We start from the raw sequence: 57,671 nt of genomic DNA, 5'->3' as shown, positions 1-57,671 counted from the left end.
AGTGATAGAGATCACTGGCTTCGCGGCATTAGAGGCCACTCTTCAGGGACTGACAAAGGATGGATCATCAAGGTATGGATGACCTGGGATCATCTATAAGGGGGAGGGCAAGCCTGGCCCGGCCGTCCAGAATCGGTGCGACAGGGCCTGGCTTGTTGCTGCTTCAGACCAATTTGAAGCGGCTGACCATGGTTTGCAATTCGCCGCCCAGGCGCGCCAGATCACTGCTGGCGGCAGCAGAGTCTGTTGCGGCGGCAGCCGACTGTTCCGCGACATCGCGAATACTTGCAACGCTGCGATTGATCCCTTCGGCCACCGAACTCTGTTGCTCGGCAGCGGTAGCGATCTGCTGATTCATCTGCTGAATATTCGACACCGCAGCGTTGATCGTTGCCAGGACCGCGCCGGCTTCCTTGGCCGACCCCACGGTATGGCCGGCTTCGACGCGGCTCATGCCCATCATCTCTACCGCTCCTTGCGCTCCGGTTTGCAAGGTGCCGATCAGGCCTTCAATCTGCGCCGTCGACTCCTGGGTGCGGCGGGCCAACGCGCGAACTTCGTCAGCCACGACGGCAAATCCTCGACCGGCATCGCCCGCGCGCGCGGCTTCGATAGCCGCGTTGAGGGCGAGCAGGTTGGTCTGCTCGGCGATACTCTTGATCACATCCAATACCGTGCCGATGTTGGCGCTGTCATGGTTCAGGCGCTCGATGGACTGCGCGGAATGCTCCACGGTCAGGGCCAGTTTCTCGATGCGCACTATGGTCTGCTGAACCACCAGCGTGCCCTGATTCGCTTGCCGGTCGGCCTGATCGGCGGAGCTGGCTGCGGCTTCGGCGTTGCGTGCCACATCCTGCACGGTGGCGACCATTTCGTGCATGGCGGTGGCGACCTGTTCGGTTTCCAGCTTCTGCCGGGTAATGCCGGTGCTGCTCTGCTCCGTGACCGCGGACATTTCCTCGGCAGCGGTCGCCAGTTGTTCAATGCTGCCGCTCAGGCGAGTGAGCAGGTTGCGCAAGCTCAGGGTCATGGACTGCATGGCTTGCATCAGCATGCCCAGCTCGTCTTTACGGTCGCTGAGGATGTCTTGCGAAAGGTCGCCGTCAGCGACTTGGCGGGCCAGGCCCACCACGCGCTGCAGCGGCACGACGATCATCCGGGCAATCAGCAGGGCGGCCAGCAGGCCCACGATGAAACCCACCAGGGTCGCCACGCCTAACAGGGTCTTGGCTTGGCTGGCTTGGGATTCGAGGATTTTCAGCTGCAGGTTCACCGCGTCATTGGACGCGGTCGCGGCCTGTGTCGCGCGCTCATTCATTTGCGCCTGGGTCGTTTTCAGCTTGCGCAGGCTTTGCTGCAGTTCGCCAAAATCCGCCTGGTAGCGTGAGAGCTGGAGCAGTGCGGCGTCGATGTTGCCTTGGGTGGCAGGGTCGATCAGGCTATTGCGCAGTTGCTTGCCGGACTTGTTCACTTTTTCGAAGTGGGTCAGCAACCGATCGGCATACTGCTGCTCGCCGCGCAGGATGAAGTCTTTTTCACTCCGGCGTGCATTCAGCACGTCCTTGGTCAGGTCGCTGGCCTGGCGAGCAAACGCCAGGGAGCGAAGGCTGTTCTCATCGGGGTTTTCGCGAATTTCGCTGACCGCTGTCGCCGCGAGGCTGGCCTCCAGAGCGTCGAACTGTTTCACCGCCTCCCGCGCCGATACTTCCATGGCGGCCTGGGTTGCACGATTCTGGATCGACGCCTGGCTGAGCTCGAGCAATTTATCCTGGTAGTGGTCGACGTCCTGGCTGACCTGTTTCATCAGGGTGATGGTCTGCGGGACGAACATGACTTTGAGGCTGTCGGCAGCGATCCGCCGGATCTCGTCGAGGGTGACCACGGCGCTTTGGATGTCCCTGTCATCCCCGCTGATAATGAAGTTCTTCTCGTGTTGCCGCACCTGGTAGAGCCGGGTGTCGAGCTCCTTGACCTTGAGCACGGTGTCAAAGCGCTTGAGCGTGCGATCAAGGGCATCGAAACTGACCAGGGCCACCAACAGGTTGACCGACAACACCAGGCCGAAGCCGGTGAGCAGTTTTTTACGAACGCTCATGTCAAGGAAAAAGCTGGCGGAAGCAGAGGCCATGGTCAAATCCTGTATGGACACATTTATTATTCTGATGAAGGGGCCGATCGTGGCGGCCCCTTGTAGGAGTTGGCTCGCCAGCGAAGGCGTCGTCACTGCCAGCAAATATGCTGACTGACACGCCGCTTTCGCTGGCAAGCCAGCTCCTGCATCAGCATATTCAATGGCACAACGATGGCATCGTCCAAACAGCCCAGGACAGAAACGAAAACAGCGTTCAGGCGCGCGGCGACCCAGCCGCCCCCATGCGACTGGCCACCACATGGATCAACGCACCGCTGACCGCCCCTATCAGCCAGCCCCAGTCGCCGATGTTGAACATCAGCCCGAATGCGCCCATCAAAGCCAGGCTGATCGACAGGCTTCCCGAAACGATCAGCGCGAACAAGGCCTTGGTGTTCCAGCCGCCCTTGAAGTACAGCGAGCCTTCGGGAGACAGGGTGTACAGATCCTCCAGCTTGATGATCTGCCGCTTCACCAGGTAGTAGTCCGAGACCATGATGCCGAACATCGGCCCCAACACTGCGCCGAAGACGCTGACGAAAATCGTGATCGCCTGCGGACTCGACACGAACAGCCACGGGCAGACCAGCACCGACAGGATCGAGGCGATCAAGCCCCCCAGCCTGAAGTTGATTTTCTGCGGCGCCAGGTTGGCGATGTCATAGGCGGGGGAGACGAAGTTGGCCACGATGTTGATGCCCATCGTCGCGACGATGAACGTAATGGCGCCGATGATCGAGACGATCGGGTTATTGATTCTTTCAACGATCAACACGGGGTCCATGATGGCCTCGCCGAACACTTGTATCGAACCGCCAGTGACAATGACCGTGATTAACGCAAACAGGATGAAGTTGACCGGAAGGCCCCAGAAGTTGCCCTTCTTCATCACGGACTCGCTCTTGGCAAAGCGTGCAAAGTCACCAAAATTGAGGAGCAGGGCCGCAAAGTAGGCCACGATCAGCATCGCCGCGTTAGCCATCAGGCCAATGGACTCCCATCCGGTGAACTGTCGGTGGGCCAGCTGCATCGAGAAACTGTCCAGGCCGGTCTTCGAGATAATCCAGCCGGCCAGCACGAACATCACCAGATAAATGACCGGACCGCAAAAATCGATGAATTTGCGAATCGTCTCCATACCCGCCAGGAAGATCACCAGCTGAAAGAACCACATGAACGCAAAGCTCATCCAGCCCAGCGTGGACAGGCCCAGCAGACTGGTGTGGGTCAACTCCGCAGCCGAGGGCATCAAGGTGATGACCAGCACCTGCACCGCCTTGGAAGCGAAATACGTCTGCACCCCGTACCAGACGATGCCGACGATCCCGCGCACGGTCGCCGCCAGATTGGCGCCCATCACGCCGAAGGACAGGCGCGCGACCACTGGAAACGGAATGCCGTACTTTTGCGACGGCCTGCCGATCAGGTTCATCAGAAAGTAGACCAGCGTGATCCCGGCAGTCATTGACAGCAACACCTGCCAGCCCGCCAGCCCCAGAAAGAACAGACTGGCGGCAAAGGTATAACCCCCGACCGAGTGCACGTCGGACATCCACATCGCGAACAGGCTGAACGTGCCCCAGGTTCGCCCCTCCGGCTGAGTGGGGGCGAGGTCCAGGTTGTAGAGCTGGGTGAGCGTGCTCGGGATATCCACGGCCGGCGCGTAAGGGGGTTCGACGGGTACTGGCGTGATTGCCATGTTTTTCGCCCTCTGATGAGCGCCATTCGCGGGCAACGAAATTAGTGTGGCCGTATTTCCCGCAGGATGAGAACACGACTCCAAAACTGATAATAGCTACCTATACTGAAGCCATGAACGATTCTGGAACCAAAAGCATCGTCGATCGTGTCCTGCAGGTATTGGCCTGCGTGGCCAAGGCCGGACGGCCGATGGGTGCCAAGCGCATAGCCTCGCAAGTGGGGATGCCGTTAAGTACGGTTTACCGTCACCTTGCGGTCCTGAAGAAGTGGGGGCTGTTGCAGGAGCACATGACATCGGGCCTCTTTGCACCGGGGGCCACGGGTGTGCAACTGGCCTGGGGTTTTGATCAGAACTCGAACCTGATCAACCAGAGCCGCGACGAAATCAGCGCACTGGTGGAACGGACCGGCGAAAGTGTCGGCCTGCTGGTGTACAGCAACGAACAGATGGTCTGCATTGCGATGGAAGAGTGCAACCGGTCGCTGCGCTGCTCCTTTACCAAGGGCCGCGCGCATTCGTTGATGCATGGCGCATCGGCAAAGAGCCTGCTGGCATTTCTGCCCGAAGAGCTTCGCCAGCGCCTGATGCAGGAGCAGTTGGGCGACTCGCCGCAATGCCTGCAGGCATTGGAAAAGGAAATCATTGAAATCCGCAGGAACCGTTTCGCCACCAGCGACAGTGAAGTCGACCTGGGCGTCTGGGGGGTCAGTGTGCCACTGATTTCCCATGATGAAAGTCTCCAGGGCACCATCACGTTGATGGCGCCGTCGCTACGAGTTGGATCACGCGAAGCTGAGCTGATCAGCCTCACAAGAAAAGCAGGCAGCCGTATCAGCAATCGGTTCTAGCCTGTCGCTTGCCCACTGTTCTGACCCTTTTCAGAACTCACCCTCGCCGAGGACCCCTTGATGAATGCTTCCAAGTTGCTAAGCCCGATCGCTGCGGTATTTGCCCTGCTCACCATGATCTGCATGCCTGTCCAGGCGGCGGATGAGGTGATGCGAGTCGGCACCGATGCCACATTCCCGCCAATGGAATTTATCAAGGACGGTCAGCGCACAGGCTTCGACGTCGAATTGATCGAAGCCTTGGGCAAACAGATGGGCAAGAAAGTTGAATGGGTCGACATCGGTTTCAAAGGGCTGATTCCCGGCCTGATCTCCAACCGGTTCGATGTGGCGGCCTCGGCCATCTACATGACCGACGAACGCCGCCAGGTCGTCAACTTCACCGACTCCTACTACCGTGGCGGTCTGGCGGTGCTGGTCCTCAAGGACGACACCACGATCAATAAACCCGCCGACCTGGTGGCCGGCAAGAAAGTCACCGCGCAGGTAGGCACCAAATCGATCGAGTTCCTGAAAAACCATTACCCGGCGGTCCAGGTTGTCGAAGTCGAGAAGAACCAGGCCATGTTCGACCTGCTGACCATCGGCCGGGTCAACGCCGCCGTCACCGGGCGGCCAGCCGCGGTGGAATATGCCAAGTCCGAGCCGCGGGTTCGGGTACTGGATGAAGGCCTGACCACCGAGTTGTATGGTTTTGCCATCCGCAAGAAAGACACCGAACTGGCTCAGCAAATGAACCAGGCGTTGCAAACCCTGCGCAACAACGGTGAATACGCAGCACTGACACTCAAGTGGTTTGGCACAACAAAAGAATAATGACCTGATCGCCGTCCTGCGTATTCGCGCCGGATGTCTTCCAGTGGCTTAACTTGCGGAGTACATATATGGACCTCGATTTTTCCCCGGTCTGGGCGGGCTGGCGCGCGCTTTTGGCGGGCACCGGCGTCACCCTCGAAATCACGGCTGCAGCGCTGGTGCTCAGTTGTATTCTGGGTTTGTTGATCGGACTTGGTCGGCTGAACAAAGACCGCGCGATCATCTACGGTTTCTGCACCACCTACCTGACACTGGTACGCGGCACGCCGCTGCTGGTGCAACTGTTCATCCTGTTTTTCGGCTTGCCGCATTTTGGCATTCAGTTGCCTGCCTACGTGTGCGGCATTTTTCGGCCTGGGTATCTACAGCGCGGCCTACGTGTCGGAAATCGTCCGCGGTTCGATTCAGTCGGTCGAAAAAGGCCAGATGGAAGCCGCGCGCTCGCTGGGCTTGCCGTACCGAATGGCGATGCGCAAGGTCATCCTGCCCCAGGCATTCGTCCGCATGATCCCGGCACTGGGCAACGAGTTCATCGCCTTGATCAAGAACTCTGCACTGGTGTCGTTGTTGACCATTGCCGACGTGATGCACGAAGGCGAGAAAATCATCAGCGTGTCCTACCGCTCGCTGGAAGTGTACCTGGCCATTGCAGTCATCTACTTGATACTCACCGGTACCACGACATTGATTCTGCGTAGAACCGAACAAATGCTGCGTGCGGACGGGAGAGTGTGATGAGTGCAACCATTATCGACATCAAGAACCTGAGCAAATCCTTCGGGACGCACCAGGTGCTGCATAACATCGATTTTTCCGTGCAGACCAGCCAGGTGGTCGTGGTGATCGGGCCCAGCGGCTCGGGCAAGAGCACCTTCCTGCGCTGCATGAACGGCCTGGAAACCGCGGAAGGCGGCACGCTGCACGTCTGCGGCCACACCGTGGTCGAGCAGGGCCAGATGATGTCCGAAGCGAAGCTGGATGAAATGCGCAGCGAAGTGGGCATGGTCTTTCAGTCGTTCAATCTGTTCCCGCATCTGACGGTGCTGGAAAACGTCACGCTGGCGCCCCTGTCCCTGCACCGGAAGTCGCGCAAGGAAGCCCATGAGCAGGGCTTGCAGCTGCTCGACAAGGTTGGCCTGAAACACAAGGCCGATGTGTATCCCGGCACCCTGTCCGGGGGCCAGAAGCAGCGAGTGGCCATTGCCCGCGCCTTGGCCATGGACCCTAAAGTGATGTTGTTCGATGAGCCGACCTCGGCGCTCGACCCGGAACTGGTGGGTGAAGTGTTGCAGGTGATGCAGACCTTGGCCGCCGAAGGCATGACCATGATCATCGTCACCCACGAGATGGGATTTGCCCGTGAAGTGGCCGACGTGGTGGTGGTCATGGACCAGGGCGCGATCGTCGAGGCAGCGCCGCCAGCCGAGTTGTTCACCGCACCCAAGGAAGCGCGCACCCGCAGCTTCCTGCAAAGTGTCCTGGCCCGCGACGCTTCGCACGCCGGCTGATCGGCCCGTTCCTGTCTGTTTTTTGCGAGGTTACCGTGAAGCCCGATGTCGATGTAAATGCTCCCATGGATCGCGATTCAAATCCTGATTTGACCCATCGCAGCCTGTTTGCCGAACGTGCACTGCTGCCTGGTGGATGGCACGACAATGTGCTGTTGCGCTGGGACGAGGCCGGCGACCTGAGCGAAATCCGTGTCGATGCCACCCGCAGCCCGGACATGCCACTGGCGTCCGGGCCAGTGGTCAGCGGCATGCCGAATGTGCATTCCCATACGTTCCAGCGCGCCATGGCCGGCCTGACCGAAACCATGGGCGACCCGGCCGATTCGTTCTGGAGCTGGCGCACCTTGATGTACCGGTTCGCCCAGCGTCTGCAGCCAGAACATTTGCACGCCATCGGGCGCCAGCTCTACATCGAGATGCTCAAGGCCGGTTACACGTCGGTGTGCGAGTTTCACTATGTGCACCACGGCGCCGACGGGCAGCCTTATGCCAATCCGGCAGAGCTTGCGCAGCGCATCGTCAGCGCGGCGCAGGAGGTCGGGATCGGCATGACGTTGTTGCCGGTTCTCTATCAGTACAGCGGCTTCGGGCAGACCGAGCCCCTGGCGCACCAACGACGCTTCATCTCCTCGCCGGAGTGGATTCTGCAGCTGCGCCAGCGGTTGAAGGCCTCCATGCCCGAGAACGCCAATCTGCGTTATGGCGTGGCCCCGCATTCGTTGCGCGCGGTGTCCGAGGCTGTCGCTGTCGACGCTGCTCGAGGGCCTGGATGCCGATGACGACCAGGCGCCGATCCACGTTCATATCGCCGAGCAGACCAAGGAAGTCGACGAACTGCATCGCGCCCTCGGCCAGCGTCCAGTGGCATGGCTGCTGGCGCGCCAGCCCGTGGACAGCCGCTGGTGCCTGGTGCATGCCACGCACATGAACGACAGCGAATACGCCGACCTCGCGCGCAGTGGCGCCACGGCGGGCCTGTGCCTGACGACCGAGGCCAACCTGGGCGACGGTGTGTTCGATGCGCAGCGGTACCTGGCGGCCAACGGTCGCTGGGGGATTGGCTCCGACAGCAATATCACCGTCAACCCCTGGTCCGAACTGCGCTTGCTCGAGTACGGCCAGCGCCTGCTGCACCGCCGCCACAACGTACTGGCCGACGTCAACGCGCCGGTGATCGCCGACCGGTTGTTCGGCCAGGCGGTGATCGGCGGCGCCGCCGCAACCGGTCGGCGAGTCGCGGGGTTGTCCGTGGGGCAGCGCGCCGACTTCGTCGTGATCGACCGGGATGCGCCCAATGTCGATCCCGACAATCCGCGCCAACTGCTCTCTGCGCTGGTGTTCTGCGAGCACGGCGGTAATCCGGTGCGCGACGTGTTCGTCGGCGGGAACAAAGTCATCGATAACGGCGAACATGCGCTGCAGGTCAACGCTCTGCGCGACTACCGCGCCACCCTTGCCCAATTGTTGAAGGAAGCCGTATGAATCACGACGCCGTATTTACCCTGCAGCAGGGCCAGGGGCCGCTGCTGATCTCCATGCCGCATGTGGGGACCCATCTGCCCGACGACCTTCGTCCCCGGTTCAGCCCGACCGGGCTTGCCGTGGACGACACGGACTGGCATATCGAATCGCTGTACGACTTTGCCGGCGCTCTGGGCGCATCCGTCCTGCGGCCGCTGTGCTCGCGGTATGTGATCGACCTGAATCGCCCGGCCGACGGCGAAAACCTGTACCCCGGCCAGAACACCACCGGCCTGTGTCCGCTCACCACCTTCGACGGCGTGCCCCTGTACCTCGATGGGCGGGCGCCAGACGAAGCGGAAACGGCGCGGCGCCTCGAGCTTTATTGGCAGCCGTACCACCGCGCCCTGCAGGCGGAACTCGAGCGAATCAAAGCCGTTCATGGCTATGCCTTGCTCTGGGATGCCCATTCGATTCGATCGGTCATTCCCCATCTGTTCGATGGCGAACTGCCGGTGTTCAACTTCGGGACGGCCAACGCAACGTCCTGCGCCGCCGGCATCGCCGAGACCCTGCTGGCCTCGGCCAAAGACGCAGTGCCAGACTTGCCGGCGGTGTTGAACGGCCGCTTCAAGGGCGGTCACATCACCCGCACCTATGGCAACCCTGCACAACGGGTGCATGCGATCCAGCTCGAGTTGGCACAGCGCAGCTACATGCAGGAAGTCGCCCCCTATGCGCTGGACGAGGCGTTGGTGGCCCGGTTGAAGCCGGTGCTGGCGACGCTGGTGCAGCAGTTCATGGGGTTCAAGCCCAGCTGAGCCTCACCACAAAAGCGCCTCAGCTGTAGGAGCGAGCTTGCTCGCGATGGACTCCGGAACACCGCGGTTATCCAGCAAACACGCGTTATCGTTGGCGACCATCGCGAGCAAGCTCGCTCCTACACATCCAGTGCGACCACCAGGCGCCCTCGTACCTGGCCAGCCAACAGTTTCTGCGCCATCGGAATAATGTCTTTGAGCGCGACCGTCTGGGTGATCTGCTCGAGCAGAGTGCGATCCAGATCGCGATCCAGCCGATTCCAGGCGTCGATCCGGTCCTGTCGAGGGCGCATCACCGCTCTCGATCCCGGCCAGGGTGATCCCGCGCAGAATGAACGGTGCCACGCTGGCAGGGAAGTCCATCCCCTGGGCCAGTCCGCACGCGGCCACCACACCACCGTAACGGGTCGCGGCACAGGCATTGGCCAGGGTGTGGCTGCCCACGGAGTCGATCACGCCCGCCCAACGTTCCTTGACCATGGGCTTGCCCGGCTCGCTCAAGCTGGCGCGCCCGATGATGTCGCTGGCGCCCAGCGCCTTGAGGTAGTCCGATTCCTCCGGTCGGCCGGTGGACGCGACGACCTGATAACCCAGGCCGCTCAACAGTGCGATGGCGAAACTGCCGACCCCGCCATTGGCGCCGGTCACCAGGATCTCGCCGCTTTCGGGCGTGACGCCGTGGCGTTCCAGGGCCATCACGCAGAGCATGGCGGTGTAGCCGGCGGTACCGATGGCCATGGCCTGTGCCGCAGTGAATCCGGCGGGGAGAGGGATCAGCCAGTCGCCGTTGAGTCGTGCCTTTTGCGCCAGGCCACCCCAATGGTTTTCACCCACGCCCCAGCCATTGAGCAGGACCTGGTCGCCGGCTTTGTAGGCCGGGTTGTCGCTGTGCTCGACGGTGCCCGCCAGGTCGATGCCCGGGACCATCGGAAACTTGCGCACTACCGGGCCTTTGCCGGTGATGGCCAAGGCATCCTTGTAGTTCAGCGTGCTGTAGTGCACGCGCACCGTGACATCACCCTCGGGCAACTGAGTCTCTTGCAGGCTCTGCAGGGTGGCGCGATAGCCCGTGTCGTCTTTCTCAATCAGAACTGCGTCAAACATCGCTCTTCTCCTTTTAGACTGATCGTCTATAAACAGTGCAAAAAAAGTCAGGCTTTGAGTCCTGACAAGAAACCGCGCAGGAAAATATCCAACGGATGCGTGTTGCCAGTCAGCCGCGCACGCAGTACCGCACCCTCCCAACCGATCCAGAAAAACGCCGCCTGGTCCTCGCAATCCACCGCCGGGTTCAGTTCACCGCAGGCCTTGGCCGTTTGCAGGCAACTGCTCAAGCGCGCTTGCCAGGAATTGATCACGGCGTCCAGGCGTTGTTTGAAGCTGGCCGGCAGCAAGGTCACTTCCTGGCCCAGATTGCCCACCAGGCAGCCACGCTTGAATTCATACTTGGTCATGCCGCGTTTGGCGTCTTCGACGAAGGCGGTTATGCGTTGCAGCGGCGGCAGGTCTTCGTTGAGGAAATGCCGATCGAGGCGCCGTGCGAAATAGTCGGCGTAGTTGTCCAGCACGGCATGCCCGAAGGCCTCCTTGCTTTCGAAATAATAGTAGAACGAGCCTTTGGGCACCCCGACCTGGGTCAACAGCAAATCGATGCCGGTACTCATGAAGCCCTGTTCGGTCAGCAGCGCGGTACCGCTGCGAATCAACGCATTGCGGGTGTCGGGATTGGTGCGGGGGCTTTTCGGCGGACGCCCGCGGCGTTTAGGCAAGTCGGTCATGGCATGAATATAGACCGATCGTTTATTAATGCAAGTTGAAAAAAATGACCTGCGCCTGATGGCGTTCAAGAGTGTCCGGCTAGAGGTCCGGACGCAATGAGCGTGGTGACCACCCGGCGAATCACTTGGCGACTTCGGCACTGGCCCGGCGCGATCATGGACCTGGTTTGTCAGCGAAGGCTACCTCAAGCCTTGCAGTGACCATGCAGACGCCTTCGCCAGCAAGCCGGCTCCTACAGGGTTTGGCATTGACCACCATTCATATATACGCCGGTGATCCCTTGTAGGAGCTGGCTTGCCAGCGAAGGCTACCTCAAGCCTTGCACCGCCCATGCAGACGCCTTCGCCAGCAAGCCGGCTCCTACAGGGCTCAGTGTTTTCCATAGTCCACCCCGCCGGGACCGGCCGCAGTGGTGTGACACACTGCGGCCGTTGAAGCATTGTCAGGCGATTACGGGTCGGGCAATTGCATTGCCCGGGCCTGTCAGAAGGGCAGGGCCAGCGCTCTCATTGCTTGAGCGCCTTGATCGTTGCGGCAAAGAAGTCGTTGTCCTGGACGGTGGCCATGCGTTGCGGCTTGGGCAGGGCGCTCCAGACCACTATCACCACGTTCTCCTTCGGGTTCACGTAGATGTGCTGGCCGAAGATACCGCGTGCTTCGAACGCGCCTTCGTTGGGTGTACCTTCGGCATCGGGGATCGGCCACAGCATGTAGCCATAGTTCACCTTCTTGCCATCGACGATCTTCGGCGACCCGGCTTCTTTCACCCAGTCCTTGGGCAGAATCTGCTGGCCATCGGCGACGCCGCCATTCATCAGGAACAGGCCGAAACGCCCGTAGTCGCGCAGCCGGGCGGACAGGCCGCTGCCGCCGACTTCCAGGCCATTGGGCGATTCCAGCCACCAGGTTGCGTCAGACTCCATGCCGACCTTGCTCCAGATGCGCTGGGACAGGTAGTCGCTGACGGGCATGCCGACCGCTGCGCGGCACCAGTGCACCGGCGACGTGGGTCTCACCCGTGCTGTAGTTCCAGAGGGTGCCCGGTTCGGCGACCCGAGGCAGCGAGGCCATCAATTTCAGGACGCCACCGGGAGTATGCGCATTCTGCACCTCCAGCATGCGCCGACGATCGGACTTGGGATCGGTGTAAGCCTCGTTCCAGCCCACCCCGGAAGTCATCTGCACCAGGTTGCGTACCGTCACGCCATCGTAGGCACTGCCCTTGAGTTCAGGCAGGTAGCTGACGATCTGGTCATCGATGCTCTTGATGTGCCCGTCCTGGATAGCGGCGCCGATCAGCGTGGCCGTGATGGACTTGACCACCGACATCGACATCCATCGTGTCTTCTCGGTGTTGCCCAACTGGTAGGTTTCATAAGCGATCCGGCCGTCCTTGATCACCAGCAAACCACTGACCCGATTCAGCGACACGTAGTCGTACAGGTCATAGTCCTTGCCATTGGATTGGAACTTGAAATTCGCCAGCGGTTTTCCGGCCGGCAGCGCCAGGACCTTGCCGTCATGCTTGATGGTCCGGGTCGGGAACAGGCGATCGATGTTGCGGAACGTATTGGCCTGGACGTCGGGCATCAAGGCGCCGTCATAGACTTGCTGCACCGTGCCGATGGTCTCGGCGGCATGCGGGTTGACCACATTGCCGGCCAGAGCCAGGGAGGTGGACATGGCAATGGCAGAGGCCAGTACGATTTTTTTCAGAGGTAACGAAGCTGGAAGTACGCGCATTTTGTATTCACCAGGATTGGGCGGATTCAACCGGTCGCCGCAACACCTCAATCAAAGGTGTTGCGACGACCGGATGCCGCCTTGTTATCGTCAGTCAGGTATAGCAGGCCGCAGCCTGCCAATTCCGGGTCAGTTGGGCGCCTGGTAGACGGATTGCCCTTCTACGATCGTTTCGAGCACCTTGATGTACTTGATGGCCATCGGATCGACTGTCGCGATGTTGTCCGACAGCACCACCAGGTCCGCAGACTTGCCGACCTCGATCGACCCGCGGTCCTTTTCTTCAAAGTTCTGGTAGGCCGCGTTGATCGTCGTCGCGCGAAGGGCATCGGCCACCGGAATACGCTGGGCGGCGCCGAGGACCTGGCCGCTGGTGGTCACCCGGTTCACTGCGGCCCAGATCAGGCGCATCGGTTCCATCGGAACGATGGGGGTATCGGTGTGGATGGTATAGATCAGGCCCCGATCCTTGGCCGATCGGGTCGGGCTGATACGTTCCGCGCGGTTTTTGCCAAGGAACAGGTCGCGGTGCCGGTCACCCCAGTAATAGGTGTGCAGCACAAAGAAAGAGGGGATGGCGTTCAGTCGCTTGACCTCGTCCAGTTGGTCCTCGCGCATCATCTGCGAGTGGATCACCACTTGCCGGGCATCTTTGCGCGGGAACACTTCTTGCGCTTTGCGGTAGGCATACAGCACATCGTCGATCGCCGCATCGCCATTGGCGTGAATCATGATCTGGCGGCCGGACTTGTGGACCTGCAATACCCGACTGGCCAGATCCTCACGGGTGAAGCGTGGGAATCCGCGGTAAGCCTCGTCGCCATGGAACGGCGTGTGGTAGTGCTCGCCGAGAAATCCGGTATAGCCTTGAATCGACCCGTCCGAGAATTCCTTGACCCCGCCGACCTTGATCTTGCCGCTGGATAGCGCCACCTTGTCGACCGCGTCCATGGTGTCGAAACTGCTCCAGGTCACCACACGGATCGGCAGTTTTCCAGCCTGCGCCGAGTCGTCGAGCATTTTCAACAGCACTGGCGTGGTCCCGGCCCCGTGATTGGCCGTGGTGACACCGTGCGCCGCATACCACTGCCCGGCCAGGCGGATGCCTTCCAGCTGTTGCGCTTCGGTCAGGGCAGGCCTGAGCTTGCCCACCAGGGGCAATGCAGTCTCCTCCAGCACGCCATTGGGTTCACCGTTGGCATCCCTGCGGATGACCCCGCCAGGCGGGTTGGGAGTGTCGGCCGTGATGCCGGCCAGTTTCAGTGCCGCGCTGTTGGCGACCGTGAGATGACCGGATACATGGGTGATGTAAATCGGCTGGGTGCTGGACACCTTGTCGAGGTCGGCGCGGGTGGGATGGCGCTTCTCGGCAAGCAGCGTGTCGTCGTACCCCGAACCGCTGATCCACTCCTGCGGGCCGACCTTGGCCTGTTGCGCCTTGAGTAACCCGACGAGGTCGTCGATGTTGCGAACGGTACCTATGGGGGGGCTGTTCAGGTCGGCGACGAAGGTCCCGGTGATTCTGGAAATCGCGAAATGGCTGTGGGCATCGTAGATCCCGGGGATCATGGTTTTCCCCTTCAGGTCCACCACCCGGGTGTTCGCCCCGATGTATCCGGCAAGGGCCTTGGATGCTCCCACCGCGAGGATTTTGCCGTCTCGGACCGCCACCGCTTCAGCGGCACTGTTGTCCTTGTCGACCGTCAGCACGTTGCCGTTGGTATAAACCACCTGGGCTTCCAGCTTGGACGGGTCTTGAGCGGCGTAGGCGTTGGCCGTCAGTGTGGCAAGCAGCGCAAAGGCAAATGTGTGGTGCATTGAAAATCTCCTTGGGTATCTGTTGCAGGGGGGCTGCAACAGAACGGAAAGTCATTCAGCTCATGGAAAGAGGATGGCGTTGTCGACCACGGCCTCAGTCAATCCGGACGTTGGCCATGGTCAAGCGCAGTGCGAAGCGTCGGATCAGGGCGTCACGAAGGCGGCTGAACCCTGCTTGCGGTCGGTCCCGTTCTTGGGGGATGGGCCGCTGTCTTCAAGCGCGCGCTCATCGGCGTCCGCCTGTTCCGCGGTAGAGAGATCCGAGGCCGTATGGCCGATACGCTTGAGCAGCAGGAGCATGCACACCAGGGAAACCAGGGCATAGGACGCGGAAGCGATCGCCACGCCGATGATGCTGCCGGTGGAGTTGAGAATGCCTTGGGCCAATACCGGTGTCGCGCCGCCGACCAGCAACGAACAGAGCTGGTAGGAAATCGACAGGCCGCTGTAGCGCACCTTGGTCGGGAAAGCGCGCGCCAGGATGCCGCCCACGGCACCGTAGAACATTGAGTGTGGAATGGTGGCCAGGCACATGCCGAGCGCCGCGATCCAGTAGATCTTGGTTTCCACGGCGAAGAACATCGCCGGCATGAGGATCAGTTCCGGAATGATCATCAGGGCGACGGCCTTGCGCATGTCGATCTTCGACACCAGCAGCGCACCGAACGGCTGGACAATGAACTGCACGACCAGGGACATGATGATGACGCTGAGGAACGTGCTTTGGGCGTACCCCAATTCCTTGGTGGCCCAGGACAGGGCGAAGGTACTCTTGAAGTAAGTGACATGGATGATCGGCAATACGCCGGCACCCAGCAGCACGATCTGCCAATGGTTGCGCAGCACTTCAAGGATCGGCAGTTTGACGGTTTTCTTCTGCTTCATGAGACGCTTCATGTCATCCGACTCTTCCAGCTTGAGGCGAATGACCATGCCGACGATCACCAGGGCAGCGGACAGCAGGAACGGAATGCGCCAGCCCCAGAGCATGAAGTCCGATACCGGCAGGGCACTGAGCCCGAAGAACACCAGGGTCGCCAGCAGGTTGCCCGCGGGGGAGCCTTGCTGGGCGAAGGCGGCATACATGATGCCCTTGCCCTTGGGCGCGTTTTCGCTGGCGATGAGAATGGCGCCACCCCATTCACCACCCACCGCGATACCCTGGATGATGCGCAGGACCACCAGGGCAATCGGGGCCCAGATGCCTATCTGCAGATAAGTGGGCAGCAGGCCGATGCAGGTGGTGGCCACCCCCATCATGACCAGCGTGATCACCAGGGTAGTCTTGCGGCCGATTTTATCGCCCAGGTGCCCAAAGATGATCCCGCCTATCGGCCGCGCGACAAACCCGGCCCACAGTGTGAGGAAGGACAACAAGGTGGCGGTGCCCGGCGCAAGGTCGGCAGGAAAGAACACCTTGCCGAAGACCAGGGCTGCGGCAATGCCATAGGCATAGAAGTCATACCACTCGATGGTTGTTCCGATGAACGAAGCCACTCCCGCCTTGCGGGCTCTCTTATGCTGCGCGGCAACTTCCTGGACGGCATTCATATTAAGTTCCTGCTTGTTATTATTTTCATATGACCCCTCGAAAACGGTTAAGAGGTTTGTTGATGTATCGGCGCCCCCGGCGCTGGCAAGGTCCGATAGGTTGGAGCCTATACAGACGCAACGATAAAAAATAATGATTAAATTTTATTGTGTGATACGGGATTTCATATGGTCGAGCCGACTTGCACGCCAGGCGTACCCGGCAGTTGCAGGGCCTTGAATACTTCCAGGAAGCTCTGCGCAGCGGCGGACGGCAACACGGCCAGACGAATGGCGTGGATCTCGGAAAGTGCGCCGGTGCCGTTGATTTCGCAGTAACGGACTCCGTCCTTCCAGGTCGTGGCTAATGTCTGGGGCACCAGGGCTACGCCCATGTCGTAAGCGACCATGGTCACCACGGTTTGCCAAAGGCGGGTCTCATGGCGGATGCGCGGGCTGAAACCGGCCGCCACGCAGCGGGCGATGATCAGGTCGTGATAGTGCGGGGAGACCGTGCGGGGAAACAGGATGAAGTCGTCGTCCGCGAGGGACGCCAGGTCGATTCGCGATTGATCCGCCAGCCGATGAGAGGAGGGCAGGCAGCAGAGAAATGGCTCGCGCAGAATCAGCTCGCAGCTAATGCTTTCGGGAAATTTGCTCCAGTGCACAAAACCGATATCGATCTGGCCGCGCTGCAACGCCTGCGCCTGTTCGGCACTGTTCATCTCCGTCAGGACGATCTCGGTATCCGGGTGGTCCCGCTCGAACGCTTTGACCGCCTGAGGCAGGCCGCGGTACAGGATCGAGTTGACGAAGCCGACACTCAGGCGCCCGGCGAAACCCTGGGCTGAACGCAAGGTCAGGCGCTTGGCCTGCTCGGCGCGCAGCAGCAGGTAACGCGCCTCGTCGAGCAGCACCTGGCCGGCGTTGGTCAAGCTCACCGACTTGTTGTTGCGATTGAGCAACTGGATGTCCAGTTGGCTTTCGAGCTTCTTGATGTCGAAGCTCAAGGCCGGTTGGGAGATGAACAATCGCGCGGCCGCTCGTCCAAAGTGCAGCTCTTCGGCAACGGCGACAAAGTAACGAAGTTGCTTGAGATCCATGCTGATCTGCCTCGTTCTACGATAAGTTTTGATTATCGTAGTTGATTTACTTTGTATTAGATAGTTATCGGCGGCGCCCCTACTCTTGGCTCACAAGAATCAGGAGAGCCACTATGAATGCCCCGTCAGTACGCGACCACGACCCACTGAATATCCCCGATAGCCGGGGGCTGAACCTGTTTGAATGCGATACCGGTCTGGCCGCCTTGCTCAAGGTTTATCTGCCGTCCGAACGCTATGCCCAATGGCTGCCGACCTGGCAGCAACTCGGCGCCCGCGCCGGTGGCGAGCTCGATGTGCTGGCGCTGTCGGCCGACAAGAACCCGCCGAAACTGTTGCCGCGCACCCGTCGGGGTGAAGACATCCAGAGCATTCAGAAGCACCCGGATTTCGTCGAACTGGAGCGGGTGGCTTATGCCGAGCTCGGCCTGGCTGCGATGAGCCACCGCGACGACGGCACGTTGCCGCTGACCAAGTATGCCTTGACCTATCTGTTCGCACAGGCCGAGTTCGGCCTGTGCTGTCCGGTGAGCATGACCGACTCCCTGACCCGCACCCTGCGCAAGTTCGGTTCCCCCGAGTTGGTGGCGCGGTACTTGCCGTCGCTGGTCTCGCAGGATTTCGACACTCTGTTCCAGGGCGCCATGTTCATGACCGAGCAAGCGGCGGGCTCCGATGTCTCGCGCACTCAAACCCGGGCCAGGCTGACGGACGGCGAGTGGCAGCTGTTTGGCGAAAAGTGGTTCTGCTCCAATCCCGATGCCGACCTGGCCATGGTCCTGGCGCGCCCGGAAGATGCGCCGGAGGGTATGTCGGGCGTGAGCCTGTTCCTGTTGCCCAAGCTGCGCCCGGACGGTTCGCGCAACGCCTACCGGATTCAGCGTTTGAAAGACAAACTCGGCACGCGCTCGATGGCCAGCGGCTAGATCACCCTGGAAGGCGCCACCGCCTACCTGATTGGCGAAGTCGGTCGCGGCTTCCAGCAAATGGCCGACATGGTCAATATGTCGCGCTTGTCCAACGGCGTGCGTGCGGCCGGCTTGATGCGCCGGGGCGTCAACGAAGCGATGTACATCGCGCGTCATCGTCGGGCCTTCGGCAAGCACTTGATCGACATGCCGCTGATGCAGCGCCAACTGCTGAAAATGATGTTGCCCACCGAGCAGGCACGCTCGATGTTCATGCAAATCGCTACGCTGCTGCCCAAGGCCGATGCCGGCGATGAGGCCGCGCGCAAATGCGTGCGCATCCTCACCCCGCTGATCAAGTTCCGCGCCTGCCGCGATGCGCGCCGGGTCACCGGCGACGCCATGGAAGTGCGTGGCGGGATCGGCTACATCGAAGAATGGAGCGACGCGCGACTGGTGCGCGATGCCCACCTGGGTTCGATCTGGGAAGGCACCAGCAATATCGTGGCGCTGGATATCGCCGCGCCGTGACCCGGGAGAATGCTCTCGAACCTTTGCATCAGCATCTGGCCAACGTGCTGGCCGAGGCCGCCTTGCCGGCTGCCAGCCATCGCTTGTTCGAGTCCGTGCTGCAACGGACCGTGGCGCGACTGGCCGAGGTCGCCCATGAGCGCCGCGACGAGCAGATACGCCAGGCCGGCAGTTCGCTCTATCACATCGCCACCGCGATTTTCATGGCCTGGGAAGCCAGCCGTCAGCCCGATGATGCCCGGCGCCTGGCCTTGGCCCACCTGCTGCTGCAACACAAACTCTTGCCCCGCGATCCGCTGAATCCAGAGCCTGCGATCGACGCCGGACTGCTGTCGCGCCTGGCCAACGAAAGCCCGCTTCTGCAAGCCGAAGCCATGCAGTTGTTGCCGGCCTGAACGGCCCTCACCCAATTGAGCAGAGTGTACTTATGAATCCTTCCAAAGGGGCCCTCGAGGGCCTGAAAGTGATCGACCTCAGCCGGGTGCTGGGCGGGCCTTACTGTTCCCAGGCACTGGCGGACCATGGCGCCGAAGTGATCAAGCTCGAACCCTTGAGCGGCGATGAGACGCGCGGTTGGGGCCCGCCCTTCGAGGGCGCGGACGCTTCGTATTTTCGCGGCGTCAACCGTAACAAACAGGGGATCGCCGTGGACCTGTCCCGGCCTGAAGGCATCGAGCTGCTGATGTGCCTGCTGGAAGGCGCCGATGTGCTGATCGAGAACTTCAAGCCCGGTACCTTGAAGCGCTGGGGCATCGATTACAGCGAAGTCCTGAGCCAGCGTTTTCCCGGGCTGATCCACTGTGCGATCTCCGGCTTCGGTGGCGATGGCCCCTTGGGTGGCCTGCCGGGTTACGACGCGGCGATCCAGGCGATGGCCGGATTGATGAGCGTCAACGGCGAAGCCGACAGCGGTCCGCTGCGCATTGGCCTGCCGATCGTCGACATGGTGACTGGCCTGAATGCCCTGGCGGGGGTTCTGCTGGCACTCAACGAGCGGCATCGCAGCGGCCTGGGGCAGTCTCTGGACATCACCCTGTACGACTGCGGCGTGTCGTTGCTGCATCCGCATGTGCCGAACTACCTGGCGTCCGGCAAGACCCCGCAGCTGACCGGCAATGCCCATCCCAATATTGCCCCCTATGACAGTTATTGCACGGGCACCGAGCGGATTTTCCTGGCGGTGGGCAACGATGGCCAGTTCGCCAAATTGTGCAAGCAGCTGGGCGCCGACGACGTGCTGGAGGATCCGCGCTTCGTCAACAACGGTACGCGCCTGGGCAACCGCGATGCGCTGAAGCAGGCGCTGGAAACACACCTGGCCCGGCATGACGGCGCGGCGTTGGCGCAACAGCTGATCCGGGCCGGGGTGCCTTGCGGGGCCATCGCGACGGTCGACACCGTGGTTGCCCACCCGCATACCGCGCACCGCGGCATGTTGGTGGATATCGGTGACGACTATCGGGGCATCGGTTCCCCGGTGAAGCTTTCGCGCACCCCGGCCACCTACCGCAGTGCGCCCCCGACGTTGGGGCAAAACACCCGTGAAGTCCTCGAAGGCCTGGGGCTGGATGAGCAGGTGATCGAAAAGCTGTACGCGGCGGGCATCGTTCGCGGTTGATCCGGGCCTGGATAACGCCAGCTGCACAGCGCACTGGCACCCAGCCTGACCCTTACACCCTATGGCAGGAGAAATCATGAGCCACCAGACCGATAGTCCTGAACCCTTGGTCCTGCTGGAGCAGCCCGCGCCGGGCGTGGCGCTGCTGCGGATCAATCGGCCCAAGGCGCGCAATGCGCTGAACATGGCGTTGCGTGAGGAACTGGCCGGACACTTTCGGCGCCTCGATGAGTGTGACGCTACCCGCGTCATCATTCTCACCGGCAGCGACACGGTCTTCGCCGCTGGCGCGGACCTCGGCGAGCTGGTCGACGCCACGGTGATGGACGTGTATGCCCGGCATGCCGAGCGTCATTGGCAAGCCATTTCCGCGTGCAGCAAACCGGTGATCGCCGCGGTCAACGGCTTCGCCCTGGGCGGTGGCTGCGAACTGGCGATGCATTGCGACCTGATCATTGCCGGCAGGTCGGCGCGTTTCGCCCAACCGGAAGTCAAGGTCGGGGTCATGCCGGGTGCCGGTGGCACTCAGCGTCTGGTGCGTGCCGTCGGCAAGTTCCAGGCGCTGCGCATGTTGTTCACCGGCTGCCAGGTGACGGCCGAAGAGGCGCTGCGCATCGGCCTGGTCAGCGAGGTGGTGGCGGACGCCGAGACCCTGGCGTCGGCCCTGGCGATCGCGGTCAGCATCGCCGCCATGCCGCAGATCGCCGTGGCGCAGATCAAGGAAGTGGTGCTCGCCGGCATGGATCTGCCGCTGGAGTCGGCGCTGGTGCTGGAGCGCAAGGCCTTCCAGTTGCTGTTTGCTTCCAGCGATCAAAAAGAGGGCATGCAGGCCTTTCTGCAAAAACGCCAACCGGAGTACATCGGTCGATGAACCCACACGCATTGCAGCGCATCGGTGTCGTCGGGACGGGCGCCATGGGGCAGGGCATCGCCCAGATCATGGCCCAGGCCGGGTTGGACGTCTTGCTGTTCGATGCTCGCGAAGGTGCGGCGAGCGCGGCGCGAGAGCAACTGGCGGCGACCTTCGCCAAGTTGCAGGAGAAGGCGCGGATCACCCCGCAAGCGGCCGCCGAGGCGCTGGAGCATTTGCAGGTGGTCGATAGCCTGCAAGCCCTGGTGGATTGCCAATTGGTAGTCGAGGCGATCGTCGAGAACCTTTCGGTCAAGCAGGGTCTGTTCCGGCAACTGGATGAGTTGCTCGACGCGACGACCGTGCTGGCGAGCAATACCTCGTCACTGTCGATCACCGCGATCGCCTCCGTCTGCAAGCACCCCGAGCGTGTGGCCGGGCTGCATTTTTTCAATCCGGTACCGCTGATGCGCCTGGTCGAAGTGATCGGCGGTATTGCGACCCGGCCGGACGTCATCGAGCAACTGCAGGCGCTGGTCAAGCGCATCGGTCATTACCCGGCCATTTCCAAAGACTCCCCGGGGTTCATCGTCAACCACGCCGGTCGAGCCTTCGGCACCGAGGCGTTGCGCATGCTCAGTGAGGGCGTCGCGCCGGTGGCGCTGATTCGACGCGGTACTGCGCGACGGTGCGGCTTTCGCATGGGGCCGTTTGAATTGCTGGACCTGATCGGCCTGGATGTCAGCCTGCCGGTGATGGAGTCGGTGTATCGGCAGTTCTATGAAGAGCCTCGTTACCGGCCCCATCCGCTGCTGAGCCTGATGCAAGCGGGCGGGCACCTGGGGCGCAAGAGCGGCCAGGGGTTTTATCGGTACGAAGGGCAGGGCGCCGCGCCGCGCCGGGTCCAGCCCGTGCCGCAGTGTCCACAGCTGCCGCCGGTGTGGGTGGCGGGCGATGATGAAGTTGGCAGGACCCGACTGTTGGCCTTGCTTGAACACCTGGGCGCCGAGATCGAGCGCGGCCCGCGGCCATCCGCCGAAGCCTTGTGCGTGCTGGCCTCGCTGGGTGACGACACCGCCGAATCCGCCCTGCGTCACGGCACGGACCCCGCGCGCACCGTGGCGATCGATACCTTGCTGGAACTCGACAGCCTGCGTTGCCTGATGGTCAGCCCGGCGACCCGGCTGGACATGCAGAACGCCGCCCATGCGCTGTTCAGCGCCGACGGCGGCACGGTGGCGATGATCCGTGACAGCTGCGGTTTCATCCTCCAGCGCACCCTGGCCTCGATCGTCAACCTGGCCTGCGATATCGCGCAGCAGGGCATCGCTTCGGTCGCCGACATCGATATGGCGGTGCGCCTGGGCCTGGGTTATCCGCAGGGGCCACTGGCGTGGGGCGATCAGTTGGGCGCTGCGCGCCTGCTGCAGATCCTGCAACGCATGCATGACCTCACCGGTGACCCGCGTTACCGCCCCAGCGGCTGGCTACGCCGACGGGCGCGCCTGGGCATGTCCCTGTGCCAGCCGGAAAACCTGATGCCGGCCTGATTTGTCTCAACCCATTTTTAGCGGAAACATTGCCATGCTTGATGCCTATGTTTACAGCGGTTTGCGTACACCTTTCGGTCGCCATGCCGGCAGCCTGTCCGGGGTGCGCCCGGATGATCTGGTCGGGGGCCTGTTGGCCCGGATTATGGAAGCGTCGAATTTCCCTGCCGAAGCGCTGGAAGATGTGATTCTCGGCTGCACCAATCAGGCCGGTGAAGACAGCCGCAATGTGGCGCGCAATGCTTTGCTCAGTGCCGGTTTGCCGTTCAGCGTGCCTGGGCAGACAGTCAACCGCTTGTGCGCCAGTGGCCTGTCGGCAGTGATCGATGCGGCGCGGGCAATCACCTGCGGTGAAGGTCGGCTGTACCTGGCCGGCGGCGTCGAGAGCATGTCGCGGGCGCCCCTGGTGATCGCCAAGGCCGAGAGCGCTTTCAGCCGGACCCAAGAGCTGGCGGACAGTACCATCGGCGCACGTTTTTCCAACCCGAAGCTGGTGCAGCGTTACGGCAACGACAGCATGCCGCAGACCGGCGACAACGTTGCCCTGGCGTATTCCATCAGTCGCGAGGACGCTGATCGTTTCGCCGCCGCGTCTCAAGCGCGTTACCAGGTCGCCTTGCAGGCTGGCGTACTGGACGACGAAATCCTGGCCATCGACGTGCCGACCGGGCGCAAAGGACAGACCCAGCGCGTCAGCCACGACGAGCACCCGCGACCACAGTCCGACCTGGCAGCATTGTCACGGTTGCAGCCGCTGTTCCCGAACGGCGTCGTCACCGCGGGCAACGCCTCGGGAATCAACGATGGTGCCGCCGCCGTGTTGCTGGGCAACCGCGAGATCGGCATTGCGCATGGGGTGCAACCCATGGCACGGATTCTCTCCTCGGCAGTGGTCGGGGTGGAGCCCCGGATCATGGGCATTGGCCCGCACCGGGCGATTGAAGTGGCCTTGCAGCGGGCCGGTATCAGCCTCGCCGAAGTCGATCTGATCGAGATCAACGAGGCGTTCGCCCCACAGGTGTTGTCCTGCCTCAAGGCGCTGGAGCTGAGTTTCGACGACCCGCGGGTCAATCCCAACGGCGGCGCCATCGCCATCGGCCATCCACTGGGCGCCTCCGGAGCCCGGCTGGTGCTGAGTGCCTGTCGCACCTTGCAGCGCAACAACCTGCGCTACGCCGTCGTCAGCCTCTGCGTCGGGGTGGGCCAGGGCGTGGCCATGGTCATCGAACGCGTCTGAGCCTGGAGCTCGGCGCAACCCCTTATATCAACAATAAAAAAGGGCGCTCAAGCGCCCATGGGATAGCTTTGTCATGAATCAGACTTCAACCCTGACACGCCTGGCACTGGGCGTCTTCACCTGTTCCGTCGGCCCGCTCGCCCATGCCGACTTCATCAAGGACAGCCATGCCACCCTGGCCTTGCGCAACATGTACCTCAACCATGACTACCGCGATCAGCCGGGCCCTGCCGGACAGAGCAAAACCGAGGAGTGGGGCCAGGGGTTCATGCTCAATTACACCTCGGGCTTTACGGCCGGGAGCCTGGGTTTCGGCGTGGATGCCATGGTGCTGCAGGGCGTAACCCTGGACAGCGGCGCGGGTGATCATCGCGGCAGCTCGATGATTCCAAGCGACGGCGATGGCGCCGCCGCTGCATGGAGCCGTCTGGGCGTGACCGGCAAATCGCGCCTGGGCAAGACCGAGGCGCGGCTGGGCACACTGACGCCCAAACTGCCGATCCTGCAGGCGAACGACGTCGCCTGCTGCCGCAGACGTTCGAGGGGGCACAACTCACCAGCCAGGACATCGATAACCTGACCGTCACTGCGGGCCGCCTGGACCAGGCCACGTCACGGGCGTCCAGCGACCGTACCGGCCTGGCGGTGGGTGGCGGCACCCGGGAAAGCGATGAATTCCTGTTCGCCGGGGCCGACTACAAACTCAGTAAAAACCTGACCGCACAATATTATGTGGCCAACCTCGAGGACTATTACACCCAGCAGTTTTTCGGCTTGCAGCATACGCTCGCGCTGGGCGAAGGCCAGTCGATCAAGACCGACCTGCGTTACTTCGATACCGGTTCCAGCGGCGCCAACGGCTCAGCCCGCGGCCGCGCCGACGGTTACCGCGTCGGGGGCTATACCCCGGACAATTCCGGCGAAATCGATAACCGAACCTGGAGCGCGATGTTCACCTACTCCGTGGGTGGCCATGCGCTGACGGGGGGCTACCAGCAGGTTTCCGATGGCAGCAACTTTGTCCAGCTCAACCAGGGCACGCTACCCGGCAAAGGCGCCCAGGGCGCGAGCCTCTATCTGTTTACCGATCGCCTGCTCGCCAGCTTCAACCGCGCCGGCGAACGCACCTGGATCGGTCAGTATGCCTATGACTTCGCGCCGCTGGGCGTGCCCGGCCTGCGTGGTTCAGTGAGCTATTTCAAGGGCGATCACATCAAGAGCGCCACCCACGTCGACCAGCAGGAATGGGAGCGCGACCTGGCGCTGGACTACGTCATCCAGAGCGGCCCGTTCAGCGGAGTGGCCCTGGGCTGGCGACACAGCACACTGCGCTCGCAGCTGGCTCCCGCCCAAGACCTGAATCGTCTGGTCGTCAGCTATACCCTGGCGCTATTCTGATTGCCGGGGCACCGTTTGTAGAAGGGGCCAGGCCGCAAGTTCGGTTTATCATTGAGCTCGGCAGTTTGCCGAGCTTGACCCAGGCTTGCCGGTCGTTCTTATAGTTAGTGTTCCATCAGGGAGTGGTTCAGGCCTATCAGGCCGATTGATAAGGAAGCGTCATGACTCAACGGCTACTTCAACTTGATCAAGTGTCGTTCACGCTGCCCGACGGGCGCATGCTGTTCGATCGCTTGAACCACACCTTCAGTACCAGGGCCACGGGAATCGTGGGCGCCAATGGCTGTGGCAAGTCCTTGCTTGGCCAGCTCCTGACGGGGGAGCAACTGCCCACCAACGGCATCGTCCGCCGCGAAGGGCAGGTTTATGCCGTGGCGCAGTTACTGGAACCCGAGCGCTATCCCAGCGTTGCCGCGCTGACCGGGGTCGAGCCTATTCTGGCGGCACTGGAGCGCATAGCCCAAGGCAGCGTCGACGATGACGACCATTTGCTGGCGGTCGACCAATGGGATTGCGCCATGCGCCTTGAGGTGCAACTGCAGCAGATCGGCCTGGGTCATTTGAACGCCGACTCGCGCACCGACGCACTCAGTGGTGGCGAACGGCAACGGGTGGCGCTAATGGGGGCGTGGTTATCCAGGGCCGACTGGCTCATTCTGGATGAGCCCAGCAACCACCTGGATATTGATCAGCAACACAAGCTGGCGCAGCAGATCGATCGCTGGCCCAACGGCCTGGTGTTGATCAGCCACGACCGCGGACTTCTGGAGCACGTGAGCGAAATTGTCGAGCTTTCGCCATTGGGGCTGGCGGCCTATGGCGGCAACTACAGTCAGTATGCGGCGGCGCGCGAGCAAGAACAGCAGGCATTCCAGTCGGCATTGCAAGGTGAGCGGATGCAGGCCAAGCGTGAGCAACGTGAGATGCTCGTGCAGATGGAGCGCCAGCAACGGCGCAATGCCCGCGGCGACCGTCAGGCCCGCGATGGCAATCAAACCAAACTGATCACCAATGCCCAGAAAGAGCGCAGTGAAAACAGCCAGGGAAAATTGCGCCTCAATCAACAGGTGGCCCGGGAGCAGCAGCAACAGCGGATCGCCGAGGCCCGGGCGCGGTGCGCACCGGAGATTCAACGCATGATGCTGTCTCCGGAAAGCGTAGTGCCCAATGGCAAGCTGATATTGCAGCTCAACGATGTCGTGCTGCCGTTCGGTCATACGGCGCCGATCAATCTGACGCTGACGGGGCCTAGGCGCATGGTGATCCTGGGCGCCAACGGCAGCGGCAAGTCGACCCTGTTGCGAGTAATCGCTGGCCAACTGCCGGTGCGCGGAGGCGAACTCATCTGCAGTTGCCACGTCGGCTGGCTGGATCAACACGCCGGATTGCAGTATCCCGAACGTACGGCGGTGCAGTGGCTCCATGAGAGTAATCCGGAGTTGCCCGAAGCCGAGGCAGAACCCGGCTGGCGCAGATGGGGATCGATGCGGATCGTGCGATGCTCGAGACCTGTCAGTTGAGTGGCGGCGAACGCCTGAAAATAGCCCTGGCGGCGCAGCTGTATGCACAGCGACCCCCGCAATTGCTGTTGCTGGACGAGCCGGATAACCATTTGGATCTGCCCAGTCGAATCGCGCTGGAGCAGATGCTTGATCAGTATCAAGGGGCCTTGATCGTCGTCTCTCACGACAGTGCTTTCCTGCAGGCCCTCCATCTTGATGCTGAGCTCCAGCTCAACAGCTAGAGGTTGTTGTCCAGGCTTTACAGTTTATGGATAGAGTTCATCGAGCACCTGCATCAGCGCTCGCTTGCGTGGGTTTTCCAGGCCGGTCCAGGCCACGCCGATGCCGGCGCCGCTCATGGCCAGTGTCAGGGGGCGGGTCACGACCCCGATGGGCAGCGCCGATGCGGCACCGCTGGGCAAGATGCCGAGGCCCAGGCCGGCGGCCACCAAGGCCAACTGGGTGGTGAACTCGCCCATCTCCCGGGCGATCGTCAGGGTGACCTTGCGTCGGTGAAAACCCGCCAGCATCTGGTCATACAAGCCGGGCGCGAACTTGCGCGCCAGCACCAGCATCGGGCATCCGGCCAGATCCTGAGGCTTGATACGACGCTGGGTGCACAGCGGGTGGTCTTGCGGCAGCGCCACCACCAGCGACTCCTCGAAGAGCATGCGCGTGTGCACGCCAGCCACATTCAACGGCAGGCGTACCAGGCCAAAATCCAGGGCGTTGTCCAGCAAGGCCCGGGCCTGCGGCAGCGAAGGCATGTCCTTGAGGTCCAGTTCGATACGCGGGTAGCGCTCCTCCAACGTACGCACGAGCACCGGCAACAAGTGCGACAAGGTTGAAGAGACAAAGGCCAGGCGCAACACCCCGACCTCTCCGGCCGCGGCCTGCTGCAACACCTCGCGGGCGCGCCCGGCCTGGCGCAGGGTCGCCAGGGCTTCGGGCAGAAACAGCGCCCCTTCCTCGGTCAACTCGACCCCATGCCGGTCACGCTCGAACAACTGCGCCCCGACATCTTCCTCCAGGGCACGTATTTGCGCACTCAAGGCCGGCTGGACAATGTGCAGGCGCGCCGCCGCACGCCCAAAGTGCAGCTCTTCGGCCAGGGCTGCAAAAGCCCGCAGATGTTTGAGTTCCACTGATCCTCCCGATGCGTTGCAGCCTGCCTGGTGATCACCAACGGTGATCACGGCATCACCATAAACGATTGGCACGCCAGGGCGATAGCGGTTGAAAGTGGCGTCATTGCCCCATTCATCAATCCAGGACAGGGAGACACACACATGATCGATAGCTTTCGCCTGAACCGGCGTCGGGCGCTGATCACCGGCTCCGTGCGCGGCATTGGCCTGACCCTGGCTCGCGGGCTGGCACAAGCGGGCGCCCAGGTGGTGCTCAATGGCCGCGATGCCGAACGCGCCCGGGGTGCCTGCGCGCTGTTACGCGATGAAGGCCTGGACGCCGAATATTCGGTGTTCGACGTGACCGACCACCAAGGCGTCGCGATGGCCGTCGATGCTTTGGAAAACCGCCTGGGCCCCATCGACATTCTGATCAACAACGCCGGGTTGCAGCATCGTCAGGTGCTAGAGGACGTCAGTGCCGAAGACTGGCACCGGCTGATGAGCACCAACCTCGATGGCGTATTCAATGTGTCCAGGGCGGTGGCCCGACACATGATCGCTCGCCGGCGCGGCAAGATCATCAACATCGCTCGGTGCAAAGCGAGCTGGCCCGCCGCTCTATCGCGCCCTATGCCGCCAGCAAGGGCGCGGTGCGCATGCTGACCCGTGGCATGTGTGCCGACTGGGCCGGCCATGGCCTGCAGATCAATGCCCTGGCGCCGGGCTATTTCCAGACCGAGCTGAACCAGGCGCTGGTCGACGACCCGGCGTTCTCCGACTGGCTGGTGCAACGCACCCCCGCCGGGCGCTGGGGCACGGTCGAGGAACTGTGCGGCGCGGCAGTGTTCCTTGCCTCGTCAGCGTCCGACTTCGTCAACGGCCAGACCCTTTTCGTCGATGGTGGCTTGACCAGCGTCGTCTGACTCCCACGCCAAGGACTCCTACATGCCTCAATCCCTGCCAACTCTCTGCGGCTCCATCATGGGTGCGCCGTTTTCGCTCTCGGCAAAGATCCACAACGCGGCCTACGCGGCCCTGGGCCTGGACTATACCTTTGTCTGTTTTGGCGTCGAAGATCCGGGTGCCGCCGTGGCGGCCATTCGCGCGCTGGGCGTGCGCGGCATGAACGTCTCCATGCCCTACAAGACGGCGGTGATGCCGCATCTGGATACGATCGACGAATCGGCCCGGGTGATTGGCGCGGTCAACACCATCAACAACGTCGACGGCGTACTGACCGGCTACAACACCGACTACCTGGGCGCGATACGCGCCCTGCAGGAAGTCACCGAACTGCACGGCAAGCGCATCGCCGTGATCGGTGCCGGCGGCGCTGCTCGCGCGGTGGTCTACGGCTGCCTGCAAGCGGCGGCCGAAGTCAACGATGTCAACCGCAGCCTCGAACGCGGTGCCGCCCTGGCCGAGGACCTGGGTGCCCGGTGGGGCGGCAGCGTCGAAGCGTTCACGGCCACGCCCTTCGATATCGTCATCAACGCGACCTCCGTGGGCTTCAAGCAGCCGGACAGCAACCCGCTGGACGGCCGCCTGGCCAGCCACCTGGTTGTCATGGATGTGGCGTTCATGCCGGTGCAGACCGCTCTGCTGCGGCAAGCCAAGGCGCTGGGTTGCAGCACCGTGGCCGGCACACGGATGTTGGTGCACCAGGCGTGTCGGCAAATTGAGTTGTACACCGGCAAGGAGGCGCCTATCGACATCATGGAGCAGGCCATGCTCCAGGAAATACAGCGGTTGAAATTGTAAGCCACCCAACGACCCGTCAATAACAAGATGCCGTAAAGGCACCTGGAGGCACCACGATGACTCACGATCATTCTCCATCCGACATCGCTGCGATCCCCGACGAGCGCGAGCGCAAGAAAGACTTGCACCGTGCAGCCTGGGCCTGCTCCCTGGGCAGCGCCCTGGAATACTACGACTTCGCGCTTTACACCCTGGCCTCGGCACTGATCTTCGGGCCGCTGTTCTTTCCTGAACAGACCCGCGCCATGAGCCTGATCGCCAGTTTCGGCACCTACTTCCTGGGCTTTGCGATACGGCCGCTGGGCGGCGTACTGTTCGGCATGATCGGTGACCGCGTCGGGCGCAAGTTCGTGCTGGCGTCGACGGTGCTGTTGATGGGCATTTCCAGCACCCTGATCGGTGCGCTGCCAACCTTCCATCAGGTCGGCTACCTGGCCCCGGTACTGCTGGTGATTTTGCGACTGCTCCAGGGGCTGGGCGCCGGTGCCGAACAGGCCGGTGCGGCGGTGATGATGACCGAGTACGCGCCCGAGGGCCGGCGCGGTTTCTACGCCGCCTTGCCGTTCCTCGGCATCCAGTTGGGCACCATTCTCGCGGCGCTGGTGTATTTCCTGGTGGTCAGCGGCAATGACAACGTGATCGAGAGCGGGCTGTGGCGTGTGCCGTTCTTCAGCAGCGTGGTGATCGTCGCACTGGGCCTGTACATGCGTATGTCACTCAAGGAATCGCCGACCTTCATCCGCCTCAAGGCGCTCAAGCGCGTCTGCGTCAACCCGCTGCACAGTGCGATGAAACACTCCAGGCCCACCTTGCTGATCGGCATCGGGCTGCGCCTGGGGGAAAACGGTGGTTCATCGATTTACCAGGCCCTGGCTGTGAGCTACATCGTTGGCGTGGTGGGTCTGCAAGGACCGGTGGGCGTGCTGACACTGATCTGCGCAGCCAGCCTCGGCGCGATGACCGTGCCGATTGCCGGCAAGCTCAGCGACCGGTTTGGTCGTGTGGTGGTCTACCGGGCCTTTGCGCTGCTGCAACTGGCCCTGGCCTTCCCGGTGTGGTGGGTACTCAGCCTGGGCAACGTGGTGGCGAGCGTCGTTGCCATCTCCATCGCGCTGGGTATCGGTACCTGGGGCATGTTCGGCACCCAGGCGGCGCTGATGCCCGAGCTGTTCGGCTCGCGTCACCGCTACATGGGTGTATCGATCGCCCGGGAAGTGTCGGCGGTGATCGCGGGCGGCATTGCGCCGATGATCGGTGCCGGCATCATCGCCCTGGTCGTGGCGAGCCACGATGGCGACGCCAGCGCCGGTGTCAACGCCTGGCTGCCGATTGCCTGCTACCTGACGCTGCTCACGCTGATCACCCTGTACACCACGTTCAAGACCCCGGAAACCCTCAACCGCGACCTGGACGAACCCCGTGATGCCTGGGAAATAGCCAGCGCCGCAACAGCGATACCTGTCCAGTCCGGAACCCGTACACGCACCGCGTAGTAAGACGATCAAGCAAGTCGATCCGTCGCATCAACAGCAGTCGGCAGGATCCCAAGGTCCCGCCAGGCTGCTGCTGATTGCCGCTGCTATTGTTTTTGCGGATCGAATTGCTTGTCCTTGATAAACAGCGCGGGAATCACGCCGCAGATGAAGTAGGCCGCGCCCATGACGAGGAAGCCCACGCCGATCGAGCCATGCGAGGCGAGGAAGCCGATAGCGGCCGGCGCAATCGCCGCGCCCAGACGCCCGATATTGTAGGCACCGCCTACGGCGGACCCGCGGAATTTGGCCTCGAAGCTTTCGGTCATGTACGTGGCGTTCACACCATAAGGAATGCCGTACAAGAAGCCGAACACCACCAGCATCCACAGGATGTTGTCCTGGCTTTGGAACAGCACGATCACCGGCAGGAATATCGCGGTCCCCAGGGCGCCAAAGGCGAACACGGTACGCCGCCCGATACGGTCAGCCGCCAGGCCCGCCAGGATTTTGCCGAGGATCATCGCGGTGTAGGTGCCGACCATGTAGCCGGTCATGGACTTGAGGTTCATGCCCAGTTCGCTTTCCAGGTACGTCGGCATCCAGTTGTTCACACCGTAGTAACCGAACTGCAGAAAGCCGGCAGTCAGGGCCCAGAAGATAAACATCCGGCTGGCCTGCGGATCACTGAAGATCAGCTTGTACATGCTCTCGCGCTTTGCGGGGATTGACTGTTGGGCGCCGCTGATTTTTTTCCGGGCGCGCTCGGCCTGGGCGTTGATCCAGGTTTGTGGCTCCGGCACGAATCGTTGCATCACCACGGCCAGGATCACCGGGATAATGGCGATGTAGAACAGCCAGCGCCAGCCATGCACTGGCAGTATCCAGCCCGCCAGCAGGGTCGCCACGATATACCCCACCGACCAGCCTGCCTGCAGGGTGCCGAGGACGGTGGTGCGGTAGCGGGTGGGCACGTATTCGGACATCAATGTGTTGCAGGCCACGTACAGTGCGCCGATCCCCAGCGAGGCCACGAACCGGGTGATCGCGAATTGCCAATAGCTGTGCGTCAGGCCCAGGACAGCGGTGCCGACGGAAAACAGGACGATACTCCAGACCACGGTTTTCACCCGGCCGAAACGATCGCAGGCCCAGCCGCCGTAGATGCCACCGATGGCCATCCCGGCCAGGGTAAAACTACCCAGGCTGCCGGCCTCGACGTTGCTCAGGCCGAACTCGGCCTTCAGGCTACTGAGGCTGTAGGACAGCAGCATCAGATCGGCACCGTCGATCAACAATCCAAGAAAGCAGAAGATGAAGACCAGTACCCAGGTACTGGTTTTGGCGTGCGTCGTCGCACTCGCCTGAGCAGCAGCGTCCATAGCGTAACCCTATTGTATTTATGGGAAGGGGATTTGAGCCGGAAATTGAAAGCCCGTGGCCTTAGCCTTGCGCGTCGCGGATCATGTTGCGGGCAATGACCAGCTGTTGGATCTGGGTGGTGCCTTCATAAATGCGGAACAGGCGAACATCGCGATAGAAGCGTTCGATGGCGTATTCGCTGACATAGCCGGCGCCACCATGAATCTGTACGCAGCGGTCGGCGACCCGTCCGCACATTTCAGTGGCGAACATCTTGGCGCAGGAGGCTTCCGTGCTGACGTTACGTCCGTCGTCACGCTTGCGCGCGGCATCGAGGACCATGCAGCGGGCTGCATAGATTTCCGCCTTGCTGTCGGCAAGCATCGCCTGGATCAGTTGGAACTCGGCAATCGGCTTGCCGAATTGCTTGCGCTCAATCGCATATTGCAGCGAATCGGCCAGCATGCGCTCGGCGGCGCCGACGCTCAGGGCGGCAATATGCAGGCGACCTTTATCCAGGACTTTCATGGCGGTTTTAAAACCCACGCCTTCAACGCCACCGATCAGTTGGCTGGCGGGAACGCGGGCATTTTCAAAGATCACGTCGCAGGTGTGAGCGCCTTTGTGGCCCATCTTGTGATCGGTTTTACCCAGGGAGATACCGGCCGTATCACGCTCGACGATGAACGCACTGATGCCGCCGGAACCCTTGATGGCCGGATTGGTGCGCGCCATCACGGTGAAGATGTTGGCGTGGGGCGCATTGGTGATGAAGCGCTTGGTGCCGTTGAGGATATAGCTGTCGCCGTCACGCACGGCCGTGGTTTTGAGCGAGGCCGCATCAGACCCCGAATCGGGTTCGGTCAGGCAGAAGGCACTGAGCAGCTCGCCACTGGCCAGCTTTGGCAGGTACCTGGCTTTCTGCTCCGGGCTGCCATCGAGCAGAATGCCGATAGAGCCGATGCCGTTGTTGGTGCCAATGTAAGAACGAAAGGCCGGGGAGGTGCGGCCCAGTTCGAAGGCGATGTTGACCTCTTCTTCCATGGTCACGCCCATGCCGCCGAACTCTTCCGGCAGGGTCAGGCCGAACAGCCCCATCTCTTGCAATTGCACGACGATGTCGGCCGGGATGTTGTCGGTCTCGGCCACCTCGTTCTCGCGGGGAATCAGCACTTCGCTGACGAACTGACGAAGGGAATCCAGCAGTATCTGCAGGGTTTCGGTATCACGGATCATGTGCGCTCCCAAGGCTCGCGAGCGAGCCGGTTGTTTAGGGCGCCGTTACTCCGTTGCGTCAGCGAGCAGCGGCGCCAATGTTATTGACCATGTTGATCAGGCGAGGCCCGATATCGTCCACGAGCTGCTCACGGGGTAGCTGAAAGCTCGGTCCACCGCAGTTGAAGGTCAGCAACCCGTACTGCGGGTGCAGCAACGGCACTGCAACGGAGTTGACGTCGCGGTGCCACTCACCCACCGACAGGCAGAAGCCGTAGTCGGCGTAATCCCTGAAGGCTCTGTCCAGGCCCTTGCGGATGGCTGGCCATTGCTCCGTTTCACGCTGGCGAATGTGGTCGAGCAGAAATTCCCGCTCGGTTTCCGGCATCGCCGCCAGGCACGCCCGGCCCACCGAGCTCTGTGCCAGCGGCAAGTAGCTGCCGATCTGCCGGCGCATGGTCATGTTGCCCTGACCCTGGACCACATCCAGGTACACCATCTGCAGTCGATCGCGGGCGGCCATGGCGACGGCCGCCTGGGCGTGATTGGCCAATTCCTCCATCAGGGGATGCGCCACCGTGCGAATCGCCAGGTTCGACAACATGGCGTAACCGAAACCCAATACGCCAACGTCCAGCTGATACTTGCCTGAATGCACTTCACGCTTGAGGCAGCCCAGGCGCATCAGCGTATTGGTCAGCCGCGTCACGGTCGGTTTGGGCAGCCCGGTCATCCGCGCCAGGTCCTGATTGCCGAGCACGTTGTCCCGCGGCGTGAAACACCGCATCAACTCAAGCCCGCGGGCCAACGCCGTCACGAACTGGCCAGTGCTTTCGTCATCGCTCAGCGCGCTGGCGGGATCGAGCATCCCCATCTTCAGCAAGCCGATTTCATCCGTTCCTTTCGTCTGGTCCACGGCCTGGTGATCTGCCTTGTTGCGACCCATGGTAGAACCTCGCTTTCGAGAAATGCAAGAAAATAAAATACAGTTTCGCCTGACGAAATTGTATTCGCTGCTTCAAAAAAAACCAACCCATTTATGGATCGCTTGTAAAGCACTGTATTTAAAGGATTAAACAAGATTTATCAGTTTGCCTGTTTACAGCGATTTATCAGCGTCTCTATGATTGGATGTAATTACGGTATTCAGTTTCGTCTAGCGAAACAAAAATAAGAGGTAAGTATGGACTCCCAGCCCAACGCTGTAGTGGCTCTGCACATTCGCGATGACGCCGTCGCTGTCGTACGGATCCAGCGGCCCGAGGTCAAGAACGCGCTCAACAGCGCAGTGCGCGAACAGTTGGCTGAAATCTTTCGCGCCCTGGCCTGCAATGAACGGGTGCGTGCGATCGTTCTCACCGGTGGTGAGCAGTGCTTTGTCGCCGGTGCCGACATCCGCGAGTTCGCCGAGGCCAGCCCGATCGAGATGTATCGCCGCCACACGGAGTACTTGTGGGAGGCCATCTCTCGTTGCCCTAAACCGGTGATCGCCGCGGTGAACGGTTTTGCCTTGGGCGGCGGCTGTGAACTGGCGATGCACTGCGACATCATCGTTGCAGGGCAGTCGGCACGCTTCGGCCAGCCGGAGGTCAAGCTTGGCCTGATGCCGGGCGCCGGTGGCACCCAACGGCTGATTCGCGCCGTCGGCAAATTCCAGGCGATGCGTATCGCACTCACGGGCTGCCTGGTCGCGGCCCCCGAAGCGCTGGCCATGGGCATGGTCAGCGAGGTGGTGAGTGACGAGCGCACAGTGCCGCGCGCCCTTGAGCTGGCCGCTGAAATAGCCGCCTTGCCGCCGGCTGGCTGGTGGCGCAGATCAAAGAGGTGCTGCTGCTCGGCGCCGACTTGCCCCTGGACAGCGCCCTGGCGTTGGAGCGCAAGGCGTTTCAGTTGCTGTTCGATTCCAGGGACCAGAAGGAGGGCGCTACTGCCTTCCTGGAAAAACGCCAAGCCACCTTCTCGGGAGAGTGAAGCATGACACGCGAGATCAACCGTATGGCGGTGGTGGGGGCTGGCATCATGGGCACCGGCATTGCCCAGATTGCAGCCCAGGCCGGTATCCAGGTCCTGTTGTTCGATAACCGCGAAGGCGCCGCCCAGGCCGCTCGCGATAACCTTGAACAGACGCTGGACAAGCTGGCGAGCAAGGGCAAGATCCTCGGCGCAGACGCACAGGCCACACTCGATCGCCTGCAGGTAGCGACCGCGCTGACCGAACTCAAGGAGGTCGAGCTGGTCGTCGAAGCCATTATTGAGCGCCTCGATGCCAAGCAGGCGTTGCTCGCCCAGCTTGAAGCGGTCGTCGCTGACGATTGCATTCTGGCCACCAATACCTCGTCGCTGTCCGTGACCAGCATCGCCCGGGAATGCCGGCGCCCTGAACGTGTCGCGGGGTTCCATTTCTTCAACCCGGTGCCCCTGATGAAAGTCGTCGAAGTCATCGACGGCCTGGCCAGTGATCCGCTAGTCGGTGATCGCCTGCAGGCGTTGGCGGCGCGCATGGGCCACCGGGGTATTCGGGCCAAGGACACGCCAGGTTTCATCATCAACCATGCGGGGCGTGCCTACAGCACCGAGGCCCTGCAAATACTCAAGGAAGGCGTGGCCGAGCCCGCCGAAATCGACCGCATCCTGCGCGAAGGCCTGGGGTTTCGCATGGGGCCGCTGGAGCTGTTCGACCTGACAGCCCTGGATGTCTCGCACCCGGTGATCGAGTCGATCTACAACCAGTTTTACCAGGAGCCTCGTTATCGTCCGGCAGCGCTGACCCGGCAAATGCTTGAGGCCGGGTTCGTCGGGCGCAAGGTCGGGCGTGGCTTTTACCGCTACGCCAACGGTCAAATGGTCGATGCGCCCCCGGCGCAGGCAGTGCCGGTCGTGGAGACGCTACCGCCGGTGTGGCTGGGGACCGAGAACGCGGCTGATCGTGTCAGCCTGATGGCGTTGCTGGAGCAACTGGGCGCGCAGGTAGAGCAGGGCGCCACGCCGTCCAGCGCAGCACTCTGCCTGCTGGCGCCCTATGGCCTGGATGCCACCAGCGCTGCGGTACGCTTTGCCACCGACCCGACTCGCACGGTCTGCATCGACCCGCTGCTCGACAGCGCGCGCTACCGCACGCTGATGCCGACCCCGGCCACCCGCGTCGACATGCGCGATGCCGCGCATGCCTTGTTGGCGCGCGACGGCGTCGGGGTCAGCATGATCAACGACAGCGTCGGCTTCGTCGCCCAGCGCGTGCTGGCGATGATCGTCAACCTGGCCGGCGATATCGTCCAGCAGCGCATCGCCAGCGTCGAAGACCTGGAGGAGGGCGTGCGCCGGGGGCTGGGTTACCCGCAGGGTCCGTTGGCCTGGGGCGACAGTGTCGGCAGCAAACGCTTGCTGACCATCCTGGAACGCATGAGCGAATTGACCGGCGATCCGCGTTACCGGCCGGGCCCTTGGCTGCGCCGACGCGCGACCCTCGGCCTGTCGCTGTGCCACGCCGAATGCACGCAAACAAAGGTGAAATGACATGGGTGCTTTGACTGGATACCGCGTACTCGACTTGAGCCGTGTGCTGGCCGGCCCCTGGTGTGGCCAGACCCTGGCCGACCTGGGCGCCGAAGTCATCAAGGTGGAACGACCGGGGGTGGGTGACGACACCCGCGGTTGGGGGCCGCCATGGATGAAGGGCCAGCACGATGAGGCGACCCACGAAGCCTCCTATTACCAATCGACCAACCGCGGCAAGTTATCGGTGGCGCTGAACCTGGCAAGTGCCGAAGGCCAGGAACTGGTGCGTGCGCTGGCCACCGACTGCGATGTGCTGATTGAAAACTACAAGGCCGGCTCGTTGGCTAAATACGGGCTGGATTATGCCTCTTTGTCCCGGCTCAACCCGCGGCTGGTGTATTGCTCGGTGACCGGCTTCGGGCAGACCGGGCCGCGGGCTGCGGAGCCGGGTTATGACTTCATCATCCAGGGCATCGGCGGGCTGATGAGCATCACCGGCGAGCGCGATGACCTGCCCGGTGGCGGGCCGCAGAAAGTGGGGGTGGCATTCTCCGACCTGATGACCGGGCTTTACTCCACGGTCGCCATTCAGGCGGCATTGCTCAGCCGCGAGAAAAGCGGAGTGGGTCAACACATCGACATGGCGCTGTTGGACGTGCAGGTCGCCACCCTGTGCAACCAGAGCCAGAACTACCTGGCGTCCGGCAAACCCCCCGGCCGCTACGGCAACGCCCACGCCAACATCGTGCCCTATCAGGTATTCCGTGCCAGTGATCAGGACTTTGTGATCGCCTGCGGTAACGACTCCCAGTTCGTTGCGCTGTGCGAGGCGATCGGTCTGACGGACCTGCCTGAAGACCCGCGCTTTGCGCGCAATGCGGACCGAGTGACCCATCGGGAGGCGATCATCGAAATTCTTACCCGGCATTTCCTCAGTGCTACTGCCGATGAATGGGTGCGACGCATTCACCCGCAGGGCGTGCCGATTGGGGTGATCAACAGCATTGCCCAGGCGCTGGATGAGCCACAGGTGAAGGCGCGCAATATGGTGGTGAACATCCCCCATCCGCTGAAGGCCGATTTCGTGACCGTTGGCAGTCCCATCAAGATGTCCGGCACGCCAGTCGAGTACCTGCGCCCGGCCCCGATGCTGGGTGAACATACCGACGAAGTCCTCAAGCGTCAGTTGGGGCTGGACGATGAACGCCTGGCGGAGTTGAAGGCACGGGGTGTCATCGAGCAGTTGGGCGAGCGCTGACAGGTATGTCCATCAAAGGTCCTTGCGTTCGCGTAGCGGCGGGATATCGAGTCCCGGCGCTTAGCGATAAACCTCCCGCTGAAATATCGTCGACGGCGACCCTCGATAGATACCGAATCTGGCCAGGCCCGTTGCCGCCTCGCGGCCCTGGCCATTCCAGTCATAGAAAAGCCAGGACGGCATTGCCGGCAACTGACCGAGCACCGATCCATTGAGGCCGGGAGGCTGCAGGCGCAACAGGCCCAGGCCAGCACTCGGTGCGATTAATGTGATCTGGTCATTTGCGTAGTGTGCCTGGCTGAGCTGCCCGGTGTATGAGGTTAGCCCTGGCGCCTGCAGAACGGTCGCCGTGGTGCAGGTATCCAGGCCTTCAACCCGAAAGCTGCCACCTGCGGCGTTTTGCCAGGTTTCGATGCTCAAGGGCAGGTCCAGACTCTGGAATTCCGAGCCATGGGCGTTGCCCAGGCGCAAGCGGCCGAGACGGACTTCGCTGCCAGGGTTGTTGGCGAAGTCATAGTGATACGCCGAACAACCATGGCCGTCACCAAAACAGGCACCATCGCTGTCGGTCAACGTTGCAGCGCTGAAGCTCCCGGTAATGGCCGCAATAAACGGCCGGTCATCGGCCAATGGCAGGATTGCCGGGGTGTACTGCAGGGTTTCGTTGCTCCAGCGGTAGCTCTGGCTGCCGTCGCCATCGTCGACGCCACCCCGCGTCAGACTGGCTCCGCCACTGCTGGTCAGCCGCCCGCTGGCATCCAGGCTGAGCTTGCCGGTAGTCGAGGTGTATGCTTCCGGCACCGGTGGCACCAACCGCCAGAATGCGCCGCGATCATAGTTATGCGTGATGCTGGCGGCGCGATTGAAACCGGTGACCTTCAGGTTCGGTTCTTCTCCGGCGGCAAAGGCCATGGGCTGACCTTGATAACTGAAAGACGAATCACAGCCGGGCCTCAGGCTGGCACTTGCCTGGACACCCAGATAAGCGGGAATCAAGCGTCCGACCAGGCCGCTCTCACCGCCACTGACGGTTTCACCGAAATAGGCATTGGCCAATGGCGTTGCGCGCAGGCGAAATACGCCGACTTCGGAAATTGAGGTGAGGATCGTCGTCTGGCTACCTGAAGCATGATTGTATTGAGCCGGCGAGACTGTTCCGTTGTCACCGGGCAGGGGCGCGACCACTTCGCTGGCCAGGGCAATGTCGGTCATGCGGAAATTACCCGTGACGATGTGGTCGTGGCACAACGCAGCCGCCGTCCGGGGCTCGTCGTCCGCCAGCCAGCCGACCGCTTGAATACGCAGGGGAAACGAATCGCCCGCGCGCGCACCGGGGAACACCTGGCAATCGCTGCTGACACCCGCCACGCTGCACGTTGAATCGGTCTGCAGGCACAAGCCGTAGGGTTTGGCGACGAACACATCGCTCCCGTTCATACTGAGTCCGGCATCATTGTTGGCGGCGATACCCAGGTAGCTGGCAGTGAGCATCATCTGCCCGGCATCGTCGTAACGGACGGTAAGGCGCGTGGTGCCGGTGCTGTCGAAGGCCAGGTTCAACTCGCGCGGGCTGCCCGTTACCGGGGTGCCATTGACCATCACCGGTTGGCTGCCCGTCCCGGGATCAACCCAGGCCGAGGTAAAACCCAGTGTGCGGGTGACATCGGAAAAACCCGGCACACAGCCCTGCGAGGCATCGCTTTTTTTCACGGCGCGCAAGGCAATATTGCTCTGTGGTCGGGCAGAGATCAGGGTCGGCACATCGAAGATAAAACCGCTTTCTGCGTAGCCGATCGTACAGCCACTGGTCGAGCAGACGACCTGCCGGGTGCTTGCGGGGACCGAGGAGACGACAGCCAGGCTTACATTCCCGACGGAGCCGCTGCGCAACGTTGCCAGGGCGCTGCCGCCGCTGAAGGTAATGGTGTTACCGCTCATGACCGCAGGCGGTGTGGCTGTCCAACCGCTGGAGGGGCTCAGGTTAATACTGACTGGACCGGCGTAAAGGCTGCAGTCGGCAACTGCTGCAGGCGCTGATGGTGATCGGCTGCGGATTGCAGGTCAGCGCTGCGCCCGCATAGCTGAAGGCGAAGTGATCGAGGGGCGTGGTCGGCGGCGTAGCCTTGCAACTGGACTGCACCGGACTGGATGAGCACCCGCCGGTGATGGTGGTGGCGCCGCCCGCCATGACAGTGCCTGCGATACAACTGTCGGTGGCGGTGATAGCGCCACCGGCCTGGACATTGTTGCCGACCGTGGTGCGGGTCAGGGTGATAGCGCCACTGGCCTGAACACTGCCACCGATGCAGCTGTCGGTAATGGTGATGGCAGCGGCCGCATTGACATCACCCCAGACGCTGCCGCGCACCAGGGTGATAGCGGCCGCGCTGCTGGTCAGGTTGCCAGTCACCGTAGAATCGGTCGCGGTAATGACGCCAGCGGCCAGGGCATTACCGCCGACACTGCCACCGGTGAGCGTTATGGCGCCCGAATGGCTGGTCAGGTTGCCGGTGACCGCCGCACCCGTGGCCGTAATCGCCCCGCCGGCCTGAGCAACGCCGGCAATCGTGCCGCCTACCAGGGTCAGGGCGCCGTTGGTGGTCTTGACTGAGCCTGCCACGGTGGCGTTGGTCATGCTGATTGCGCCATCGGTGGAACTCACCGAAGCACTGAACGTACTGCCGGTACCCACGACCTCAATCGCGCCCACATCGGAGACCAGCGCAATCGTTTTAGTGGGGGTGCCGATCGTGTTGCTGTCCAGTGTAAACCCCTCATTCGCGACCACGGTAATGTTGCCGAAGATCAAGATGCTGGTCGCCAATGCGTCCCCGGAACCGAGGGTCATCTGACCACTGCAGGTGAACGTATTGCCACTTTTGCTCCAGCCGCCCGAGCATGGAGCGTTTGTGAACAGCAGGCCAAAGGTATAAGTGCTGGCGGCGTGAGCCAGGCTGGACAGCGCCAGGCCCCCCAGCAGCAAAACGCACAAGCCCCCCCGCATGAATGCTTGTCTGCTCATGGCATCTTTTTCTCCAGGGTCGCGGCAAGCTGACGGTAGGCGTAATCGAAGCGGCTGCCTGGTGTGCCGTTCTGCGCGGTGGAGGTGAAACGGAAGATCCGTGAGGTGGAGCCGTCATTATCCAGATAGCTGTTGCTGCTGCAGGTCACGCCGAGATCGAACCCGGCAAGATTATTGGCGCTCAAGTCGGGGGCTCCCGCCACGCAATTGCCGGTTTTCATCGCCTGGTTGATGCCCCACTCCAGCCCGGCCCGTGCAGCCTGATAGGCCCGCGCTTGCTGGATGGCCAGGCTGTTGCTGCCGTGTTGTGCAGCCGACAGGCGCGCCATGGCGATCACCACCAGTGTCACCACAATGAGTAAAAACATGGCCGCCACCAGGCCAAAACCCTTGGCATGTCGAGGCCAGCGAAAATCAGGGCGCATTGACGACATGGACCTGTTGCACCAGTTGGAAGCTTTCGCCCTCGAGGGTGATCCGCAACACCAGGGACAGTAAGCCACTGCGCTGGGTACTGCCGGCCTGGTAGCTGAAAGAGGTTTGGCCACAGTCGACATGGCGGGCCATCGGCTCGGGGTTGGAGTCGATGGGTGGGTCGGCAGGAAGCGCAGCCAGCAGTCGGTTATAGCTGTAGCGAACCAGTTGACCATTTTGGCAGCGAAAACCCACCACCGCGCTGGCCCAGTACAACCGATGCTGCGGCGATTCATAGGCGAAGCGAAAGCCGCCGACGGGCAGATTGCCCACCGCGATCAGGCTTTCCGCGCCGGGTGCACCCGGGATCAGGCTGAAGGTGCTGCCTGTGGGGGTGATCACTCCCGGGTCGGCCGGTGCCCAGAGATTGCTCCCGGCGACCGGAACACCCCCCGACTCGGCGCCGATGTTGTACAGCACCATCCACCTCGCGCCTGCGGGGTCGAACGCCGGGTCCAGCACCTGCACTTCATTGCAGCGGCCGCCGACGGTGGTGCTGGCGCAGGTGCCGGCAGCCTCCCCGGAAAACCGCAGGCCTTCGCTGTCCTGCCGGTTCGAGCGGTAGCGCGCGGCACTGTGAATCAGCAGCAGCTCCACCGCCTGGCCATCAGCCGATACCCGAAGCGAATTGGGCACGGCCAGCCGCACATCGCGGGTCATCCGGTCCAGTGCGCCGGTCGCTTGATCCACCAGCGCGCCACGTCGGCTCTGATCGACGAAACCCTGTAACGGATGCGACAGCACGCTGCCGATCATCACCAGGACCACGCCGGCCAGGGCGATCACCAGTACCAGCTCGACCAGGGTGAAACCGCGGGTGTGTGCCGGGCCGTTCATCAATAACGCGTCCGATAGGCGCCGAGCACCAACGACTGATTGGCCGGGTCGGTCACCGTGACTTCCACGTACAGCACGTCAGCCGCCGGCAGACCTGCCCAGGCCTGCGGATTGACCGTGACATTGACCCGGTAGCCGGCGAGGGCGGCGATCGGCGCGGCATCGGCTTGACGGACCCCGTTGTCATTCAGCCCGGCGTAGTCGCAGACCCGTTGATACTGACTGCGGCTGGCCGCAGCGGCAGGGCAGACGACGCCGCTCGGGTCGGCGAAATCCTTGAGCAGGATTTCCTCTAGGTAGGCCTCGGCAATGTCCAGGCTCTGCTGGCGCAGCAACGGGTCGGCGGAGCGACTGCTCATAGTCGCCATGGCGCTGAACAGGGCCGCTGCGGCGATACCGACGATCACGATGGTGATCACCAGTTCGACCAGGGTCATGCCCCGTTGGCGCTTCAATGCACCAGGCCTGTTTCGGCGGTCACGTTGAAGGTGAAACCGTCGTTGACGGTGCCGATGGTGGCACTCGCCGCGCTGGACGGACGGCCCAGCGAGTCGAATACCACGGGAAAATTGACCGTTGTCAGCGTCATATCAGTGGGCGCTGCAGCGGCAAAGGTTGTATCGCCATCCGGGCTGCGGACCTCGGCGCTGTAGGCGCCGCTGGTACAGTTGGCCGCCTGGCGCAGGTGGTAACCGCCGGGATCGAGGCTGACCTGGGTCAGGCAACCGCTGGCCAGGGCAAGTTTCTGCCCGTAGCGAACGGCTGCCAGGGTTTCCTCGAAGAACAGGCGTTCATCGAACACCTGCCGATCAAAGAACCGTGGCCCGACCACGACCGCGAGGATTCCGATGATAACCATCACCAGAATCAACTCGACCAGGGTAAAGCCGCGGGTGTTGGGCATTAGCAGCCGCTGGAGGCGACGGTAACGGTAGGGGCTGTTGTTGTTGTTGTCGCTTGCTTGTAGACGACGTTGCAACTGGCTTTGCCCTCGATGGTCACTGTTCCGGCCTTTGAAATGTCTAAACTCTCCCCGGAAATTTGTGCTGCAGTCATTATGCCGTCCAGACTTGGGTAACCGTTCACCATCGGAATAACTTCGCCTTCAAGCGTAACGGCATCATCAGGACCGGCACCCGCTGCCAGTTGCGCCGAATGCGCAATGGCAGAGGCTGAGCGCATGGACCCCGCTACACCATCGATGGTCGCTCTCCTCGCATCACCGCTCAGATCAGCAAACCGCGGAAGCGCAAACGCCGCCAGGATGCCGAGAATAACAATCACAATGATCAACTCGATCAGGGTGAAACCACTTTGTTGATTTTTCATTGTGTAGTTCCTTTGTGGGTAAATTCAGTTAATGCTGCTGGATACGTCGCCGGTGCCGGCGTCATAAGTAATGGCGTTGTTCTGGTTGTCCGGCTGATAGGTAAAGGTGCAGACGGTCCCGGAGGCTGAGGTGAGGTAATCGGCGCCTTCGCGGGTCCCCACCGTAGGCGCCGATCCGTGCAACACGCTGCGAAACACCTCGTTGCAGGTGGCCGCACTCATGACGGCAGTGGCCGCCGGCGTGCCTTTGGCCCCGGTCGCCACCGCCCAGCCATTGGCATTCACGTCGACGTTGTCATTGCCAAAACCCTGCACATCGATCTGGCAGTTGACCGGCGTACCGCAACCACCGTTGCCGCCGTTGCGGTTGACTTCGTACTGGGCGCGGACCAGCAGGATGGCTGACGCCAACCCACCCCCGGTCGCCTTGACCTCGGCACGATGGGCCTCCTGGCTGACCTTGATAAAACGCGGCAGCGCCACGGCGGCGAGAATGCCGAGGATCAGGATGACCACCACCAGTTCGATCAGGGTAAAACCCCGGTTGTCGTTCATCCTGAGCCTCATCCGTGGCCCTTGGCAGCCGACGACAAATCCCACATGGGCAGAAACACGCCCAGGGCCAGGACCAGCACCATCACCCCCATGCCCACGATCAGGATCGGTTCAATGGCGTCGGCCAGTTGCTTGAGGTCGTAATCCACTTCTTGCTCATAGAAATCCGCGACCTCGACAAACAGATCGTCCATGGCCCCGGTTTCTTCGCCGACCGCCATCATCTGCAGCACCAGCGGGGTGAACAGGCCGCTGGCCGTCGCCGTGCGAGTCAGGGCTTCGCCGCGCTCCACGCCCTCGCGCATGCTGAGGATCGCCTGGCCGATATAGCGGTTGCCGACGCTGACACTGTTGATGCTCAAGGTCTGCAGCAGCGGCACCCCCGCGCGGTACATCATCGCGAACGTGCGGGTAAAGCGGCCCAACGCGATGCGTTCGAACAGGCCGCCTATAATCGGCAGACGCAGCTTGATCCGGTCCCATTGCAGCGCACCGGCGTCGGTTTTCGTCCACGCCGAGAAGCCATAGATGCCTCCCGCCACCAATAGCCCCATCAGCCACCAGTAATCCTGGAAAAACTGTGAGGTACCGATCAACAAACGGGTGGCCCAGGGCAATTGCGCGTGAAATTGCGCAAACACCTTGGCGAACGCGGGGATTACCAGCAGGTTGATCACGGTCAGGCCCACGCCCATGGCAATCAGCACAAACATCGGATACCGGGTGGCCTGCTTGACGCGCTTGCGAGTCTCGCGTTCCAGCTCCAGGTAAATGGCCAGTTGGCGAAAAGCCAGGTCCAGTTGCCCGGTGTTCTCGCCGACGCTGATCATGCTGATGAACAGGGTGCCAAATACCGAAGGGTGCGCATTCAGCGACACGGCCATGCTCATGCCGCCTTCAAGATCGCTGCGCACCTGCAGCAGTACTTCACGAAAGTACTGATTGCGCTGGGATTCGGCCAAGCCGCCCATGGCGCGGATGATGGGCACGCCGGCTTTGCTCAGGCTGTGCATTTGCCGACAGAACATGATCAGCACCAGCAGGTCGACTTTTTTGCTGCGCAGACGTTTGGCCAGTACCGCCAGTGCATTGACGGTTTGTCCGGCCGGCGCCTCGATTGTCAGCGGGGTAATCTGCTGCGCCAGTAACTCACTGGCCAGCATGTCGGCCGAACCGCTGTTGCGGCTGCCACTGACCTTGGCGCCCTGGGCATCGCGCCCGGTAAATCGATACAGTGTCATTGCGTCAGGCCCCCTGCAGGGAAGACAGGATGGGGGGAGGGGCAGTGAAAGACGCTGGTCATCAGGTCAGTACCTCGTCTGTGCGGGTGACGCAGACCTTCAGCACTTCCTCGACGCTGGTCAGTCCGGCCAACGCATAGTCCAGGGCGCAGGTGGCGAGCGGGCGATAATGCGGGCTGGAGAGTGCGGCGTCGGCGAAGCCTTGTGGATCATGACGGCGCAGCGAGCTGATCATCGCCTCGTTCATTTCCAGCAGTTCGAAAACCCCCAAACGCCCCGAATAACCGGTGTTATGGCACTGGTGGCAGCCGGAACCGTGCTGAAAACCGTGCCCGGCCAATGAGGCACCGTGCAGCTTCTCCAGCCAGACCAGCTGGCTTGGTTCGGGAACGTGCGGCCCGCGGCAGCTTTCGCAGACCCGGCGAATCAAGCGCTGGGCCAGCACGGCGTTCAGCGCAGTGGCCACCAGAAAGGGCTCTACCCCCATGTCGACCAGGCGCATGGCGGAGGTCGGGGCATCGTTGGTGTGCAACGTCGACAACACCAGGTGGCCAGTCATCGCGGCGCGTAGCCCGATCTCGGCGGTTTCCCGGTCACGCATTTCCCCGATCAACAGAATGTCCGGGTCCTGACGCAGGGCAGAGCGCAGCACCCGGGAAAAACCGAGGTCGATCTTGGTGTTGACCTGTACCTGGTTGATCCTTGGCAGGCGGTACTCTACCGGGTCCTCTACGGTGATGATCTTCTTCTGCGGGGTGTTCAGCTCGCTGAGCCCGGCATAGATAGTCGTGGTCTTGCCGGAACCGGTGGGGCCGGTGACCAGCACCAGGCCGAAAGGCCGCTGCAGCAACTGGCGAAAACGCGCGAGCATGGGCGCCGGCATGCCGCCCGCGTCGAGGCTGGTTATGCCGTGAGTCTGATCGAGCAGACGCATGACCACCGACTCGCCGAACTGCACCGGCATGGTCGACATCCGCACGTCGATGGTGTGGTTCTTGACCCGGATATTGAAGCGGCCATCCTGGGGCAGGCGCTTCTCGGAAATGTCCAGGCCAGACATGATTTTCAGGCGCATGACCAGTGCCGAGGCCACCCGCGCTTCTTTCATGATGTGCTCGCTGAGCACGCCGTCGATACGCTGGCGAATGCGCAAGATGCCCTCGCCGGGTTCGATATGGATGTCCGATGCCTTCATTTGCAGCGCATCTTCAAACAACGTTTTCAATAGCCGCACTACCGGGGCTTCGCTGTTGCTATCGGCCCCCAGCGCGGACAGGTCGAAGTCGTTGTCCTTGAGTTCGCCTTCCAGTTCACCCGCGATCAAGTCCATCTCGCTGGTGCGCCGGTACAGCATGTCGAGGGCCGTCAGCAGTTCAGCCTCGCGTACCACGGCGGGCTGGACGCTGGTCTTGAGCAAACGGTCCATCTCGTCCAGCGCGAACAGGTCGAGCGGGTCGCTCATGCCCACCACCAGGCCTTCGCCCACGCGGGACAGAACGATGACACGGAAGCGCCGGGCCACGGCTTCAGGCAGCGTTTGCACCAGGGCTTTGTCGAACTTGAAGTGCTTGAGCTCGATAAAGGAGATGTTCAATTGCTCGGACAAGGCCGTCAGCAGACGCACCTCGTCGACAAAGCCAAGGTCGACAACGGTCCGGCCGAGCTTGAAGCCGGTACGTTTTTGTTCCTGCAAGGCTCGCTGCAACTGGATGTCGTTGAGCAGCCCGGCGTCGATCAACAGGTCGCCGAGACGCACCTTGCCCTGACGCAAATCTTCCTTATCCATAGAGCGTTACCCACCTGGTCATCTGCTTCCCAACGCCCGTGCGCGCTCACTGGCGAAGCGCCGAGCGCCATCGTCCAGACCTTGTCCCTGTTCGGCGAAGCGGTAGTGAACTGCCGCCCTGGCCGAGCGATCCAGGCGCTCCAACGCGATCGCCAGGCCTAACTGCCAGGCCGCCTGGCCGGGCCGCAACTTGATCAACTGTTCATACAGCGCGACGCTTTGCGGCCATTGCTCGGTCTGTTGGTAACAGGCCGCGAGCAAGGCGTGGTAGATAAAGTCTTGGGCCAATGGCGGGGCGTTCTGCTCCAGGGTCGCCACCGCGCCCCGGGCGTTGCCCGATTGCAGTTGTGCACGGGCCAGCAACAGGCGTAACTCGCTGTCGGCCGGCCACTGTTTCAAGCGCGGCGGTAACCACGTCAGGAGTAATGATTGTTGGCCGTCGGCCAGGTAGGCGCGGGCCAGTCCGCGTACCACATCCACATCATTGCCCCGGGACGCCAGCAGGGTGTTGAGCTCGCGGATGGCGCGCGGATAGTCACCGTTCTGCAGGGTTTGCAGCGCCAGGGTCAGGGCGTCCGGTTGGTAACTCTTGATGTTCATCTGCGGCGGACCACTGGCCAGCGGTGGTTTTACCAGCGGGGCAGCAGGGGCGGGGCGCGGCTGTTTGTCTGCCATCGGCACCGGTGCGTAGGCCCAGGCTGGCAGCGGTTCTTCAGCGCTGGCGGGATCGGACGCCGGGGTTTCAACGAGCGGTTCGTCCATGCCCATTGGCGTGTTCGCCGCATCGAGGGTGGCAGTCTTTGTCGCCATGGGCACTTCGATCCACAGACGCCAATGATTGCCCGAAGCCTCCAATCGATCGCGAACTTGCAGGTTGTCACCCAGGCCCGTCAGCAACACTTGCACGCCCTGGTCCAGGGCCTGGACGCGCCAGGACAGACTGTGGCCGTCGCGTTCCAGGCGGCCCTGGGGCTGTTCGGCACCCAGTGCAGTGCTCAGTCGCACCCCGGGAAAGATCAGGGCAACCGAGCCGCTTTCATCGCGACGCCGGTAAGTGGCCGAGCGGTCCAACAGCAGTTCCAGGATCAGACCACGGTCATCGTGCCGAGGCAGCACTTCCATGATATGAGCAGGGGTGATCGCCGCAGTGCCTGGGTTCGCGGCAGGTGCGGCAGGCACTATGGTTGCGACCGGCGGCGGTGCCACGGGCTGCACCAGACGGTTGATCAGCAGCCACGCGGACAAACCGATCAGGATGATCAGGATCACCCCGGCGAGGATTATGCGCAGACGCCCAAAGCGCCGGGCGTTGCCGGCCTCGTCAACGGCTACCAGACCGTCCAGCCGCGGCCGCTCGGACGGTGCGGCACGACGCCGTTCAAGGTCGCGGAGCATGTCATTGACCAGGCTCATGTCAGGCTCCCCCAATACCGGGTCAACCAGAGGCCGACAGTGGCCAGCAGCACCAGCGACAGCAGAGGCCACTCGCCAGAGCGGTGGCGACGAACTGTCGCGCGCAAACGGCTGAACGCCTTCGGTATCCCGCCGGGCGCGTTGAACATGCCGGGTCATGACCTGGCGCCGGCCCTCGCCGTAGGCCGCCATCAGGGATTTGTGCGCAAGAATATTCAGCAGCCGGGGAATTCCGCCGCTGTCCCGTACCAGTCGGCGTATCGCTGCCGGAGCAAACAGCGGCTCGCCGCGATAGCCCGCCACGGCCAGGCGCTCGTTCAGATAACGGGTGGTGTCTTTGCGGTCCAGAATGCGCAGGCAGTAGGAAAAAGTGATGCGCTGGCGCAGTTGACGAAGGTCATTGCGCGCCAGGGTGGCATCCAGTTCCGGTTGGCCGAACAGCACCACCTGCAGCAACTTGGCCTGCTCGGTTTCCAGGTTGGTCAACAGCCGCAACGCTTCCAGCGTGCCCACGGGCAAACCCTGGGCTTCATCGATCAACAACACCGTGCTTTTGCCCGCCGCCGCCAGTTCGATCAACCGCCGTTGCAGCGCCTCCAGTACGCCCTGGGTATCCAGCTCTTCAACGTCGGCGATATGCAGTTCGCGCGCCAGGGCCTGGCGCAGCCCGGTGGGGCTCATGCCGGGGTTGGGCAGGTAGGCCAATTGATAGTGTTCGCTGTCCAGTTGCTTGAGCAGGGTGCGGCAAATCAGGGTCTTGCCGGTACCCACTTCACCGGTCACCTTGATGAAGCCTTCGCCTTCGCCCAAGGCCACGTGCAGCAGGTTAAGGCACGCCTGATAGGGTGCCAGCTTGACCAGAAATCCGGTATTTGGCGTCAGCGCGAACGGTTTCTCGCGTAGACCGAAGTAGGCTTCGTACATAGCCTTACCTGAGCTCCTTGAAGGTCTCGGCGGTTTTGCGCAAATCCCCCAGCCATACGTCGTCGTTCACCACCTGGGGACGCATGAGGATCACCAACTCGCTTTTGTTCAGGGCCTTGCGCTGTTGCTTGAACAGATAGCCGATGACCGGCACTTTGCTCAGCCATGGAATGCAGCGTCGGTGTCGTCGCTGTCGTTTTGCAGCAACCCACCGATCACCACCACCTGGCCGCTGCGGGCTCGCACGATGGAGTCGGACTGGCGGGTGGTCGACAGCGCCAACGGCAGGTTCAGTACCGTATTCTCGCTCAGGGTGATGGTCTTGTTCTGATCGGTCACGCGGCTGACGGTCGGCCGTACGTGCAGGGTAACGACGTCGTGTTGATCGATCTGCGGAGTCACGTCCAGCGAGATCCCGGAAAAGAACGGGGTCAGCGTAACGTTCTGGGTCGGTTGGGTAATCCCGGCAACGGTGGTGGTGCCCGATGTCGACGACACATCAGTGACAAAAAATTCGTCGGAACCGACCTTGATCACTGCCTTCTGGTTGTTCAGCGTGGAAATCCGCGGGCTGGACAGCACACGCACTTCGCCCTGGGTTTCCAGCAACTGGATCAGCCCGTTGAAGTCGCCTGTACTGATGGTGCTGCTGAATACCCCGCCAACACCGATCGGGCCGGTCAGCGCCACGCCCGCCAGGCTGGTGCCTATATCGCCGCCCAGCTCGGTCCAGCTGATCCCGGCCTGGAAGCTTTCGGACAGCTGAACTTCGAGAATCTTGGTTTCCAGCACCACCTGGCGCTGCAGGTTGTGTTGCGCCTTTTCGAGAAAGCGCGCGACGTTTTCCTGGTCGGCAGTCCTGGCACGGACCACCAGCAGGCTGGCCTGTGGATTGACCACCACGTTGTTGCCGACCTCGTCACCGACGATCATCTTTACCACGACGTTGACCTCTTTCCAGAAGTCGACGTCGCTGGTCGTGGTGACCTGGCTGGCATTCAGGGTAGACGCCGTGCTTCGGCCATTTTGTTGGTCAATGCCGTTGCGATTGTTGCCGCTATTACCGTCGTTCTCGCCGTTACTGCCCTGGTTACCGCTGTTGCTGGTCATCTGCCCCGCACTGACCCGGGTGTCGGATTTTCCGAAGCGCTGCAGGTTCAGGTAATTGAGGTCATAGCTGCGAGTGATCATGCTGTTGGGCAGGATCTGATAACCATAACTGGTGCGGCGAAAATCATAGCCGTAGGTATCGCGTACCGCGCTGAGCACTTCTTCGAGCGTGACCCGGCGCAAGCTGAACGTGATGTCGCCGGTGACCTCCGGGTGTACCACCAGGTTTTGCCCGGCACCTTGCATCAGGCTCAGGAAAAAATCGCGAGCGGGCATGTCCTTGGCCGAGACGTCGAATCGCGGATCGGCGGTTGAGGACCCTTGTGGGATATAGGCAGGAAGCAACGCCGCCTGGACCGAAGGCGGAGGTATCACTCGCGCCTGTGCCTGTTGCAGGCTTTCGTTGAGCAACTGGTTGCTCTGGTTATAGAGCACCTGGTCGCCGCCCTTGAACGACTGGCAGGCAGTCAGCAAGCACAAGAGGCCACACAGGCCTGCGCCCGATAAGTACTTCATCATGGGCATCATCGGCTCGGTTGTAGAACAGGTTTGGCCAGGCGCAAATATTCGCGTTTGCCTTGGCGTTCGATCAAAACAGTCTGAAAATCAATGGCCATTACGCGGGCATCGGCATGGGATTCGCCGACGCGCAGGGTCTGGCCGTCGATGACGGCCCGGCTACCCCGCGGGCTAAACAGGATTTGTTGCAGCACCAGTGGTCGGAGTTGTTGTCCAGGTACAGGCGCTGACGTCGGTGTGGCGGTTGGCGGGTGGTTGGGTCGGATCAAGGGGGGCTGCGCTGGCGCCTTGGGCTATCGCGCTGCCGAGCAGCACACTGACGATCAGCGTTTTAAACACCGATCCACCCCGCGTAGCGACTCAGCGTATACAGCTGCAGGCTGATCTGTGCGTGCGCCGCGCCTGCCTCGCCGACCCGATAGTCGAGGCTGTCCCAGTTCAGTGTCCACTGGGTGCCCTGAACGGCCTGCAAGTAACGCAGCAGCGCAAAATAGCCACCCTCCAGCTTCAGATGGACGCCATGCCGATACAAGACCACTGCGCTGGCCGGTGTGTGGGTTTTCGTGGCGGCGTCGGACGACAACTCGACGGGCGTGGTGAAACTCTCCAGGCTCACCAGTTGCAGACCCGTTTGAGCCTTGAGCAAATCCTGCAGCACTGCGCGCATCTTGTCCGGAGAGATCAACTGCCCGGTGCTGTGATCGATCTGCTCCAGCAACCTGGCGCTGTCGGTCGAAGCCAATAGCAGGGCGCGGTTGTAGGGGATGTTGGGGTCGGCCTCCAGTGCGGCGTGCAACTTGGCCAGAGTGGCCGCGGTTGCAACGCCTCGCGCCTCGACAGCCTGGGAATCGATGGTCTGGCTGGTGAGCCTGGCCGCGATCGGAGTACCGACGAACTGCACATATAACACGCCGCACAACGCAAGGCCGACAGCGTATGCCAGCCATTGCTCGCGTGGGGCCAGGGCTAGCCAGCGTTGCAACCATTTATCCGTGTTCATGGGATGTCCTTTGGATCGGTAACCCGGGAGGACAGGTCAAAATGGAGTAACTGGTCTTCACCGCGCAGCACATTGAAGCGTGCAAACTCACGGCCCTTGAACGCGGCGTTCTGACCCAGCCGCCGCAGGTACTCGGGCAACAGTTGTTGATGCTGGCTGAGCCCCTGCAAGCGCATTTGCGTCCCACCTTCGCTCAAGGAAATGGCATTGAGCCAAAGCCCGCCGGGCGGGTGTTGATCGGCCAGCGCCGCGAGCGGCGCCACGAAGCCGATCCGTTGCTGGCGTGCCAGCGTCTGCAGATAGCTGAGCAGGCGCGTCAAGTCACGGTTCTGGGCCTCCATGTCGGCCAGGCGCAAGGGCAGTTGCGCATTCAGGACCGGCTGGACAAAGGACGCCTTGGCCTCTTCGAGCTGGCGCAGCTGCTGTTGCTCCAGGTGTTGCGCCTGGGCCAATCGTGCCGCGCCGGCATGCAATTGCCAGCCTTGCCAAACGCCATGACCCAGGCAGAGCAGGACAAGAATGACCAGACCGCCCAGGACTTGAAGTCTATGGGGGCCGGTGCGAATTGCTTTTTCTATTTGATAGAGGTTGAGGTTCTGCATCAGGCAACCGTCTGGCGCAAAGCTGCGCCGACGGCTGTCATGCAGGAAGCCTGCGTCTGTTCGTCCAGTTGTGCCGCGGGTTGTCCATCGAACAAGTCCCGCAGATCCAACGCCCGCAATTTAACCGTGAGCCGGCTGGCCAGCGCTTCCAGGGCGTCCTTGCCATCGCGTTTCATGGGCAGCAACAACAGGCGGTTGATGTGTCCTTTGCCAAGTTGGCTTTCGAAATAATCAAGAGAGCGCTGAATCTCCAGCGTCGCCGAAGAAAAGTTCGGCCCGGCCTGTTCCAGGCCATGTTCGATTGCGCGCGCCATATACAAGTCGGCGCCATGCTGCACGCAAATCAGGCCACCGGTGGAGCGCAGGCGCAGCACGGCGATGGTCTGATTCTCGGCGCCAGCCAACACGCCGAGATTGCGCATGGCCATTTCAGTGACATCGATGCTGGCGAGCTTGAGCCCGGCCTTGTCGATCAGGGTGCTCCAGCCTTGCATCCGCGTTTTGTCGAGCACGGCACAGAAGGCCATGCGCGATCGTCCACGGTAAGCGTCCGCAGGCAGGGCGAAGGCATCTACGACGAGATCTTCGAGGGGTTCGCTGATGAGGTCCTTGATCCGCCAGCGCATGGCGGCGCCCAAGTCTTCTGCGGGAACATCGGGGCATTCGAGAAGCAGCATCTTGTATTCGGCTGGGTGCAATACAAGGTTGACCGGCAAGCCATCAAGCCCTGACTCGCTGACCATGCTTTTTAATACGGCGCAGTGTTGAGCGGGCACCGCTTCGCGGAAATGGCACTGGAGCAGACGGGGGGAGTGGTCGGGACTGCGTCGAATCTGAGCCAAGGCGATGCCGGTTGGACTTATCTCCAGGCCCAGCAAACTACCCGCAGTGGTTTTAATGCTTGAAAACCACATGACATCTAGTCCCTTAGCTAGCGCGGTACGCTAGTAGCGAAATAATAGCACGTTCTGTAGGGGTAATTCAGTTACTTTGCTGACTGAGCGATTTTCAGCAAGTCCATGAAGCTGGAGGGAGTGCCTGGCCGAGTTGAAGGCACGCGGTGTCATCGAGCAGGTCGGCGTGCGCTGACAGATATGGCCTGGCACGCCGCCTGAGTTCACCAGGGGCGTGCCCGATGCGCTGATCTTATCGGTTGACCATTTTGGCGGGCACGAACACGAGGATGATCATGGCCGACAGGAACACGCAGCCCGCGACGATCACCAGGCCCGTGGTCATCGATTGAGTCAGGTCTTTGAGGACGCCAAGCAGCGCCGGGCCGGCGAAACTTGCCAGGTTGCCGGTGGAGTTGATCAGTGCAATGCCGGCTGCCGCGCCTGCCCCCCCCAGGAAGGACGTTGGCAACGCCCAGAACATGGGCAGTGAGGTGATGATCCCGGCCGTTGCGATGACCAGGCCGGTAATGGCCAGCCAGGGCGTCAACGGGAAGAACGCGCAGATCAGAAAACCTGGCACGGCCACCAAGAGTGGAATCACCGCGTGCCAACGACGTTCACGCTGGCGGTCAGAGCTTTTGCCGGCCAGGTACATGCCCAGCAGGGCGGCCAGATAGGGCACTGCCGAAATGATCCCGATCATCCTGGGATCGGTGATACCCGAGTTGCTGATGATGCTGGGCTGCCAGAAGCCGATGGTGCTGGTCCCCATGACCAGTAAAAACAGAATCGCGCACATCAACCACACTTTGCCGCCCAGCAGGCCCTGGCGCACCGTACTGTGGGTCTTGGTGCTGTTGTCGTTGCTGATTTCCTCGGCGACCAGGGCTCTTTCCTCGGCGCTCAGCCACTTGGCGTCGGCGACTTTATCGGTCAGGAAGAACATCACCACCACACCCAGGATCAGTGCCGGTGCCGCTTCAATGATGAACAACCACTGCCACCCGGCCAGGCCATGCACCGCGTTCATGGTATGCAGGATATAGCCCGACACCAGGCCGCTGAGGATGCCGGAGACGGGATTGCCTGCCATCAGGAACGCCACCATCTTGCCCCGGCGATGGGCAGGAAACCAAAGGGTGAGATAGAGCACGATGCCCGGGAAAAAACCTGCCTCGGCAATGCCCAGGAAGAATCGCGCGATGTAGAACTGCATGGGGGTCTGCACCAGCGCGGTCGCCGCCGAGATCAGCGACCAGGTGATCATGATGCGCGCGATCCAGCGCCGTGCTCCGACCCGGTGCAAAATCATGTTGCTGGGCACTTCGGCGAAGAAATAGCCGATGAAGAACACACCGGCGCCCAGGCCATACACCGCGTTGCTGAAGGACAGGTCGTTGAGCATGGTCAGCTTGGCGAAGCCGACGTTGATCCGGTCCAGGTAACTGACGACGTAGCACAGGAACAACAATGGCATGAATCGCCACATCACCTTCTTGAACGTCGATTCGGCCAGCGCAGGGGCCTGCACGCCGGTGTGTTGCTGCGCTGTATTGAGAGTAGTCATCGCTGACTCCTTGTTATTGTTATGGAGTGCTCGTGATATCAAATGCCGGGAAATCGTCAGCGCAACAGTCAAAGCAATGCTCCGCTGACGATTGTCGCAGCTCTTCAGTAATTCGGAATAATCAGGTGCCGCTGAAACGCGCCGGTCGTCGTTCGATGAAGTGCGCCACACCTTCTTTGAAGTCGTCGCTCTGGATGCTCAGGAACATCTCCCGGTTAGCCTGTGCGATGGATTGCGTGAGAGTCTGAAAAGGCGATTCGCCTAACTGCTGCTTGATGACTCGCGCCGAGCGCGGCGAGACATTGAGTGCCAGCTCTTCGGCGTAGGTCAGTGTGTGCTCCAACAGGCTGTCTGGCGAAAACAGCCGCTCGACCAGGCCCATGCTCAATGCTTCCTGCGCGGTTACCTTGCGTGAAGAAAGCAGCAGGTCGGCGGCGTGGCCTGGCCCGACGATACGCGGCAGCAACCAGGCAATGCCGTGTTCGGCAATCAGCCCGCGCTTGGCGAAAGCCGTGGAAAACACTGCCGTCTCACTGGCAAAACGCATGTCGCTGTACAGGGCCAGCACCAACCCCAGCCCTGCGGCTGCGCCGTTGATCGCACTGATGACGGGTTTGCGCACGCCAGGAAAATACGAATAGCGGCTTTGATAGTCGGCACGCCGGTTCATGTCGTAGGCGCGCATCCAGGCCATTTCACTGATGTCGTCGGGTGGCAGCACCTCAAGTTCATCGATGTCCATGCCGGCACAGAATGCCCGACCGTTGCCGGTCAGCACGATGACCCGAACGCTGTCGTCGCGATCCAGTTGCGCGAAGGCTTCACGCAGTTCAGCCTCCATCACCTTGGTCAGCGCATTCATTTTATCCGGACGCATCAGAGTCACCACGGCCACGTGCTCCCGGGCACCAAAGCGGCTGAGTTCGATCTGCTTGAAATTCATGCTGTTTCCCTCGCACTGCTGACGGGCATTTGAATGGCGCGTATCTCTACAAACTCCTCGATGCCGTACTTCCCGCCTTCACGGCCCAGACCGGAATCACCGAAGCCACCGAAGGGGGCTGCCGGGTTATACGGCGCGCCATTGACGTCGACTTGTCCTGCGCGTAATTGACGGGCGAGTGTCAGCGCATGATCGGTAGTGCCTGCCCACACGGCAGCGGCCAGGCCATAGGCCGTGCCATTGGCAATGTCGATGGCTTGCTGTTCGGTTTCGTAGGTGATGACACTGAGCACCGGGCCAAATACTTCCTGTTGCGCCAGTGTCGATCGAGGCGGGACGCGCCCGAAAATTGTCGGGGCAATGAAGTAACCGTTCGCAGGCACGGGTGCCTGGCTGCCACCGGTAATCAGGTCCAGGCCTTGCGATTCCCCCTCGACGATCATCGCGCGAACACGATCTCGATGCGCCGCTGACACCAGGGGGCCCATGCGCGTGGCTGAATCCAGCGGGTCGCCTAACGTCAGGCGAGTCACGGCATCGGCGAGCAAGGCGCGATAGGTGTCGTACAACTCGATCGGCACCAGCAGACGGGTCAGCGAGTTGCACGACTGGCCCGAGTTCAGAAAGCACGACCCGACCACCTGACGCACCACGCTTTCAGCGGGGGCATCCGCGGTGGCGAGGCAGGCCGATTTACCTCCCAGTTCCAGGGATACACGCTTCAAGGCCTGGCCAGCCGAGGCTGCAATACGGCGGCCCACGGCGGTCGAACCGGTGAACGACAGCAAGGCGACATCCGGGTGATCGACCAGCGCCTGGCCGGTTGTCGCATCCCCCATGACAATGTTCAGCACGCCTTTGGGCAAGCCAGCGGCCAGCGCCGCTTCACCCAATGCACGAGCG

41 protein-coding genes and 12 pseudogenes are annotated in these 57,671 nt (G+C 61.9%); 20 read left to right on the top strand and 33 right to left on the bottom strand.

The genetic code is table 11. From position 1 onward, the window contains the following. Nucleotides 1-163: 163 nt before the first annotated feature. From BZ163_RS36415 to BZ163_RS14070, 3 genes and pseudogenes are all read right to left on the bottom strand, one after another. Nucleotides 164-955: a methyl-accepting chemotaxis protein gene (locus BZ163_RS36415; RefSeq protein ID WP_371916803.1), complete on the bottom strand. Its 792-nt coding sequence runs from the start codon at nt 953-955 to the stop codon at nt 164-166. 69 nt (nt 956-1,024) lie between these two features. After that, nucleotides 1,025-2,095, bottom strand: a pseudogene (locus BZ163_RS36410) (methyl-accepting chemotaxis protein); the annotation flags it as partial. A 250-nt stretch (nt 2,096-2,345) separates the two neighbouring features. Then, nucleotides 2,346-3,830, bottom strand: a complete 1,485-nt coding sequence (locus BZ163_RS14070) for an NCS1 family nucleobase:cation symporter-1 (RefSeq protein WP_128871413.1) — start codon at nt 3,828-3,830, stop codon at nt 2,346-2,348. A 44-nt stretch (nt 3,831-3,874) separates the two neighbouring features. On the opposite strand from BZ163_RS14070, the gene BZ163_RS14065 reads away from it, so the two are divergent. The 7 genes and pseudogenes from BZ163_RS14065 (at nt 3,875) to hutG (ending at nt 9,290) form a co-directional block, all read left to right on the top strand. Then, on the top strand, nt 3,875-4,681 hold the full coding sequence (locus BZ163_RS14065; protein ID WP_218190517.1) for an IclR family transcriptional regulator: 807 nt from the start codon (nt 3,875-3,877) through the stop codon (nt 4,679-4,681). Between the two features lie 60 nt (nt 4,682-4,741). Continuing rightward, complete coding sequence (locus tag BZ163_RS14060; protein WP_128871412.1) at nt 4,742-5,497, top strand: transporter substrate-binding domain-containing protein; 756 nt, start codon at nt 4,742-4,744, stop codon at nt 5,495-5,497. 68 nt (nt 5,498-5,565) lie between these two features. After that, a pseudogene (locus BZ163_RS36405) lies at nt 5,566-5,784 on the top strand (ABC transporter permease subunit); the annotation flags it as partial. A gap of 25 nt (nt 5,785-5,809) precedes the next feature. Beyond that, nucleotides 5,810-6,232, top strand: a complete 423-nt coding sequence (locus BZ163_RS35150) for an amino acid ABC transporter permease (protein WP_218190516.1) — start codon at nt 5,810-5,812, stop codon at nt 6,230-6,232. Further along, entirely contained in the window at nt 6,232-7,005 is a 774-nt protein-coding gene (locus BZ163_RS14050) for an amino acid ABC transporter ATP-binding protein (RefSeq protein ID WP_128871411.1), read from the top strand. The genes BZ163_RS35150 and BZ163_RS14050 overlap by 1 nt, the downstream gene beginning before the upstream one ends. Nucleotides 7,006-7,070: 65 nt before the next feature. Continuing rightward, nucleotides 7,071-8,490: pseudogene (locus BZ163_RS14045) on the top strand (formimidoylglutamate deiminase). Continuing rightward, a complete protein-coding gene (gene hutG / locus BZ163_RS14040; protein WP_128871410.1) occupies nt 8,487-9,290 on the top strand; it encodes an N-formylglutamate deformylase in 804 nt (267 codons plus the stop codon). Before BZ163_RS14045 ends, hutG begins: the two are co-directional and overlap by 4 nt. Nucleotides 9,291-9,409: 119 nt before the next feature. Here hutG and BZ163_RS14035 read toward each other — a convergent pair. From BZ163_RS14035 to BZ163_RS14010, 6 genes and pseudogenes are all read right to left on the bottom strand, one after another. Further along, nucleotides 9,410-10,394 (bottom strand): annotated as a pseudogene (locus tag BZ163_RS14035) (MDR family oxidoreductase). Between the two features lie 47 nt (nt 10,395-10,441). Then, nucleotides 10,442-11,068, bottom strand: coding sequence for a TetR/AcrR family transcriptional regulator (locus BZ163_RS14030; protein ID WP_128871409.1), 627 nt, complete (start codon nt 11,066-11,068; stop codon nt 10,442-10,444). Nucleotides 11,069-11,575: 507 nt separating this feature from the next. Further along, nucleotides 11,576-12,812 (bottom strand): annotated as a pseudogene (locus tag BZ163_RS35635) (serine hydrolase domain-containing protein). Between the two features lie 129 nt (nt 12,813-12,941). Beyond that, nucleotides 12,942-14,630: an amidohydrolase gene (locus BZ163_RS14020; protein ID WP_128871408.1), complete on the bottom strand. Its 1,689-nt coding sequence runs from the start codon at nt 14,628-14,630 to the stop codon at nt 12,942-12,944. A 144-nt stretch (nt 14,631-14,774) separates the two neighbouring features. Then, the gene (locus BZ163_RS14015) at nt 14,775-16,181 is read right to left on the bottom strand and encodes an MFS transporter (protein ID WP_128871407.1); all 1,407 of its coding nucleotides are present in this window, start codon (nt 16,179-16,181) and stop codon (nt 14,775-14,777) included. Between the two features lie 164 nt (nt 16,182-16,345). After that, nucleotides 16,346-17,263 (bottom strand): LysR substrate-binding domain-containing protein, encoded by a 918-nt coding sequence (locus tag BZ163_RS14010; protein ID WP_128871406.1) that lies wholly within the window; start codon nt 17,261-17,263, stop codon nt 16,346-16,348. Between the two features lie 113 nt (nt 17,264-17,376). Between BZ163_RS14010 and BZ163_RS14005 the strand changes: the two are divergent. From BZ163_RS14005 to BZ163_RS13975, 7 genes and pseudogenes are all read left to right on the top strand, one after another. Then, nucleotides 17,377-19,097, top strand: a pseudogene (locus BZ163_RS14005) (acyl-CoA dehydrogenase family protein). A gap of 32 nt (nt 19,098-19,129) precedes the next feature. Continuing rightward, nucleotides 19,130-20,320 carry a CaiB/BaiF CoA-transferase family protein gene (locus BZ163_RS14000; RefSeq protein ID WP_128871405.1) on the top strand — a complete coding sequence of 397 codons (1,191 nt, stop codon included), beginning with the start codon at nt 19,130-19,132 and terminating at the stop codon, nt 20,318-20,320. Nucleotides 20,321-20,396: 76 nt separating this feature from the next. Continuing rightward, nucleotides 20,397-21,191: an enoyl-CoA hydratase gene (locus BZ163_RS13995; RefSeq protein WP_128871404.1), complete on the top strand. Its 795-nt coding sequence runs from the start codon at nt 20,397-20,399 to the stop codon at nt 21,189-21,191. Continuing rightward, nucleotides 21,188-22,720 (top strand): 3-hydroxyacyl-CoA dehydrogenase, encoded by a 1,533-nt coding sequence (locus BZ163_RS13990; protein WP_128871403.1) that lies wholly within the window; start codon nt 21,188-21,190, stop codon nt 22,718-22,720. Before BZ163_RS13995 ends, BZ163_RS13990 begins: the two co-directional genes overlap by 4 nt. 34 nt (nt 22,721-22,754) lie before the next feature. Beyond that, entirely contained in the window at nt 22,755-23,957 is a 1,203-nt protein-coding gene (locus tag BZ163_RS13985; protein WP_128871402.1) for a 3-oxoadipyl-CoA thiolase, read from the top strand. 73 nt (nt 23,958-24,030) lie between these two features. Beyond that, a pseudogene (locus BZ163_RS13980) lies at nt 24,031-25,355 on the top strand (OprD family porin). A 161-nt stretch (nt 25,356-25,516) separates the two neighbouring features. Next, nucleotides 25,517-27,099 (top strand): annotated as a pseudogene (locus tag BZ163_RS13975) (ATP-binding cassette domain-containing protein). A gap of 24 nt (nt 27,100-27,123) precedes the next feature. Here the strand turns inward: BZ163_RS13975 and BZ163_RS13970 are convergent. Beyond that, a complete protein-coding gene (locus BZ163_RS13970) occupies nt 27,124-28,002 on the bottom strand; it encodes a LysR substrate-binding domain-containing protein (protein ID WP_128871401.1) in 879 nt (292 codons plus the stop codon). A gap of 144 nt (nt 28,003-28,146) precedes the next feature. On the opposite strand from BZ163_RS13970, the pseudogene BZ163_RS13965 reads away from it, so the two are divergent. From BZ163_RS13965 to BZ163_RS13955, 3 genes and pseudogenes are all read left to right on the top strand, one after another. Continuing rightward, a pseudogene (locus BZ163_RS13965) lies at nt 28,147-28,910 on the top strand (SDR family oxidoreductase). Between the two features lie 22 nt (nt 28,911-28,932). Beyond that, nucleotides 28,933-29,748: a shikimate dehydrogenase gene (gene aroE, locus BZ163_RS13960; RefSeq protein WP_128871400.1), complete on the top strand. Its 816-nt coding sequence runs from the start codon at nt 28,933-28,935 to the stop codon at nt 29,746-29,748. A 56-nt stretch (nt 29,749-29,804) separates the two neighbouring features. Further along, nucleotides 29,805-31,241 (top strand): MFS transporter, encoded by a 1,437-nt coding sequence (locus BZ163_RS13955; RefSeq protein ID WP_128871399.1) that lies wholly within the window; start codon nt 29,805-29,807, stop codon nt 31,239-31,241. An 86-nt stretch (nt 31,242-31,327) separates the two neighbouring features. On the opposite strand, the gene BZ163_RS13950 is transcribed toward BZ163_RS13955, so the two are convergent. From BZ163_RS13950 to BZ163_RS13940, 3 genes are all read right to left on the bottom strand, one after another. Further along, nucleotides 31,328-32,602, bottom strand: coding sequence for an MFS transporter (locus tag BZ163_RS13950; RefSeq protein WP_128871398.1), 1,275 nt, complete (start codon nt 32,600-32,602; stop codon nt 31,328-31,330). A gap of 61 nt (nt 32,603-32,663) precedes the next feature. Then, nucleotides 32,664-33,818: an acyl-CoA dehydrogenase family protein gene (locus BZ163_RS13945; protein ID WP_128871397.1), complete on the bottom strand. Its 1,155-nt coding sequence runs from the start codon at nt 33,816-33,818 to the stop codon at nt 32,664-32,666. A 58-nt stretch (nt 33,819-33,876) separates the two neighbouring features. Next, nucleotides 33,877-34,743, bottom strand: a complete 867-nt coding sequence (locus BZ163_RS13940; RefSeq protein ID WP_128871396.1) for an IclR family transcriptional regulator — start codon at nt 34,741-34,743, stop codon at nt 33,877-33,879. Between the two features lie 237 nt (nt 34,744-34,980). Here BZ163_RS13940 and BZ163_RS13935 point away from each other — a divergent pair. The 3 genes and pseudogenes from BZ163_RS13935 (at nt 34,981) to BZ163_RS13925 (ending at nt 38,550) form a co-directional block, all read left to right on the top strand. Then, nucleotides 34,981-35,768: pseudogene (locus BZ163_RS13935) on the top strand (enoyl-CoA hydratase). A 3-nt stretch (nt 35,769-35,771) separates the two neighbouring features. Further along, nucleotides 35,772-37,310, top strand: coding sequence for a 3-hydroxyacyl-CoA dehydrogenase (locus BZ163_RS13930; protein ID WP_128871395.1), 1,539 nt, complete (start codon nt 35,772-35,774; stop codon nt 37,308-37,310). Nucleotide 37,311: 1 nt separating this feature from the next. Continuing rightward, nucleotides 37,312-38,550: a CaiB/BaiF CoA-transferase family protein gene (locus BZ163_RS13925; protein WP_128871394.1), complete on the top strand. Its 1,239-nt coding sequence runs from the start codon at nt 37,312-37,314 to the stop codon at nt 38,548-38,550. Between the two features lie 60 nt (nt 38,551-38,610). Here the strand turns inward: BZ163_RS13925 and BZ163_RS13920 are convergent, their stop codons facing one another. From BZ163_RS13920 to BZ163_RS13825, 20 genes and pseudogenes are all read right to left on the bottom strand, one after another. Next, the gene (locus BZ163_RS13920; RefSeq protein WP_128871393.1) at nt 38,611-40,488 is read right to left on the bottom strand and encodes a DUF6701 domain-containing protein; all 1,878 of its coding nucleotides are present in this window, start codon (nt 40,486-40,488) and stop codon (nt 38,611-38,613) included. Between the two features lie 43 nt (nt 40,489-40,531). Continuing rightward, entirely contained in the window at nt 40,532-41,572 is a 1,041-nt protein-coding gene (locus BZ163_RS13915) for a hypothetical protein (RefSeq protein ID WP_128871392.1), read from the bottom strand. Next, the gene (locus tag BZ163_RS13910; RefSeq protein ID WP_256579016.1) at nt 41,569-41,940 is read right to left on the bottom strand and encodes a hypothetical protein; all 372 of its coding nucleotides are present in this window, start codon (nt 41,938-41,940) and stop codon (nt 41,569-41,571) included. The genes BZ163_RS13915 and BZ163_RS13910 overlap by 4 nt, the downstream gene beginning before the upstream one ends. A 46-nt stretch (nt 41,941-41,986) precedes the next feature. Continuing rightward, nucleotides 41,987-42,883 carry a type II secretion system protein gene (locus BZ163_RS13905; RefSeq protein ID WP_128871390.1) on the bottom strand — a complete coding sequence of 299 codons (897 nt, stop codon included), beginning with the start codon at nt 42,881-42,883 and terminating at the stop codon, nt 41,987-41,989. Then, nucleotides 42,883-43,338 (bottom strand): type II secretion system protein, encoded by a 456-nt coding sequence (locus BZ163_RS13900; protein ID WP_256579015.1) that lies wholly within the window; start codon nt 43,336-43,338, stop codon nt 42,883-42,885. The genes BZ163_RS13905 and BZ163_RS13900 overlap by 1 nt, the downstream gene beginning before the upstream one ends. Further along, nucleotides 43,335-43,787 carry a prepilin-type N-terminal cleavage/methylation domain-containing protein gene (locus tag BZ163_RS13895; RefSeq protein ID WP_128871389.1) on the bottom strand — a complete coding sequence of 151 codons (453 nt, stop codon included), beginning with the start codon at nt 43,785-43,787 and terminating at the stop codon, nt 43,335-43,337. Before BZ163_RS13895 ends, BZ163_RS13900 begins: the two co-directional genes overlap by 4 nt. Then, nucleotides 43,787-44,212, bottom strand: coding sequence for a prepilin-type N-terminal cleavage/methylation domain-containing protein (locus BZ163_RS36250; RefSeq protein WP_128871388.1), 426 nt, complete (start codon nt 44,210-44,212; stop codon nt 43,787-43,789). The genes BZ163_RS13895 and BZ163_RS36250 overlap by 1 nt, the downstream gene beginning before the upstream one ends. 24 nt (nt 44,213-44,236) lie before the next feature. Next, nucleotides 44,237-44,767: a type II secretion system protein gene (locus BZ163_RS36245; protein ID WP_128871387.1), complete on the bottom strand. Its 531-nt coding sequence runs from the start codon at nt 44,765-44,767 to the stop codon at nt 44,237-44,239. An 8-nt stretch (nt 44,768-44,775) separates the two neighbouring features. Next, nucleotides 44,776-46,008, bottom strand: a complete 1,233-nt coding sequence (locus BZ163_RS13880; protein WP_128871386.1) for a type II secretion system F family protein — start codon at nt 46,006-46,008, stop codon at nt 44,776-44,778. A 61-nt stretch (nt 46,009-46,069) separates the two neighbouring features. Then, the gene (locus BZ163_RS13875) at nt 46,070-47,794 is read right to left on the bottom strand and encodes a GspE/PulE family protein (protein WP_128871385.1); all 1,725 of its coding nucleotides are present in this window, start codon (nt 47,792-47,794) and stop codon (nt 46,070-46,072) included. Nucleotides 47,795-47,812: 18 nt separating this feature from the next. Further along, nucleotides 47,813-48,394: a tetratricopeptide repeat protein gene (locus BZ163_RS36400; RefSeq protein WP_371916802.1), complete on the bottom strand. Its 582-nt coding sequence runs from the start codon at nt 48,392-48,394 to the stop codon at nt 47,813-47,815. 876 nt (nt 48,395-49,270) lie between these two features. After that, a pseudogene (locus BZ163_RS13865) lies at nt 49,271-50,131 on the bottom strand (ExeA family protein); the annotation flags it as partial. Nucleotides 50,132-50,135: 4 nt separating this feature from the next. Then, nucleotides 50,136-51,322, bottom strand: a pseudogene (locus BZ163_RS13860) (secretin N-terminal domain-containing protein). A 443-nt stretch (nt 51,323-51,765) separates the two neighbouring features. Continuing rightward, entirely contained in the window at nt 51,766-51,954 is a 189-nt protein-coding gene (locus tag BZ163_RS35615; protein WP_256579014.1) for a hypothetical protein, read from the bottom strand. Nucleotides 51,955-52,091: 137 nt separating this feature from the next. Beyond that, nucleotides 52,092-52,760 (bottom strand): MSHA biogenesis protein MshJ, encoded by a 669-nt coding sequence (locus BZ163_RS13850; RefSeq protein WP_128871384.1) that lies wholly within the window; start codon nt 52,758-52,760, stop codon nt 52,092-52,094. Continuing rightward, nucleotides 52,757-53,362 (bottom strand): PilN domain-containing protein, encoded by a 606-nt coding sequence (locus tag BZ163_RS13845; RefSeq protein ID WP_128871383.1) that lies wholly within the window; start codon nt 53,360-53,362, stop codon nt 52,757-52,759. The genes BZ163_RS13850 and BZ163_RS13845 overlap by 4 nt, the downstream gene beginning before the upstream one ends. Next, entirely contained in the window at nt 53,362-54,240 is an 879-nt protein-coding gene (gene pilM / locus BZ163_RS13840; RefSeq protein ID WP_256579013.1) for a type IV pilus biogenesis protein PilM, read from the bottom strand. The genes BZ163_RS13845 and pilM overlap by 1 nt, the downstream gene beginning before the upstream one ends. A 268-nt stretch (nt 54,241-54,508) precedes the next feature. Beyond that, nucleotides 54,509-55,825 carry an MFS transporter gene (locus BZ163_RS13835; RefSeq protein WP_128871381.1) on the bottom strand — a complete coding sequence of 439 codons (1,317 nt, stop codon included), beginning with the start codon at nt 55,823-55,825 and terminating at the stop codon, nt 54,509-54,511. A gap of 121 nt (nt 55,826-55,946) precedes the next feature. After that, nucleotides 55,947-56,768, bottom strand: coding sequence for an enoyl-CoA hydratase (locus tag BZ163_RS13830; RefSeq protein WP_128871380.1), 822 nt, complete (start codon nt 56,766-56,768; stop codon nt 55,947-55,949). After that, the coding region (locus tag BZ163_RS13825; protein ID WP_128871379.1) for an aldehyde dehydrogenase family protein at nt 56,765-57,671 on the bottom strand (907 nt) is incomplete at its 5' end. The genes BZ163_RS13825 and BZ163_RS13830, both read right to left, overlap by 4 nt.

The sequence above is a fragment of the Pseudomonas sp. VI4.1 genome (genome assembly GCF_002029345.1).
Taxonomy (GTDB): domain Bacteria; phylum Pseudomonadota; class Gammaproteobacteria; order Pseudomonadales; family Pseudomonadaceae; genus Aquipseudomonas.
This window is presented reverse-complemented; position numbering and strand designations above follow the sequence as displayed.

Excerpts from the sequence above, each read along its gene's own strand:
- BZ163_RS14000 (WP_128871405.1), top strand. The coding sequence starts at position 19,130 with ATGAATCCTTCCAAAGGGGCCCTCGAGGGCCTGAAAGTGATCGACCTC.
- BZ163_RS14010 (WP_128871406.1), bottom strand. The coding sequence starts at position 17,263 with ATGGATCTCAAGCAACTTCGTTACTTTGTCGCCGTTGCCGAAGAGCTG.
- BZ163_RS36250 (WP_128871388.1), bottom strand. The coding sequence starts at position 44,212 with ATGAAAAATCAACAAAGTGGTTTCACCCTGATCGAGTTGATCATTGTG.
- BZ163_RS36400 (WP_371916802.1), bottom strand. The coding sequence starts at position 48,394 with ATGAACATCAAGAGTTACCAACCGGACGCCCTGACCCTGGCGCTGCAA.
- BZ163_RS13925 (WP_128871394.1), top strand. The coding sequence starts at position 37,312 with ATGGGTGCTTTGACTGGATACCGCGTACTCGACTTGAGCCGTGTGCTG.
- aroE (WP_128871400.1), top strand. The coding sequence starts at position 28,933 with ATGCCTCAATCCCTGCCAACTCTCTGCGGCTCCATCATGGGTGCGCCG.
- BZ163_RS13830 (WP_128871380.1), bottom strand. The coding sequence starts at position 56,768 with ATGAATTTCAAGCAGATCGAACTCAGCCGCTTTGGTGCCCGGGAGCAC.
- BZ163_RS13910 (WP_256579016.1), bottom strand. The coding sequence starts at position 41,940 with ATGTTTTTACTCATTGTGGTGACACTGGTGGTGATCGCCATGGCGCGC.
- BZ163_RS13835 (WP_128871381.1), bottom strand. The coding sequence starts at position 55,825 with ATGACTACTCTCAATACAGCGCAGCAACACACCGGCGTGCAGGCCCCT.
- BZ163_RS13950 (WP_128871398.1), bottom strand. The coding sequence starts at position 32,602 with ATGGACGCTGCTGCTCAGGCGAGTGCGACGACGCACGCCAAAACCAGT.
- BZ163_RS13945 (WP_128871397.1), bottom strand. The coding sequence starts at position 33,818 with ATGATCCGTGATACCGAAACCCTGCAGATACTGCTGGATTCCCTTCGT.
- BZ163_RS13990 (WP_128871403.1), top strand. The coding sequence starts at position 21,188 with ATGAACCCACACGCATTGCAGCGCATCGGTGTCGTCGGGACGGGCGCC.
- BZ163_RS36415 (WP_371916803.1), bottom strand. The coding sequence starts at position 955 with ATGTCCGCGGTCACGGAGCAGAGCAGCACCGGCATTACCCGGCAGAAG.
- BZ163_RS13875 (WP_128871385.1), bottom strand. The coding sequence starts at position 47,794 with ATGGATAAGGAAGATTTGCGTCAGGGCAAGGTGCGTCTCGGCGACCTG.
- BZ163_RS14015 (WP_128871407.1), bottom strand. The coding sequence starts at position 16,181 with ATGAATGCCGTCCAGGAAGTTGCCGCGCAGCATAAGAGAGCCCGCAAG.
- BZ163_RS14020 (WP_128871408.1), bottom strand. The coding sequence starts at position 14,630 with ATGCACCACACATTTGCCTTTGCGCTGCTTGCCACACTGACGGCCAAC.
- BZ163_RS36245 (WP_128871387.1), bottom strand. The coding sequence starts at position 44,767 with ATGAACGACAACCGGGGTTTTACCCTGATCGAACTGGTGGTGGTCATC.
- BZ163_RS13985 (WP_128871402.1), top strand. The coding sequence starts at position 22,755 with ATGCTTGATGCCTATGTTTACAGCGGTTTGCGTACACCTTTCGGTCGC.
- BZ163_RS14030 (WP_128871409.1), bottom strand. The coding sequence starts at position 11,068 with ATGACCGACTTGCCTAAACGCCGCGGGCGTCCGCCGAAAAGCCCCCGC.
- BZ163_RS14060 (WP_128871412.1), top strand. The coding sequence starts at position 4,742 with ATGAATGCTTCCAAGTTGCTAAGCCCGATCGCTGCGGTATTTGCCCTG.
- BZ163_RS13920 (WP_128871393.1), bottom strand. The coding sequence starts at position 40,488 with ATGAGCGGTAACACCATTACCTTCAGCGGCGGCAGCGCCCTGGCAACG.
- BZ163_RS13850 (WP_128871384.1), bottom strand. The coding sequence starts at position 52,760 with ATGAACACGGATAAATGGTTGCAACGCTGGCTAGCCCTGGCCCCACGC.
- BZ163_RS13940 (WP_128871396.1), bottom strand. The coding sequence starts at position 34,743 with ATGGGTCGCAACAAGGCAGATCACCAGGCCGTGGACCAGACGAAAGGA.
- BZ163_RS13845 (WP_128871383.1), bottom strand. The coding sequence starts at position 53,362 with ATGCAGAACCTCAACCTCTATCAAATAGAAAAAGCAATTCGCACCGGC.
- BZ163_RS13880 (WP_128871386.1), bottom strand. The coding sequence starts at position 46,008 with ATGACACTGTATCGATTTACCGGGCGCGATGCCCAGGGCGCCAAGGTC.
- BZ163_RS13995 (WP_128871404.1), top strand. The coding sequence starts at position 20,397 with ATGAGCCACCAGACCGATAGTCCTGAACCCTTGGTCCTGCTGGAGCAG.
- BZ163_RS13895 (WP_128871389.1), bottom strand. The coding sequence starts at position 43,787 with ATGCCCAACACCCGCGGCTTTACCCTGGTCGAGTTGATTCTGGTGATG.
- BZ163_RS13915 (WP_128871392.1), bottom strand. The coding sequence starts at position 41,572 with ATGAGCAGACAAGCATTCATGCGGGGGGGCTTGTGCGTTTTGCTGCTG.
- hutG (WP_128871410.1), top strand. The coding sequence starts at position 8,487 with ATGAATCACGACGCCGTATTTACCCTGCAGCAGGGCCAGGGGCCGCTG.
- BZ163_RS14050 (WP_128871411.1), top strand. The coding sequence starts at position 6,232 with ATGAGTGCAACCATTATCGACATCAAGAACCTGAGCAAATCCTTCGGG.
- BZ163_RS13955 (WP_128871399.1), top strand. The coding sequence starts at position 29,805 with ATGACTCACGATCATTCTCCATCCGACATCGCTGCGATCCCCGACGAG.
- BZ163_RS14070 (WP_128871413.1), bottom strand. The coding sequence starts at position 3,830 with ATGGCAATCACGCCAGTACCCGTCGAACCCCCTTACGCGCCGGCCGTG.
- BZ163_RS13905 (WP_128871390.1), bottom strand. The coding sequence starts at position 42,883 with ATGAACGGCCCGGCACACACCCGCGGTTTCACCCTGGTCGAGCTGGTA.
- BZ163_RS13930 (WP_128871395.1), top strand. The coding sequence starts at position 35,772 with ATGACACGCGAGATCAACCGTATGGCGGTGGTGGGGGCTGGCATCATG.